Origin of the sequence: Halodesulfovibrio spirochaetisodalis, from assembly GCF_001672295.1 — a bacterium.
Taxonomy (GTDB): Bacteria; Desulfobacterota; Desulfovibrionia; order Desulfovibrionales; family Desulfovibrionaceae; genus Halodesulfovibrio; species Halodesulfovibrio spirochaetisodalis.
In genome coordinates this window covers 1-57,671 of record NZ_JXMS01000019.1, presented here as the reverse complement: position 1 = coordinate 57,671, position 57,671 = coordinate 1, and the positions used below count along the sequence as shown (strand labels likewise).

The following is a 57,671-nucleotide window of genomic DNA, read 5'->3' as shown; positions in this document are numbered from 1 at the left end:
ACTGACTCAGGCTCCTGCCAACGGCGCTTCTATTGAAGGATTAAAAGTCGTTACTAAATCAGGCTGGTTTGCAGCACGCCCTTCAGGAACTGAAGATATTTACAAAATTTATACTGAAAGTTTTAAGGACAAGGATCATCTCGCACTCTTACAAAAAGAAGCGCAGGCCATGGTTTCTGCTGCATTCAAAGCTGCCGGAGTCTAGTTACTGTCAAAAAAAACCTCCCTATTGATGCCTTGCGTTCTCTCCTTCGAGCCCGTAAGTATCTTGTCTGCTACAGGTTATAATCCGCTGACGCTTTGCAAAAAGTCGGTGTAATGGTATAGCGATAGTCCATATGGAGGTTTCCCAAATGAAGTTTCTAATTGTTGATGACGATTTCGACAGCCGCCGACTCGTGCAAAAAATCCTTCATCCATACGGGTATTCCGATCTCGCAGCAGACGGAGAAGAAGGCGTTGAGGCTTTTCGCCAGGCGCTTGAGGCTGGAGAGCCTTACGACGTGATTACGCTGGACATTATGATGCCGAATATTGACGGACAGGATGCCCTGCGTGAAATCCGCGACCTTGAAAAAGAATACGGCATTTTGCCACCGGAAGGTGCAAAAGTGATCATGATATCCGGCCTTGATGACAGTCAGGAAGTCCATGACGCATTTTTCCTTGGAGATGCAACAAGTTACATTGTAAAACCTATCCGCAAACGAGTGCTCATAGAAGAAATCCAAAATCTTGGAGTTCGTCTCGAACCTTGAGAGAGCGCTCAATCCATCAATTTTTGATAAAAAAAATGGCCAGATCCAACATTTTATGTGATCTGGCCATTGTTTTTCCTTCAAATTAGACTTATGACGCAAGTATCTGTTAGACACTTTTATTCTGTCATAACAAGACAAACAAACCATATCCACACAACAACACAACCTTTTCAGGAGGACTCCAATGGCCTACCCAGAAAACATTTTTTACAGCAAAAGCCACGAATGGACTAAAGTTGAAGGTGACGAAGCTGTCATCGGCATTACCAGCTTTGCTCAGGAACAGCTTGGCGACATCACTTTTGTAGAACTTCCAGAAGTTGGCGACACACTGGACGTTGGTGATGAAATGGGTTCCATCGAATCTGTTAAGGCTGCAAGTGAACTCTACATTCCAGTAGGTGGCGAAATCATCGCTGTTAACGAAGAGCTCGAAGATGCTCCGGAAAAAGTAAACGAATCTCCTTTTGAAGGTGGCTGGCTCATTAAGGTTAAACTCTCCGGCGAACCGGAAGGTCTCCTTTCTGCTTCTGAATATGAAGAGCTGGTAGCTAGCGAAGCACACTAGAAAAAAGGAGGCACTATGCCGTTTACTCCGCATACTTCTGATGAAGTTCAGGCAATGCTCGACGTTATCGGCGTCAGAACCATTGAAGACCTGTTTGTTGACATCCCGGCAGATATGCGTCCAAAAAGCTTTGACCTCCCTCAGGGGTTGAGCGAAATGGAAGCTTGCACCTATCTTGAACAGCTTGCAGGCAAGAACAAAACTGACCTCGTAAGCTTTCTCGGTGCCGGATTTTACAACCACTACATCCCGAAAGCGATTGACAACCTTATAGGTCGTGGTGAGTTCTACACTGCGTACACTCCGTATCAGCCAGAATCCTCACAGGGTACTCTTCAGGCTATTTTTGAATTCCAGACAGCTGTTTGCCGTCTGCTTGAAATGGATGCTGCCAACGCCTCTGTGTATGACGGTGGTACCGCTATTTTCGAAGCAGTCATGATGGCTGTGCGTGCAGGTCGCAAGCGCAACAAAATCGTTGTTGATGAATGTGTCAGCCCGATTTACCGTGAAATGCTGGACACCTACTCCGACAATATCGATATCAATATTGTTGTAGTACCGCACAAAGACGGCTTATCCGACATGGAAGGCCTCAAAGCAGCAATCGACGGCGAATGCGCCGGTGTAGTTGTGCAGAACCCGAACTTCTTCGGTAATGTTCAAGACTTTACCGAACTGTTTGAACATGCACACGCAAACAAAGCACTCGGCATTATCTCCGTTTATCCGGTCATGCAGTCTGTCATGAAAACTCCTGGAGAAATGGGTGCTGATATTGCAGTTGCAGAAGCACAAAGCCTTGGACAGCCTCTTGCTTTCGGTGGCCCGTACCTCGGCGTCATGTCCTGCACCAAGAAACTTCTTCGCCAGATTCCTGGCCGTGTTGTCGGCCGTACAGAAGATGTTGACGGAAAAACAGGCTACGTACTCACCCTGCAAGCTCGTGAGCAGCATATCCGTCGTGCAAAAGCGACTTCCAACATCTGCTCCAACCAGGCTCTGTGCGCACTCCGCGCCCTTATTCACATGTCCCTGCTAGGCCCTGAAGGGCTTATCCGTACTGCGGAATTAAGCATGGAGCGCGCGCATTACCTTGCAGATCGTCTGACCATGATCGAAGGGGTTGAACTGCTGAACGCTGCGCCATTTGGTAACGAATTTGCCATCCGCCTGCCGATCAAAGCTGAAGAAGCTATTGAGGCACTTATGGAAAAAGGGTTTGTTACCGGTTTCCCTGTCGGACGTTACTACGAGGGCATGGATGATGTTCTCCTCGTTGCCTGTACTGAGCTGCACTCATTTGAACAGATTGGTGTATTCACCGAACTGTTGGGAGGTATTCTCTAATGAAAACCATCTTTTCCCAATCCGTTCAGGGTCGTACCGCATGTCTGCCGCCAATGCCGGAAGAACGTGCTGAGCGTTTTCTTCCGAAAGAGCTCATGCGCGCCAAACGCCCTGCCTTACCTGAAGTCAGTGAACTTGATGTTGTTCGTCATTTCACCAAGCTGAGCACACTCAACTACGGTGTTGATACCAACTTCTACCCGCTCGGCTCCTGTACTATGAAGTACAACCCGAAATTCACAGAGTATGTGGCAGCACTGCCAGGATTCACATCCCCACACCCAGCACTGCCACAGCTTCCTAAAGGCACCCAGTACACTCAAGGTTGTCTGGAAGCCATGTATGAAGCAGAAAAAATGCTCTGCGAACTTACCGGCATGGATGCTTTCACATCCCAGCCAATGGCAGGCGCCAACGGCGAGCTTACAGGTGCACTCATTATTGCTGCGTACCACAAAGACAAGGGCAACAAGAAAACCAAAATTATTTGCCCTGACGCTGCACACGGTACCAACCCTGCATCAGCGGTGCTTGCCGGCTACGAAGTTGTTAACATCGAATCCAAAGACGGCATCGTAGACCCTGAAGCACTTGAAGCTGCTCTTGATGAAGATGTAGCTGGCGTTATGATGACATGTCCGAACACACTCGGCCTGTTTGAAAGCCATCTTCCACAGATTGTAAAAAAATTACGTAAAGTTGACGCACTCCTTTACTATGACGGTGCAAACTTTAACGCGATTATGGGTAAAATGCGTATCGGTGATGTCGGATTCGACGTAGTACACCTCAACGTACACAAAACCCTTGCTACCCCGCACGGCGGCGGTGGCCCGGGCGCCGGTCCTGTCGGTGTTTGTGCCCGCCTTGAGCCATACTTGCCGAACCATCGTCCAGCCAAAGCAGCAGACGGCTCATTCTACCTTGATACGGACAATCCAAAGTCCATCGGACATATATCTCCGTTCTACGGCAGCTTCTCTGTAATGCTCAAAGCATTTGCATACATGCTCCGCCTTGGCGGTGAAGGACTCACCCAAGCTACAGAACGTGCGGTTCTGAACGCTAACTACATGCGTAAGCGTTTAGAAAACCATATGCACATTCCGTACAACCGCATCTGCATGCACGAATTCGTAGCTTCAGCTTGCAATCAGCAGTCTGAATGCGGCGTACGTGCTCTCGATATTGCAAAAGCGTTGCTGGAAAAAGGACACCACGCTCCTACCATCTACTTCCCGCTTATTGTAAAAGAATGCATGATGTTTGAGCCTACTGAAACTGAAAGCAAGGAAACTCTCGATATCTTCCTTGATGACCTTATTGAAATTCTTGAATCTGCAAAAACAGATCCGCAGTCTCTTCTGGAAGCACCTCGCAATACCCCTGTTCGCCGCCTTGACGAAACAAAGGCTGCGCGTGAAATGGTGTTGACCGATGATGTATGATCTGATTGTAGTGGGTTCCGGTCCGGGCGGGCTTAAAGCTGCCACTCGAGCAGCAACAGCCGGACTGAAAACCGCACTTGTAGAAAAATCCGATATTGGTGGAACATGCCTTAACTGGGGTTGTATCCCTACTAAGATGTTCCTTGGTGCAACAGCGGCAAGCCCGCTGCTGCATACACAGGTAAAAGCGAAAACTGTCACAGGAAGCCTCGACTTTTCTCTGCCGTCTCTGGTGCAGAAAAAAGACCGCTTCATTAAAGGCACTCGCTCTGCTGCAGAAAAACAACTTATCAGCTTGGGCGTAGATATCCTTAAAGGCACTGCTGCGTTCAGTTCTCCTACTGCCATCACCGTAACCAACGATGAAGGCTCTACTGAGGTTACATTTAAAAAGCTGATTATTGCCACCGGCTCCATGCCTTCCGCTTTTCCGGGACTGGAACCGGATGGAGATTGCGTTCTCAACTCATCCCACGTCCTTACGCTGACAGAGGCTCCTGAGTCTCTTATCATCGTAGGTGCAGGCGCAATCGGTCTCGAAATGGGTGATTTTTTCAGCCGCCTCGGCACTAAAATCACCATTGTAGAAGCATTGCCTAACCTTGCGCCAAGCGAAGATCCGGATGTTGGTGATACATTCCGTAAAATCCTTAAGCGTGAGAAATGGGGCATCCGTACTGGTGAAAAAGTACAGAGCCTCAAAACAGTTGACGGTAATGCTGTCCTGACATTCGAATCCGGCGAGACATTAACTGCTGACAAAGCACTTATGGCTGCAGGAAGAACTCCTGCCTCTCAGGAGCTTAATGCAGCGGCTGCCGGTATTGAATGTGTAGGCGCAGGATGGATCACCACAGATGATCATCTGCTTGCAGCAGAGAACATCTACGCAATCGGTGACGTTAACGGTAGAACCCTGCTGGCACATGCAGCAGACCATCAGGCTTGCTACGCTGTAGACCATGCGAGCGGTAAAACTACCGCAGCATACGAGTCCGGCCCTATGCCGGCATGTATCTACGGTCATACAGAAGTAATGCGTGTAGGTCCGAATACTGCAGAACTACAGAAAGCAGGCCATACCGTAGAAACATCTACAGCCATGCTTGTAGCAAACTCCATCGCACAGTCCTATGGCTCTACCCAAGGATTTGTAAAAGTACTGTGGGTTGAAAACAAGGTGCACGGCATCGTTGCTATCGGTCACGGGGTATCCCACCTTGTAACCGGCGCAACCATCATGGTTAAGCAACAATGGTCACTGAAAGATGTACACTCCATCATCTGGGCGCACCCAACGCTTGACGAAGCCTTGGAAATGGCTCTGATTGCACCGCGCAAGCCTGCATAAAAAAACACAACACACGAAAGACCGTCTCTTTGAGGCGGTCTTTTTTTTGATATTTTAACCGTGGCTCTTACCATTGGCATGCACTTCGGGCGGCTCTGAGGAAACATTTCAACAGGGTTTACCGCCAGCCGTTTCCATTTTTTTTGGGTAATGACTCAGACAGAGAGGGGTACGATATCAACTCATTCAAAACTATGAGAAATTACAAATAAAGAATACAATCAATATCCTTAGCTCCTAACTATAAAAAAACGTAATGCTGTTGACCTGTCTATAACTTCATACTTTAGACCTTACCCATCGTTAGGAAAGTAGCGGGACGCTTCTCACCTTCAAACTAGATAAGGATTAAATGATGAATATCAGTATTAGAAAAACGGAGCACAGTGATCTTTCAGAAATCATGCGTGTTGAGGAAGAGGCTTTTGGATATAACAAAGAGGCAGAGTTGGTTAAGGATTTACTAAATGACCCAACCGCTGAACCAAGGCTTTCCCTGTTAGCTTTTGATGGGGACGAAGCAGTTGGGCATATTTTGTTCACATCCGTCATGATAGGCGACACTAAAATAAAAGCTTCTATCCTGGCACCTCTTGCAGTTGTGCCCAAGGCCCAGAGCCAAGGCATCGGTGGCAAACTGATACAAGAAGGCCTGAAAAGGTTACAAAAAGAGGGCGTCAGTATTGTCTTTGTCCTCGGTCACCCCGGGTATTACCCTAAATACGGTTTTGCTCCTGTTTATCCACGCGCTATAGATGCTCCATATCCCATCCCTGAAAAGCATCGGGATGCATGGATGATGCAGGTATTAGACAACACAAACCCAGCAACAATATCAGGGACAGTCGTTGTTTCTGACATATTGAACCAGCCGGAGCACTGGCGCGAATAATTAACCAAGGCGATTACTATGTATACAGTCGGCAGACTTGCCAAAAAATTTGGCTTATCCAGAAGTACACTCCTCTATTATGATTCCATTGGCCTTCTCTCCCCTTCCCACCATACTAAAGGTGCTTATCGCTACTACACAGACAACGACGCAGAAACACTACGTCGAATCTGCATGTATCGAAAAACAGGTTTAAGCTTAAAGAGCATTGCTCGAATTCTGAGTTCCAAAACAACATCAGAAACAGCCACAGTGCTTGAACACCGGCTTGAAAGCCTGAATGAAGAGATAGCTTCCCTGCAAAATCAATACAGGATTGTGGCAGAATTACTTCAAAAATCTGCCCTGCCGACAACTACCCCTCAAAATACAGAAGCATGGACAACCATGTTTGCAGATGCCGGATTAAGCACAGAAGAAATGCGCCAATGGCACACTGATTTCGAACGGACAGATCCTCATGAACACGCCTCGTTTCTCAAAGATTTGCATCTGCCTGAAAAAGAAATTGCCATGATCCGCTCATGGGCTGCGGCTCCGCAATCCATCTTAAAACTCCAGCAGGCATCTGAAGAGTTCATGAACACTTTTTTCCGCTTCTATGAAAACATTGAGAGAAAAGGTCCCGGCAGCTTCGAGGAAACCCTCCGCGCTTTTACTTTGTGCTCAGAATTACCAGCCGTTCCTAAATTACTGGATATCGGATGCGGCAGCGGTGCAAACACTGTCGATCTCGCCCATATGAGCAACGCCAACATCACCTGCATCGATATTTACCCTCCTTTTGTTGAAGAAACACGCCAACGTGCCCTTGCTGAAGGCCTCACAAACCGCATCACTGCAGAGAAACAAGACATGGCAAAACTGCCATATGAAGCGGAACAATTTGATATTATCTGGTCTGAAGGTGCAGCCTATATTATGGGGTTTGATGCAGCTCTTACGTACTGGAAGCAGTTTCTTACCTCCAAAGGCTACCTTGTAATAAGTGAAGCTGTATGGCTGAAAAAAACCAGCAGCGAAGATCTGATCAACTTTTGGAAAGAGGCATACCCCGCTATGCGGGATACAAAATCAAACATTAATGCCATAAAAAAAGCTGGTTACCACCTAAAAGGCACCTTTACCCTCCGCCAACAAGATTGGGACACCTTCTACAACAGATTAGAAAAACACCTGAATGCCCTTCCACCCAAATTGCTGAAACAGCCATATGCAGCGGATATTCTGGAGCTCACCCGCCGTGAAATAGCTCTCTACAGAACCCATAGAGGATATTACGGATATGATTTTTATATAATGCAAAACCAGTAATTTGCCTTTGTATTACAGTACGCTTCATACTAGATCAAAACACTACTTTAACTATACGTAATAATTCTTAAAAAGAACGTAAAAAACACTTAGTGAAATATAACAGACTCTAACTATCGAATATTTGAACAAAAAGTTAATGCACTATTGGAAAAATCTGCATGCAAAATTTCTTTCTAAAATCATTTTACTTTCTTTACTCGAATTATTCTTATGAAAATAAGCACATAGTTTCATAAACATCCTTGTCCCACTCCTCTGGTTGCCATATATTACATCTTGACCACGCATAATTTTGACCTAAACCAGAAAACTATACTAGCCGGAGGGGACCAGTATGACGATTAAGAGAACATTGCTTATTGCGCTTTCTCTTGTGTTGTTTGCGACATCCGTAGTCCAGGCGCAAGAGTTCATCCTTCAACCTAAAGTTGCCAGTTTCAACTTCCTTATTGACGACTCTGGCTCCATGATGATGCACGAAGCGCAAACAGGATTGAAAAAGATCGTTCTTGCCAAAAACGTGGCACAGATGATCAACAAAGCTATGCCTGCATTCCCATGCATGATGGCAGCAGCTCAAACCTTCACTCCTTTCCAACCTATTGTTGCATACGGACAGTATGATCCAGGCGTAATGTCAGGAGCTATTAACTCCATTACTACTGACAAAGAAATCCGCGCACGTTGGACCAAGATCGGTGAAGCATTCCAGCTTCTCACACCTATGGCAACCCAAATGGAATGCAAAGGTGCTGTGATCCTTATTTCTGACGGCGTGAACAACATGGGTCCGGATCCTGTTGAATCCCTTATGGGCTTCTACAATGCCAACCCTGACATCTGCGTACACTTCGTATCTTTTGCAGACACTGCAAAAGGCAGCGAGACCATGATGGAACTCTTCAACCTTAACTCTTGCTCCGTATTAGCAGACGGTAAAACTCTGCTTAACGACCCTGTAGCATTCAACGAGTTCATGGTTGACGTATTCTACACTCCTGTTGAAGTTGTTGAAGATGTGATCCAGATTGACAACGTGCTCTTCCACTTCGATTCCTCTAAAATCCTCCCAGAAGCACGTGCAATTCTTGATCAAGCAGCAAAACTGATCATGTGCAACGAAAGCTGCACCACCGTTATCGGTCACACCGATTCCATCGGTACAGCTAAGTACAATGTTGGTCTGTCACTGCGCCGTGCAACAGCCGTCCGCAATTACCTTGTTATGAAAGGCGTACCAGCTGATCGTATCAAAGTGATTGGTAAAGGCGAATCTGATCCAGAATACACTAACGAAACAGCAGAAGGACGCAGATGCAACCGTCGCGTTAACATCCTGCTCAATTAGTACATACAAAAAATGCCCGACAGCTCAGGCTGTCGGGCTTTTGTGCGCAACTAACTGAAAATGACAATACCCACGGCGGGTAGCCCCTGTTTGTTACCGCAGCAAAAACATTTGGTTTGTCATCAATCTTTCAGGAGATCTACATGAAAAAGGTTCTGGTTTTGTTTGTTATTGCGTGTGTCACAACCCTGCTCAATACACCATCAAAAGCAGTTACGCAGCAGGAGCTTGAGAACACACTACGCAGTCACGCAGCAAAAAACATCGACACTATGTGCAGCCAAATGCCTGATTGCGGCGGTAAAGTAGAAACAGGTAAACTCCCGAACGGGAAATGGATCCGTTCGTACTGCGATTTAAAAAAAGACACCATCAACGTCGCAGTGCATAAGGATAAAGAAACAGGAACATATGTTGGCGTATTCAAATACATCAAAGTAACGTATGAGGCTGTCGGTGATTCAAAAGAGTCTGTTATGCAGCAGCCATTCCGGGTTGTTCAAAGAAATCGCGTTACAAAAATTCGGCAATACCGAAACGGACACTGGGAATAGAACATAGCCACACATCAGGCGAACTGACACTAGTCTGGCCCTCTTCTGAGTGATACTTCGCACCACCGCTTGATGTTTCTTTTCCCATTCACTTTACAAAAAAAAAGACCTGACATGAGACACGTCAGGTCTTTTTACTTTTCCAATTTCAACTATCAAGTAATCAGAGAAATAAAGAAGTTGTTAATTAGCTTCTTTTAGTCAATCCGTACTTGCGCAACTTGTATTGCAAGGTACGCCTGCTGATTCCCAAGGCATCTGCTGTGCGCTCCCTGTGCCCGCCATTGGCATTCAGCGCTTCTATAAGCGCCTGACGTTCAGCATCATCAAGTGTTTTCGGACGGGAAATAGTCCGGTTACCATTTCCGTTCTGAGGCGGCATACCGGAAGCCTGTCCATTGTAGCCTTGCTGTCCGGTATATCCTGTTTGATTATTGTATGGATTCTGCTGACTGAAGTCAGTGCGTGTGAAATCTGTCGGGGTAAAAGAGTTCTGCCCAGCACCGTAATCAGTACCGGAAGGCGCTGCATAGTTCGGCTGAGAATAGGACTGCCCTGCTGCCATACCTTCCTGCTGTGCAAATTGTGACTGCGGCAACTGAACAGGCTTCGGAGGCTCCATCAGTAACGGTGGTAACGATTCAACATTTAAAATTTCAGAGCGTGAAAGAATAAGTGCACGTTCGAGCACGTTTTCCAACTCTCGAACGTTCCCCGGCCAGGAGTACATGGTGAGTTTCTGCATAAAATCAGGACTCACCCCTCGAACGCTTTTACGGTTCTTGCGTCCTAACTTATCAAGTAATCTGCTGACCAAAAGCGGTAAATCTTCTAAACGATCACGCAATGGCGGGGAAACAAGTTCCAGCACGTTAAGACGGAAATACAAATCTTCGCGAAACTCACCTTTTGCAACAGATTCACGTAAATTACGGTTTGTTGCCGCAATGATGCGTACATCCACTTCTACAGGCTTCACAGCACCAAGCGGTTCAACAACACGCTCCTGCAAGGCGCGCAGCAACTTTGCCTGAAGTTCAATAGGCATTTCGCCTACTTCATCAAGGAATAGTGTCCCGCCCTTCGCAAGCTGGAAACGTCCGGGCTTATCTTTTACTGCGCCTGTAAACGCCCCGCGGACATACCCGAAAAGTTCACTTTCAAGCAAATTACCCGGCAACGCCGCGCAGTTTACCTTTACCATCGGGAAGGCAGCACGGTTACTGCGTTCATGCAGAGCCTCAGCGATCAGTTCCTTACCGGTTCCTGATTCACCCATGACCAGCACGGTTGCTTCTGTAGGCCCCACCTGACGGATAAGCTCAAGCAAATCGTCCATGGCATCGCAGGCGCCAATAATTTTTTCCGAAGGGTCATTGCCGATAAATTTTTTACGCAGATTTTCATTCTCTGCCAGCAGTCTGCCATGCGTGTAGGCTTTTTCAAGGACAGCAATCAGCTCATCGTTATCCGCAGGCTTGCTGAGATAGTCAAATGCACCGCGCTTCATGGCTTCAACAGCAGAACCTACTGTGCCAAACGCGGTCAGCATAATGACGGGCAGGTTAGGATACTTTTCCTGAATGATAGCAAGCGTCTCACTGCCGTCTATCCCTGTCATACGCATGTCCAGAAGAACAACATTAACGTTGTGCGCTGCAAGATATTCAAGACCGGCCTCACCGGAGCTTGCCTCCGCAACGTTCCAGCCCGCGTCTTCCACAACAGCACGCACCATCATGCGCAGTGCAGGTTCATCATCAATCACCAACAGTTGTTTATTATATGACATATTGTTCCTCATCTTCCTCATCGGGGAAAAAGAGTGCAATGGTGCATCCGCGTCCGGCATTAGATTCAATCAATGCCTTACCTTCGTGCTCCATCATAGTTTTGTGAACCAGTGCAAGCCCGAGTCCTGTACCTTTTGATTTAGTGGTAAAGAATGGCTCAAAGGCCTGATCGATCTGCTGCTTCTCCATACCCGGACCATTGTCGCGCACGAAAATCCATACCCCGTCTTCGCCGTAGGCAGAGGCAATATGAATCTGCTTCTGCTCGCCATCTGTAGCATCCAGTGCGTCAAGACTGTTCAGCATCAAGTTAATAAGGGTCTGTTTAAGCAAATCAGCATCAGCCTGCACATAGGAGGACTCGAGACTCACCTCAAGCTGTACTCCTTTAGCTTCCAGATCGAACCGCAGCAGGTTGCTGATACCTTCAGCAAGCTCAATAAGATCTACCTCTTCTTTCTGCACCGCTCGCGGTCGGGAAAGATAGAGTAAGTCTGTAATAACGCGATTCAATCTGTCTGCTTCAGTAATCATCGTTTGAGCATATGTTTCATCCGGCTCACTGCCCTTAAATTTCTTGGCAAAATACTGGGCAAAACCGCGAAGCGCACTCAAAGGATTTCGAATTTCGTGCGCCATACCAGCGGCAACAGTACCAAGCGCTGCCATTTTCTCCGCATCCTGCAAGCTCTTTTCCAACTCGCGAAAACGGGTTCTGTCACGCACAAGCACTAATCTTGAGCCAGCTTCTTTATGCTCTTTAAGTGGAACGGATAGAATTTCCATGTGCGTACCCTGAACAGTAACCTGTTCCCAGTTCGCATTGGATTCATCCGGTAAATTTTTCAGGCAGTTTGCCAAGTCTTCCGGCAAGGAAGAAACGGACAGCCCGGCCAGCCCGCTGCCTTTGGCGTTAAAAATAGTATGCGCAGCAGGGTTGGCTGCACGGATCACATTATCAGGACTTACAATGAGCAGACCATCGGGCAGGTTATCCAAAAGACGAGCCTGAAAACGCTCAAGCTGCAAGGCTTTGCCTGCCAGTTCACGACGTTTAAGCAACGCCATAGCCAATGCCCATGTAAAAATAGCAGCTATAAGAATGTATGCAGCCTGAAACAATGCGTTTTGCTTGAAGCCTTTATAAATTGCAAAATGCTTGGTCATATCAAGACCAACAACGAGAAACGTATTGCGCGGTGGAGCATCAGGTTCAAGAGAAGGCTCTTCCAACCCTTTGCTGTGCTTTGCATACACATACACACGGTGTTTACCGAACTTTGCGATACCACTCCATGTACCGGACTGTACCATAGTTGGAATGGCCTGTTGCGGGAAAAGAATTGTATTTGCCTCACCCCCCTCAAGAGAGGAAAGGATTTGACCGCCCTTCTCATCAAGCAAGCCAACAAACATTACTTCACCACTCTTCTGCAACTCACGAAAGAACTTGGCAGTACTAGGCAACCCCGCCACCTGTCCGTTCTGTGTAAGAATACCGGTACGTAGTGAAATATCCACCGACTGAAGAACTGAGCGCGCTGTCAACTGAAGATGCTGCAACCGTGCTTCTTCCTGCTGCCGTAATGTCTGCCCTGTAGAGACGATAAGCGAAAGTCCGATAGTAATAAGGGTAACTATCGCAATAATAATCGTACTTCGCTCTTTACTTAAATCTGCAATTTCCATGTATATCCTGATCCGCAACCCACCACTATCCGGTAATGCTGCTTCTGACTATGAGTAAATATATTCTTGATATGAAAAAGACGTGCCAAAGTGATCTTTTTTGCACACCCGTTGCTATTCCTGCAAATTATTACACATTTTGTCATAAAAAAAGGTCTTCAGCTGTAACAGCTGAAGACCAATGTGCATCTTATTTCACTTTTGCACAAGTCGTTTTGTGCAACCTACTGCACAAGAAGACTCATTTCAATTAGCGAAGTGATGGAAGCAGATCTATCGCACGGAATGGAATCAAAAGTGTATCCTTCAAGATGGAGAAAATACCACCACCGATTTTACCGACTGTTTGCGGAAGTACACTCAGTCCATCCACAGTAACTTTTGGATTGTCCCAGCTACCAGTGATGGTCACAGGAACAGTTGGAATACGTGCGTAAGTTACATTAACCTTGTAATCTACTGTCCTGCTCGGCAGATTGATATTACCGCCGCCACGCATATCCACAAAGGAGGACGTAACAGCGAGATTATTACTGCTCATAATGCCCTGACGAATACTTCCGTCACTTACCGCAGAGGTAAACGTTGTTTTTTCAATCTCACCTTTTTTATTCTTACTGAAGCCGAAGAAACCGTCTTTGATGGCAACACCCCAAATACCGTTAAGGCTTGCCAGAATGTCATAGTTTGAGCTCAGGCTACCTGTCGCTTCTACATAACCGGTGGCAATTCCGCCAAGGTAATCTTCTCCTGCTGCACCTCTGGAAGCAAGAGCAAGGTTTACTCCATTGGCATTTGCCACAAGGCGGCTTTCAAGCTTGTTCTGTAGCACACCCACAAACTCACCGGAGAATGTGCCGCGATATAGCCCGGCTTCCAGCGGCCCTATCTGTATTCTACCGTTGCCAATATCTACCGGCGTAACGATGTTCTGCAATTCAATTGGTTCGAAACGCAAGTTTCCGACACGCAGACTGCCTTTCACATCAATTTCACGTAGCCAGCCAAGCTGCCACTGATTTTTGTTAAAAATCTTGGAACGGTAATCAACGTTATCCGGCGGGAAATAGCGCTTTAGCATAACATCACCCAGCGCAAAATCTGCTCGCACCGTAGGAACAGCGCCATTAAGGTTTACAAGGCCGGAACCTTGCACTTCCGTTTCATCAATGGTGCCGACTACATTATATAAGGCATACCGCCCCTTACGCAGATCAACATCACCGCGAAGACTCGCGTTCGTAAACGCCGTAGGGTCACGCGGCTGCCAGCGCAGCAGGTTCATTGTCTGCAACAGAGGACGCAAGTTCACGTTACCGCCGACAAACGAACCTTTAAACTCAGGGGATCCGATAAACTTTTTCACGTTGCCGTTGATATTTACCCGCTGGTTATCAAAAGCGACCATACCGTTACGTATGGAGAGTTCTTCTGTCTCCAGATTGTATGTGCTTTTACTTACCAGTCGTGCTGAGAGCGGAACAATCTGTCCGGCACGTTCCATTTTCCCATACCATGTCACATCAAGATCAATATCAGTGCCGCGCACAGGCAGCACCCGTTTTGCGCTCATGGTTATAGGACCTTTAATATGCGTAAGGTATGAGTCGTCAGTCTTCTTGGCTTCAAACAATACTGACAGATCCCAGTTGTACGGCAGGTCGTATCCCGCCTCATCCGGTTTCTTACTGAGACTCTTACCGCTCAAATCTATTTTCAGACGTTTAAAGAAGCTCTGTCTGGAAAAATTTTCACCTTTTGCATTCTTACTCTGAAGTGACTTCACATAACCGTCAGTAAATACAACATTAATCTTACCACCAAGACCTGCGGCAAGACCGTATACAGTTCGAGCTTTCGCGCGCACATCAATTTTACCGTTAGCAACACCTGCAATGACGGAATCACCAGTAAGAATACGGCTGATCTCCTGTGTCTGGACATTCTTTACAGTAGCCTCCAGACGCAAGTCGTCCGCAATGGTCAAAACAGAGTCCACGCTACCGCCATACGCTTTACCAATAGTGTACGAAGTCAGCGTATCTTCATTCGGTGCAGGCCAGCAGCGAAACGCAAGGTCACCGACCTTAAATCCATAGGCAGTAGCATTTTTGGCACCAATACGGATATCATACCCGACAGAAAGCTCTGCCAGAGATTCTTCCTTAGGTTTTGCAGGATCGTCCGGCTCGTAACGAAAGATAGGAGGTGCATCGCTGCTCGGTTTTGGCAACACCTTTGGTGGGTTCAGACCGATTTCTGGAAAAATCTTATTCACATCCACATTGTCGCCTTTGGCATCAATATAGATGACAGGTTTTGAAAAATCTTTCACTCCACCAACACCGGCGAGCTTCATACCCAAAACTGTTGCCCGCAAATTCTCTGACCATACACGATCTTTGGTCATCTCAATAGAAAGCGTACCGTCAATGCTGTCCAAAGCATGGTTCAGGCTTGTAGGTAAATTTTCTGTGAAGCCAAACCAATACGGCAAGCTCAAATCCTGAACTTCCGCATCACCGGTTAGCTTCCAATCAGCATTGCTGATGTCTGTTATTTTACCAGCAAACGTAAGACGCCCTTTTGCCACCGCAGCCTGCACTTCTTCCAGACGCAGCAGGCGGTTAGGCCAGTCGAGTGAACACTGTGCATTCAGTGCCGTTGAAACAGTGCGTCCTTCAAGTTCAATATCGCCCTGCCACTCTACCAAACCAAGGACATTCTCCGCTGTAAGCGTTGCTGTGTTAAGATCACTTTCACCCACCAGCTTCAAACGGCCTTTAGTAGGGATAACATTACTCTCAACCGCAGCTGAGAGATTAAACATTGTCTTCTCAGTAAACTCCATTTGCAGATTCAGGTCTGATAGCGCAAGATATTCTCTGCTGGCATCTTCACCGCGTTCAAAGACAATTTTGCCCCGCTGGATTTCTATGCCCTGAAGGTCAAATTCTCCGGCAAGGTCACCCATGGAAAACTGGATATCCACATTGGCCACATCCTCTTTACTCTCGCGTTCAAGCAGTTTATCTGAAAGAATAAGCTCAAGATCCTGCAAGTTAATGTGGTCAATAAGCAACTTTCCGCCAAAAAGCTCCGGTATATCTACACTGGATTGGATACCGCCAACTGTAACAAATTTTTTCTGTGTTTCCGGATCAATAATTTGCACATCAGAAGCTTCAAATGCTAAAGGAACAATGGACAGATCCAAGTCACCACCGATCTTCCATTCATATCCGGTAGCATCGCTCAATGTACGTTCAATAAGCTCCGGAAAGTTGGAGGACTGTATATACCATCCCGCATACGCAAAGATACCGCCGATACACACGGCAATAGAAAGGAGTAAATAAAGTACGATACGTGTTACTGGACGCACTGCAAACCTCTATACATAAATTTTGATTTAATGCTGTTCGAAAAGCCACTTTACTATACACAGACAATAAAGCAAATACGAGTTAGCAAGACGGCAAAAGATATACCCCTTACCATACAGGTTGGTTTGCATACAGTTAATAACCTATTTACATTCATTTTTTCACTGTAAAGCAGCTACAACTAAATTACGTAACAACTGCAACAAACCTGGTTTGGTATTGTTCTCTCAGTATGTTACGCAAGACGAACATGATGGAGTATTACGATGAAGACAGTTATTCTTGATGGCCAGACGCTTAATCCCGGCGATAATCCCTGGACCCCCATTGACAATATTCATCCAGTCACGCTTTACGAGAAAACGCTCGATGAAGACATTATAGAACGCAGTAAAGACGCTGAGATTCTCCTCACCAATAAAACGCCACTCACAAGAGAAACACTCGCACAACTGCCGAAGCTTAAATATATCGGCGTCCTCGCCACCGGATATGATGTAGTAGATATTGCAGCTGCTGCTGAACGCGGAATTCCTGTAACCAATACTCCCGGCTACGCAAACAATGCTGTGCCGGAACACGTCTTTGCACTTATCTTTGAGTGCTACCGACAGATTGCCTTGCATTCTCAACAAGTACGACAGGGAGAATGGGGTAAGAACGGGCAATTCTGCTTCTGGAATACCCCGCAACGTGAGCTGGGCGGTAAAACTCTCGGCATCATTGGATTCGGAAATACCGGCAACAATGTCGCCCGCATCGCAAACGGGTTCGGCATGAATATGCTTGCCTATGCACCGCGTCCTAAGCCAATGCCTGCATATGACAACTTTGCTTTTGCTGACCTAGATGAACTTCTTGCCAAGTCAGACATTATTACCCTGCACTGCCCGCTCACAGCAGAAACCAAACACATCATCAATGAAAAAACACTGGCACAAATGAAGCCGGATGCCATTATCATCAACACAGCCCGTGGCCCGTTACTGGACGAAGAAGCAGTTGCATCTGCCCTCACTTCCGGCAAACTCGGAGGACTGGCAGTAGATGTTGTGAGCGAGGAGCCGATAGCAAAAGACCACCCGTTTCTCTCCACTCCAAATACATTCATTACACCACATCTCGCATGGGCAACAATAGAAGCCCGCTCTGCACTCATGCAAATTGCTGCCGACAACATCACAGCGTTCCTGAACGGCACTCCGCAGAATGTCGTCAATAACTTGAAATAATGGGGACGGTTATCAGGTTTTCTTTCTTTGCCTTCGGCGACTCTCCGAGGGGCAAAGGGCGCTGCCCTTGCATCCCGCAAGGGGATTCCCCTTGACCCAAACAAACGCGAAGACATCTGACAAACATGAGGCTGGGAGCCGCGAACACACTACCTTTCCACAATGAAAGAAAAACTGTTCATTCTTCATCTACGCATCAGCGTAAACAATGGCATCCAGAGAAGCACGCAAAGAAACCGTAATTAACACATACCGTAAGCACTTGTCGTACTGTACAGCTGTCCTTCAGAAGAAGGACAGCTGTTTGTTCTAGAAAGATAGTTTTTACGCGGCTTCCAACGGCATAGCCAAAGACTGGTGCCGCGTATAATGGGGTTAAGGGGACGCGTCCCCTTACGGGGGTGCAGGGGGCAGAGCCCACCTGCCCGTCGGAGACAATACCTTGCCCCACCGGAAAGCCGTATAAAAAAGTAAGGCCTGATACACGATATGTATCAGGCCTTTTAGTGCGTGCTTAGCTAGAACACTGAGGATCTTCTTCGATCATCTTGTATGCGCAGAATTTGCCACACATGGCGCATTCACGCTTATCTTTATGTTCTTCTCTACGCTTTTCAACCATTTCAGGATCAAGAGCAAGTGTCTTCATACCTTCCCAGTCAAGAGCCTTACGTGCACGGGAAATACCCAGTTCACGCTCAACTGCTGCCGGTCTGCCCATGCTTGCTTCTGCAGCCTGTGCAGCAATGCGGGATGCCATTACGCCTGCATGAACATCTTCGATGCTCGGCAAGGTAAGGTGTTCCGCCGGAGTGAGGTAACAAAGGAAGTCAACACCAGCTTTAACAGCAATTGCACCGCCGATTGCACCGGCAATGTGGTCGTAGCCCGGGCTGCTGTCAATAACGAGCGGTCCGAGTACATACAATGGCGCACCGTTGGTAAGCTTTTTAATGCCGATGATCTGTGCTTCAACCTCATTCAAAGGCACATGTCCCGGTCCTTCGATCATGCACTGAACACCAGCTTCGAGGCCGCGTTTAGCCAGCTGGCCGAGTACCATAACCTCTTCCCACTGTGCAGCATCACCAGCATCGGTTCCTGCACCCGGACGAAGACCGTCACCAAGGGAAAGAGTTACGTTGTACTTGCGTGCAATCTCAAGAATACGATCGTATCCTGTGAGAAGCGGGTTTTCCTTGCCGTTTTTAAGCATCCAACGAGCAAGGATGGAGCCGCCGCGGGAAACAATGCCCATCACACGACTGCCATTTGTAGCAAACTCAGCACCGCGCATAGTCAAACCGCAATGAACGGTCATGTAGTCTACGCCCTGCTTTGCCTGCTTTTCAATTTCTTCAAACAATTCTTCCGGCTTAATGTCCGCAGGGTCGCGGTCATTGTCGAGGTACTGTTGTGCCACTGCGTACATTGGCACGGTACCCAAAGGAAGCTTTGTGGAAGAAATCATCTCAGTTCTGATTTTATCAAGATCACCACCGATGGATAAATCCATCACGGTATCTGCACCGGCGTTAATGGCAGTTTGCAGCTTAACCATTTCGCAGCGCACATCGTTTTTCAACGGAGATGTACCGATGTTGGCGTTAACTTTTACAGACGCAGGTTGACCGACCAGCGTCGGAAGTACATCAGGGTGTTCAGGGTTGCCGAGCAGTACCATTGTACCATTCTCGAGCCCCTGTTTGATAACTTCAGCGTCCAGTCGCTCTTTTTTAACTAACTCATCAATATGCGCTTCAAACAACCCGGCAAGAGCCGTGTTCTTGGTCAAAATAGACATTTGTCACTTCCTAATGGGTAGGTAGAAAGAGCTATGGAGCAAACAACAACGGGCAGTATTACAAACGAATGTCACATAATACGCAAGCGGCACAGGCATTTTTTTTAATAAAAAACACCTGTGCCGCTGAAAAACATTATATTACGAACTATTATTGTCCGGTCGCGATTCTAAAATCTTCGCGGTATTGTTTCATATTTTCAGATGATACGCGGTTAAAAAGGACAAGAACCTCAGCAACCCCCATGGAGCTGATATTTTCTTTTTTGTACTGCTCTGCCTTGGCAACATCATCTTGAGTGATGTGTCCCTTGTCCATAAGGTACTCTACAAAAGACATATACTTGTAGCGTTCCTTTTCCATGGACTGCTCATGCTCGGCCTGCCTGCTTTCGGCTAATGAACGTTCCAGCACCATGTAGTCTTTGGTGTACTCGGCAATCTGTTCATTCAATGCCCCGATCTCGGCCTCGTATGAATTCTTTTTCATTTCCATGGTATTATTGGCTGTCTCAAGAGTTGCAATTGTATCTCGCAACTCATTATATTTTTTGAGCAAGGTTAACATAACCAAAATAGCCGTTACACCGCACGCAAGACCAATAAAATACATAGACTCCATACTCATGGCTCCGTAAAAAAACTAATTCATCTATAAACCACATAACTCAACCGAGCCATGACTTGATACCGTTATTTCTGCATGATGACATGCGTAGATTATCTGCAATGTTATGATTGCTGCGTATATATGCCATACGTAACGCAGAGTAACGTTAAGATATATTCAGCACACATAAACAACAGATATAGACGGCATCCAGCCCTGAAGACACGGGGCACAGCTCGTTTTTCGGCCTATACATATATCGACCAGTTTCCTCCTATCTTAAGAGCACCATTTGCATTAGTTAACAAAAGTCTTCGTAAAAAGGCTCCTGCCCAACCCTGGTATGATAATTCCGAACTGGCATGCCGAACAACAAAGCGTAATCTCTAAAAGTAGTTACCTTAATCAACGGATACGCTCATCAACTGATATAAACGCAAAAGTACTTTTTGCCAGCCCGAACACTTTTATGTAAGAAACACCCACCAAAACAACTTTACACACAGACATACGTGGCTGTGTTTCTATAGAGAGATAGTATGGCTTCTTCAAAAATTCGCCCAAAACTTCTTGTTGCAGACAAAGACGGTAATATTTACGACCATCCAGACCTTCTTATGCTGTGCCGCCGTGGTAATGACCTTGCCCAGCCACGTCCTGATGAGCTTATGCCGCTGCCTGATGACAGTGACATTTTCATGCTGCCCGGTCGCCGTGCACTCGGTCTTGACCCTGAAGACGGTGAAGTTGAGCAAATGGAAGAATACGCAGTAGCAGCGTTTGTTGCTCCGGCACACACGCTTACCGCACATGCTGCTTACACAAGTGATGAAGATGCACCTACCCTGCCGCTGTTTGCTTACGGTGCTGTAGGATTTGCCAACGGCAAATTTTATGTTGCTGCAAAAAAAGTAGATCAGGACGTACGTCAGGTTTTCCGTGGATTCTCCGGTAAAAAAATTAAGCGTTTTGCCAACACTATTCTGGAAGACTACAAAGAAAACCGTCTTATGCAGCACATCATGAATAAATGTGTGCTGAAATACTCTTGCCCAGCGGCTAAAAACCTTGCCATAGGTCGATACGAGGCTCCACTTCCAACGTCCCGCACATGCAATGCACGCTGCATAGGATGTATCTCTTTTCAGGAAAACACCTCACAGATCTGTGCCTCTCCGCAGGACAGACTGGACTTTACTCCGACTGCTGAAGAAGTGTGCGGTGTAATGCGTCACCACGCTGCCAACGAGAAAGAAAAGCCGATTTTTTCATTCGGTCAGGGCTGTGAAGGTGAGCCCCTCACACAGGCTGACATGATTACGGAAGCAATTACCATGTTCCGCGCAGAAGGCGGTCGCGGTACCATTAATATGAATACAAACGCCTCCTTGCCGGACAAAGTGGCTAAACTTGCTGACGTAGGGTTGTCATCCATACGTGTAAGTCTTAACTCTGCACGTGAAGAAGTGTACAACCGCTACTATCGTCCAAACGGATACTGTTTTGCCGATGTAAAGCAATCCATTATGGAAGCGAAAGCACGCAACAAATGGGTTTCCCTTAACTTGCTCTACTTCCCGGGAATAACTGACTCCGAACCGGAATTTGAAGCACTGGTAAACCTTATTACCGAAACAAAGCTGGACTTCATCCAGCTGCGCAACCTGAACATTGACCCTGAAATGTATCTGGAGTTGCTCAGCGATATTGATTTCGGTGCAAGTATGGGCTTTACCTTCTTCAGAAAAAGGCTCAAAAAGGCGTGTCCTTGGATTGATTTCGGGTATTTTAACCCGTTTGTTGACGAAGAATAATATTCCTACAGCTCGTCAAGTCTGCATCCTAATAAGGGGGGCAGACTTTTTTTGTTTTGCCGGAGCAATACCATGACCACCTCCACTGAATCTTTGAACGAACATGCCTATAAGAACGCCCCTGCAAAGACCTTTGCAAGCATGTCTCTTCCTGTACTCTTATCCCTCATTGCAGAACCGCTTACCGGTCTTGTGGACACAGCGTTTGTCGCATCCTTAGGCACAGAACCTCTGGCGGCACTTGGCATCGGGACAATGGTACTCACATCTGCCTTCTGGATTTTCAATTTTCTCGGAATCGGCACTCAGACAGAAATAGCTCACTGCGTAGGCGCGCAAAACAAACAGGACACAGTAACCACCGCCAGCACAGCCTTGCTGCTTGCGTTAACAATCGGTGCACTGTCCACATTACTCCCACTTCTTTTTCTGCCGCAGATCGCAACTTTTATGGGTGCCTCCGGCTCAATGAAAAACCTCGCTGTGGATTACATGACATGCAGAATTGCCGGCGGCCCTGCTGTACTCTTCACTATGGCAGCATTCGGTATTTTCCGCGGCCTACAGGATATGCGTACCCCGCTTATTGTCACTACAGTTATCAACGCCCTTAACGTGCTGCTCGACTGGCTGCTTATTTTCGGCATAGGGCCGTTTCCAGCTCTCGGAGTAACAGGAGCTGCCCTTGCAACAACCATCAGTCAATACGTGGGCATGGCACTCACTTTCTATGCTATCCATAGAAAACTCGGGCTGAAACCCACCTTTGATCTTTCCCGCTGCAAGCGACTTCTTTCCATCGGGTGGGATATGACTGTCCGCACAGGGCTCGTCATCGCTTTTTTGCTTTACTGCACACGCACCGCCACTCAGGCAGGTGCCATTGAAGGTGCAGCACATCAGGGTATTCGTCAGTTCGTCATGTTTAACACCCTGCTGCTGGATACTTTTGCTATTACAGGCCAGAGCCTTACCGGCTACTTCAAAGGCAAAGATGATACCCCGATGATTAAGCAAGTTATCCGGCAGACATTCGGGTACAGTTTCGTTACAGGAGTTATTACCGGTGCGTTAATGATTGCCGGAGCAGATATTTTTGCCCATTACCTTATCCCGCCGGAAGCCTACACGGTCTTTTATGGTGCATGGACAGTTGTCGCCATATTCCAGCCGACAAACTCACTCTCATATGCCACAGACGGCATTCTCTGGGGGATTGGTGATTTTGCATTCACCAGAAATGCCATGTGCATCTCCTGCCTTATCGGTATCGGATTTATTGCACTCATAACAACATTCAAGCCGTCTCAACCCCTTATGTGGATATGGCTTGCAACCGGCGGCATGATGCTCGTTCGTTCCGCAATGGGTTGCTATCGCTGCTGGCAGCTAACCAAAGCATAAGATAGCGGGCAATGGAACCAGACTATACTTATTGTACGATATAATATGGTTATGGACATTCATTTCACAACACTGGAACAGTCCCCAACCCTACTTGTAAAAAGCACTACATATAACAAAGCCAAGCGTAAGCATACCGGACTGTATGCTTACGCTTGGCTTTTCTTACGTATAGCCGTGATCCTGCAAAAAATTCGGGCTGCCCTAAACAGGACAGCCCTTTATGAATAGCATCACTCAGAGTAGTTCTTCATGACGGTTACGCTTCAGAAACGCTCACAATTTTCTCCAATGCAGCCAACAGCTGAGGTCGTACCTCGCTGTAGCTACCGCTAATTTTATCCATAATCGCCGGATCACCCCACTGCGTAAAGGCAACACCGCCTACAGTTTCCTTCATCATAGAAGAAATTGAAGAAAGAAGTTCACCATTATGCGCTTTAAACTCAGGATCCATTGCACTCAGTTGTACGAGTGCCTGCATACTCGTTGCAGTGGTTCGTAACGGCCCGTTCCCCACAGACCAGCTGGAGTCAAACTCGGCGTTTGCTTTTACACCTTCAAGGGCACTCTTAGCGTTTGAAGTTAATTTGGTGAGTGAGGAATTCAAACAATCACGGATTGCTGACGTTTGATCCAGCTTCGCGGTATCTGCTGGTGCCACTGTTTTAGACGCTGCCTTTGCAGCGTGTTTCGAAGAGTTCAAAGAAATCTTTGGAAACGAAATTGTTGCAACACCTTTTGAGAGCATCTTTGAAAAAGTTTTAAAAGCTTTCTTTGCATCATGAACCAACACATTTTTAGTTGCATGCTTAGGGGCACCTTTTACAGGATGACCTCCTGCACCCTTCCCTGCCACAACATTCGCTGCTTCAGCAGCAAGCTGACCGGAAATACCTGTTGAAGAACCATCAAGTTTTGCAAAAACATCTTTAACATCGCTTGCCTGCAATGTTCTTCCTTTTCCGTCGTTTAATTCCTTACGCAAGTTGTCAAACACGTTATTTACTTTCTGCTCATCGTACCGACCGGAATCTTTTAATGCATTCTCAAAGGTAAAAGAAGTTATGAGCGACTTTTCATGAGTTCTTGTATTACCAACTGCATTTTTAAGTAATGAAAGTGCCTTGCTTGCTTTATTATTAGAAACAACAACTTTCTTTTCACCATCAGCGTTGTTTTTAATTTTCACATCACCTGTTAAATTTTCAATAGCTCTAAATGCACTAATTCCGACCATGATGAGTTCCCCTCTATATATTCAGTGTGTCTTTTTTTTAAGTTGCTACCTTGATAGAGCAATAACTACTCCAAACTACACGATTCGACGTTAAGATACCGGTAACATCCTCAATATCCGGATCATATTTTAAAAAAAGACACAGAGCACCTCGCAAAAAAGGAATATCCATACTGTAAAATTATCTGTCACCAGATCTTATCTGTGCAAACTTTTTTCTCATCAACCATGCTTGCAACAAGGCATACTTCACTCAGCTGCCGCCAAAATAAAAAGCTGTTCCCGTTAGGGAACAGCTTTCATAGTTAAAATGAAGCCAGCAACACTGCGCTTACAAGTCAACAGTTTCAGCTACTCGCTGCTCCTGAGTTATCTCTGCAAGACGCTTCACATGCCCGATATCAAGTCCTAACCCGTGGGCAACACGCTCGCCATATTCAGCATCTGCAAGGTAAAAGATAGCACACTGACGCATTTTAATCCGCAGAGGGACATCTGCCATGTGCCCAACAATATTTGCTATCAGACTGTCTCGATCTGAGTCTGTCATCACCTGTCTATACAGGTTTCCGGCCTGTACAAAATCATTATTAGGGTGTGCAAACTCATAACGGGATCCTGCACCATGTAGTGGAATATCAGGTTCTTCGTTTTTGCCTTCCGGCTGAATATTGCTAAAACTGTTCGGCCAGTAATTCGGGCGTCCACCACCATTATCATCCACACGCATTGCCCCGTCGCGCTGATGGTTCATCTGCATGGAATGCTTTGGCTGGTTTACGGGGATTAAATTATAGTTAGGGCCAAGGCGATGCAGGTGCGTATCATGATAGGAGAAAAGCCTGCCTTGAAGCATTTTATCCGGTGATACACCAATGCCCGGCACAAGGTTACTCGGATTAAATGCTGCCTGTTCCACCTCGGCAAAATAGTTCTCAGGGTTTCTATCCAGCACCAGCTTGCCGACTGTAATCGGCGGAACCTGACTGTGCGGCCATACTTTCGTAATATCAAAGATATCCCATTCAAACTCTTCTGCCTGCTCCGGTGTAAGAATCTGCATCTCCAGCGTCCAAGACGGATAATCACCGCGTTCAATAGCCCGGAATAGATCCCGAGTCGCATGGTCAGGGTCTTTTCCGCACATTTCTTTTGCCTGAGGGCCGGTAAAATTCTCAACACCCTGATCTGTCTTGAAATGATATTGAACCCAGAAATATTCATCCTTATCATTATACCATTTAAAGGTATGACTGGAGTAGCCGTTCATATGCCTGTAGGTGGCAGGTGTTCCTCTGTCTGAAAATAATATGGTAACTTGATGAATTGATTCCGGCGTAAGCGACCAGAAGTCCCATGCCATTGTAGGACTTTTCAGGTTCGTAGCAGGATCACGCTTCTGGGTATGAATAAAATCAGGAAACTTAAGTGGGTCACGGATAAAAAATACCGGCGTGTTGTTTCCTGCCAAATCGTAATTGCCTTCCTCAGTATAAAACTTGATGGCAAACCCGCGAGGGTCACGCTCTGCATCTGCACTGCCCTTTTCACCACCAACAGTAGAAAAACGTACAAAGACATCCGTCTTCTTACCCACCTGAGATAAAAAAGCTGCCTTCGTATATTTTGTTACATCCGCAGTCACTTCAAAATAGCCGTGCGCACCTGCGCCCTTTGCATGAACCACACGCTCAGGGATACGTTCTCGGTCAAAATGACTCAACTTTTCAAGCAAATGAACATCTTGCATCAAAACAGGGCCACGCTCTCCTGCGGTCAACGAGTTCTGATCATTCCCTACAGGACGCCCGAAGGTTGATTTCATGGTTTCTTTCTTGGACATGCAGTTTCTCCTCTCTATGGACTTATACGACATTCTCGCAGCCGTGTTCTATCAAGTGGATAGAGACAAAATACTACATCTGCATGCCCGCAACTTTGATAAATAACATCGCAGAGCCTGAAACAACTTTCTTACGCTAAGCTTTTTGGGGCATAAAAAAAGCCCCCGCGTTTGCGGGGGCTTTTACGTGCATGTTGTTATAACAACTTATCACTCGGAGACGGTGGAAGTGACTTCGGCTCAATAACGGTACCACCTTCAATGGCGTTTTCCGGATTGATGTCGATAGGCCCTTTGCCTTCCATTTTAGGGTCGGCAATGAGCATTCTACCGTCAGAGGTAATTGCTGTTTTCTGGTCAATAATTGCGATGCCCGTACGTTCAAGCACTTCACGTCTGAACGCGTATTCTTCTGCTACGCGTCGTGTACGGTACATGAAGTACATTTTACAGACATAACTGATAATCCATGCGGCCACGAGACCGACACTGATCCAGATGGCGAGTTCCGCCGCAACCTGACCAAGCTTAAGGATAAATCCAATAATAATATCCATATTATACAGGAGCATTCCAACAAACAAAAATCCGGCAAGAAGAATGGTTGTCGGCATTCCATTAATAAGATGGATCCAGCTACGCATTTTTTCAGGAATATGCTCGTTATCGATTTCCGCCATTACCGGATCACCGTTGATAAAACGGTTGAATCCCATTCCGATAATCTGGATGATGAACATAACTGCGATTGGAGCGAGCAATACAGCCACGAGGTACGCTTTCCAAGGGAAAAGGTACTCCATGTTCCCTTCAGGGGTTGGTTGCAGGTTAGTAACACCATGAAGGATCGCGACGACCGTCACCACACATTCAACAATGATGATACCGAGTGCAATGTATGTAAGAAGAGACTTTTTTTCTTTCTCGTTGAGAACGGCTCCCAAACTGCCAGCCGCGAAAGAATTAGTACTCTTTTTCTGGGTATCCTTTTCGGTTTCGCTCATTATCCTATCTTCCTCCTGCAGCAACAAGTGCTGATTTCTATACAGTCAAGGACTTGCTACAGGACTGAACTGTTTTTTTCAAGCATGTTGGAAAGAAAAAAATGCTGTATCTAGTTCAAAGCCCTGATTTTTATTAGTGAAGTGGGCGTTTAACCGTATCATAGAAAAGACCGTACAGGGTGCTCAGCAAGATACTCCTGCACATCGTTCGGCAACTGGTGCTCTTCTACCGGCTCAAACCGCCTTACACGCATTCCGTCTGCCAACTCTTTTTCCCCAAAAAATTCCGCTGCGGGCCTGGTAAACCATGCGTAATCACTTGCGTAGAGCGTTCGATAAATAACAACCACTTCATCCGAAGTGGTATCAAGCGCTTCTGCAACAGTCTGATAGAACTTTCCTTTAAAATGCTTGTAGAACATGTAACCTCTCTCAACTGGGCAAGTTCAAAATCATAAGGATCTTTTTTTGCTGTGTTTTCAGAACGGACTGTCACAATTTTGACAAGAAAAAAAGAAACACGGTCGATGCTACGGGCTTACCAACATCCCCCCTGTCACACCGAACCGTGCTAATAGAATACCCTTCCACTCTACTTCTTGTAAAGTCCGCAAATGAAACTAACCCGACCCGCATCTGGCGCGAACCACAACGGACACACGAAGCAATCTGCCTTCAACCCTCTCGCACATAAGCCAAAAAAGCCAACGAAAGCCGGACTTATTCCAGCAGTACAGCTAAAACAAGTCCGGCTTTTATCATCTCTACCATCCAGCAACTGCCGGTTACAGACTTTCTCCTGCTCCCAGCACTGCTAAACAGGTTATTCTGTAATAAACACGATCAAGTCTGTCGGGCCATGCACACCGAACTGCAAAATCAGCTCAATGTCCGCAGTCTTAGATGGCCCTGAAATAAGCAGTGCATTCGTCGGCATCTCCTTATTCCACTTCAACTTCTTGATTGCATCCTGAAATGAAGTGTAGATGCTGTCTGCTTCCACCACAACAACATGAAGCGGAGGTACAATGGACATGAGGCGGGGTTCTTCCTCTGTCGGCCACAGGATAACTGCGGCAGACTCTGCGATACCTCCGAGACATCCGGTAACAGCACCATCACAGTCAAAGAGTTCATCTTTAAACTCTTCAATGGACTCTTTCCATGTCACCAGCTTACAGGAGCTGTCTTTACCCCAATTGGCAGCAAGCGCTTTGCCGGTAGGAGTTGCCGGTGCGTGAAGCAAGTTTTTCTGACCACGCTCTTCCACAAGCTTCTGCAGTTCTCCGACCCACTCAGTACCTTTGGTACGGAATACTTCTGTACGCACTGCTGTCATGCGCTCGGTGAACTCTTCAATATTTTTTTCTTTCGACTGATTCTTAATATTCCACACTTTCTTCTGCGGAATGTACGCGTCTCGTCCATACTGCTGTGCGTTATACAACCGCTCCAAGATGCGTTCTCTGTTCTCGGCACTGTTACTCATGGCGCACCCCTTCTTTCTTTACCAAGTCTTTGAGGCTGTTTTTACCGAACTGCGGCTTACTGCGTACACTCATCCATGCTTTCAATGGACCCACTTTCGGAATCCATTTACCGAACAGGGCAAGACCTTTCAGCATCATCTTGTTCATAACCGGAGATGTCTGAGACCACTGCCAGCCGCGCCACACCATGCTTTCCACACAGCTGCGTTTGTAGCCGGAAAGAGCAACTTTGCTCGGGTCGGCATTACCATAACTTTCATCACGCATACGACGAATCAATTCTGGAATCGGAATGCGTACCGGGCACGCTTCGGCACAGGCATCACAGAGTGTTGATGCAGATGCGATGGCACCTTTAGGGTCAAGCCCTTCAATCTGTGGTACCAGAATTTCGCCAATCGGCCCCGGATAAGTAGAACCATATGCATGCCCACCAATTCTGGTAAACACAGGACAATGGTTCAAACAGGTTCCGCAACGGATGCATTTGAGAACATCACCCAACTGCGGGTCATTCATAATTTTAGAACGACCGTTATCCAGCAGAACAAGGTGCACTTGTTTCGGACCGTCACGCTCGCCCTTCTTACGCGGGCCGGAAATCATATTGAAATAAGTTGTAATGCGCTGTCCTGTGGCAGAACCGCACAGCAGTCTGTAGATCGCAGGAATATCTTCGACATTCTCAACCAGCTTTTCAATGCCCATGAGCGCAATGTGAAGCGGCGGTACAGTGGTACACATGCGGCCGTTACCTTCGTTCTCAACAAGACAGAGGGTACCTGTCTCCGCAATACCAAAGTTCACGCCGGAGATACCAGCATCGGCTGTTTTAAAATGCTCACGCAGTGTACTGCGGACATTAGCCAGCATAATATCTACATCTTCCGTGTACTCCATGCCTTCAATATGCTCGGCAAGCACTTCTGCAATCTGCTTTCTGTTTTTATGCACAGCAGGGACAATAATATGAGACGGAGGTTCACCGCAAAGCTGAATAATAAACTCACCAAAGTCAGTTTCCACAACTTCTTTGTCGTGCTCTTCAAGGTACGAGTTCAAATGAATTTCTTCTGATGCCATTGACTTACCCTTAACTACTTTCTCAGCAGAGTTCTCGTTAAGGATTTCAAGAATTATTTCATTGGCATCTTTAGCTGTCTCCGCCCAATGCACCACGATACCGTTCTTTGTGCACTGTGCTTCAAACTTTTCCAGCAGGTCAGGAAGGTTTGCCAGCACATCTTTTTTCATGCTGCTGCCTACATCACGCAGAAAATTGGTTTCCTCAGGTGATGCGAAAACAGTACTGCGCCGCTGGATGAGCGTATCCGTAGCGAAACGGAAGTTCGCCCGAAGCTGGCTGTCCGCCAGAGCCTCTGCCACGTTTTGCGCAAAATTGAACTTCTCGTTGCTAGCCATTGATTCGCTCCCAGATAAATTCTGCTATATGCTGACCCTTTACCGAAATGTTTTCTTTATCCATGTGCCCTGTAATATTCATCAAACAGCCAGCATCGCCACTTAATACTACTGACGCACCGGTTGCCACCACGTCGGCAACTTTGTCAGAAACCATCGCACCGGAAATTTCCGGCTGTTTAATGGAGAACGTACCGCCGAAGCCGCAGCATTCACGCTCACGTTCAAGTTCAATCAGTTCAACATTACTGAGTTGCGAAAGAAGTGCTTTGGAATCTTCAATACAGTTTGCTTCGCGCATAGCATGACATGAGGAATGCCATGTTGCTTTAATAGGTGCACCCTTATCTACGTATTGTGCATTGGCATACTGGTGCAAGAATGTGGTCAACTCGACCACTCTTTCGCTAAAACGCTTCACTATGAAAAGGTCAGGGGAGTCTTTAAAAAGCTTAGGGTAATGCACTTTCATCATACCCGCACAGGAACCGGAGGGTACAACAATAGGGTAATCGTGCTTTGAAAAAATCTCCACCTGCTTCCATGCAACTTCTCTGGCTTCGTCTGGAAATCCGGAGTTATATGCCGGCTGTCCGCAGCAACTTTGCTCCATCGGGAATATGACTTCATATCCTTCCCGTTCGATTAACCGAATTGCTGCCATTGCGGACTCTGCATACATCATATCCGCAAGACATGTTCCAAAGAAATAGACCGGTGTTTTATTCGCGCTGTCTTTCTTCATATTCCACCCTTTGTCCAGGAGCTTAATTGACTGTAAACGCTATCTTTTTACAACTTAAAAAAACGCTTGATTAGTTACACGAACAAGCATACAAGCGTCCTCACGTTTTCGCTGAAATTCACGTTTCAGAGTACCATCCAGCAACGTCATTGTCTTTTATAGCAGGTAACCCATGCCAACATCCATGATGCTCACAGTATTCACTGAGACCTTTGTAAAATTTTTCTTCGTACTAACCCCGTTCTTCGTGGTTAGTATGTTTTTGGCACTCACAGTAGACATGCCAAAAGACAAACAGCGCAAAACAGCACTCCGTACTACATTTGCTGTTATTGTAGCCTCTTTTACGCTTTTCTTTTTCGGAAACACCCTGTTTGCAATCTTTGGCATTACACTTGATGCCTTCAGAATTGGCGCAGGAGCACTTCTGTTTCTTTCTGCTGTTCACCTTATTCAGGGAACCAAAACCCCGATTAAAAATCCGGATGACATTGAAGACGGTGACATCAGCGTAGTTCCGCTGGCAATCCCTGTCGTCATCGGCCCTGCAACCATCGGTACCCTTCTTATTATGGGTGCTCAGATCACAGACACCACAACCCGCATCGTAAGCAGCTTCGGACTGCTGGCAGCAATCCTTACCGTAGGGTGCCTGCTCCTTATGGCGCCGCACATTCAGCGCCTCATCGGTACAATCGGACTTTCCATCCTAAGTAAGATCAGCGGACTTATTCTTTCCGCACTTTCTGCACAGATTGTTTTCACAGGTATCAAAAATTTTCTGTTCTAATCTAATCCATAGCACAACAAAAACAAAAAGCCAGAACCTTTGTTCTGGCTTTTTGCATTTACGGGATACCTGTAAATCTAATACCCGCTCCATCCGGTCTTTTGCGCTGATAAAAAAAAGTAAAAACGTTTTTCAAGCTAGTAGACGCTAACGTATTGCAGCAAATCACTAATTGAAGAACACCACTTGTACTTTTTATAGTAACAGCTACTATTACCAAGTACTTGACACCCCAAACTGACATCATCTCTTAGCCGGATCAACTACCCTCGTACCCCAACTTCACCCCACCTAGCAGGATTCGCATTCTACTCTTACCTTATGACTACAGTATTCAGCTGAATAGCAATAAAAATTCATGCGTCACCCTGCTATTACTCAAAAAATACTCTACGATTACTGGAAGATACAACCCACAAAGCAGTATCCACACTATTTTTTGCAGTATGGACTAGCATAGATTGTTGCTACTTCGTATTCGTCATCACACCAGTCTAGGATCTAATGCCTTTCGATTAACTTCTTAGAATCTGCAGCAAATCTATTAGACTGTATTATCTAGAAATTATGCGAAAAACATTTGAACTAACTATGACATATACAATTCCTCGAACATCAAACAAGCATTACATAAGGTAATAGTTAGTTAAGCAATATGGTTGCTCGACTAGATTTTTACACAGTAAAAATTATATTACTGATATTTCCTTCTTTATAAAAATGGATATAGAATAAATATTACATGCATAAATAATATTCTTAGCAATAAAACAGTCTCAAAACATGCATTACACATCATTTTTACTGCAACATTCTCGCTAAGACTACCATATAAAAATATGATTCCATCTCTATGCCTTTTAATCATTGCGCTTTTTTATTTTTATGCGTAAGCAATTAACACTTATTTACACCCAAGCCTATTTCTTCATTCTCCATAACATAAAAGAAAAGTGAACGACTTTTTACTGTAATAACAAATACAGCAACTAATGTTTATACATAGCGCTGTACTATTGCTCTGCATTCTTGCATTTTAATGATTTTACATTATTTAACAAAGCATGTGAGGAAGTGTGATGAATTTGAACTTCAATAGAAAGTTAATTGCTTCAGTACTTATTGTAACTGTTGCGCTCTTAGCTGGTCTGGGGTGCAGCGGCTATATAGTTTCTAAAAATTCACTAACACACCTCGGCGAACAGTTCATACACAGCATGGTAGTAGAGCTTGAAGACTCCATTGAAATGGAACATGCGAAAACACTTGAAATGCTGAAAACCGATGTAGGAATTCTTGAAAAAGAAATCCTCCTGCAAGGCGGTATTGCTCTTGGTGAAAACGCCAACCTCTTTGCAACCATCACAAATCAAGTCACCAAGAAGAAAGAAAATGTCAGCATCCGTTCGCTCAATGTCGGCACAACGTCACTTAACAACTCACATGCCATTGTAGATAGCGTGCAAAAAATATCCGGCAGCACTGCGACCATATTTCAAGTTCTTCCCGGCAAACTTTTGCGTGTCACAACAAATGTCATCACCTCTAACGGACAACGGGCAACAGGAACATATATTCCTTCTGACAGCCCTGTTTATAAAGCTGTTATGAAGGGAGAAACGTATCTTGGCAGAGCATTCGTTGTCAGCCAGTTCTTTTTGAGTATCTACAAACCACTCAAAGACAAACACGGCAACGTTATTGCCGTCATCTTCTGCGGACGCCCTATGGTCAGCAAGGCTCTCAGAGCCATGATCAGTAAAATCAGCTACAGCGGACATGGTTACCCTGTCATTGCCCGCGCAGATGGTTCTTTTGCCTATCATCCTGACGCTGCTTTCGAAAAATCTGGCAACCTTGCAGACACAGCCACAGGAAAACTACTGATGGAAACACAGGAAGGTTTTACTTCCTACACGGAGAACGGTGAAGAATTCATCTCGTATGTTCAACCTATTGAATCCCGCGGCTGGCGAATAATCTTTACCGTTGCCCGAAAACACCTCAGCCTCGGTGCAGACCTTGCCTTACAGAAAATAGGCATCATCAGTATCCTTGCAGGCATAATAATATCTACTCTACTTCTGGTATTCCTTCTTCGCAGTCTCCTTAAACCGCTTGAAGAGCTTGGCGAAACCACCAAGCGTATTGCAGCAGGAGACCTCAATGCTCGCTGCGAATACCACCTGAACGACGCCATCGGCAGTACAGTTGAGTCAGTAAACATCATGGTGGCAGAGCTTAAGAACAAACTCGGCTTTTCAGAAGGCGTGCTCAAAGGAATTCCTGCTCCGTGTACAATCATTGGTGCCGATTTTCGCGTACTTTGGACAAACGAGGCTCACTGCAACATCATAGGCAAGTCTGGCTCTCCCGACAGCTATATTGGCGTAGCTTCTGGTGAGTTTTTCTTTAACGATCCAGAACATAATACACTGGCGAATAAAGCAATCCGCCAAGAAAAAACTATTCAGGAAGAAATCGAGTTCCCGCATGTTTCTGGGAAGACGCTCCATATTATGGTTACCACCACGCCGTTCTACAACATGGATGGGGTACTTCTAGGTTCAGTTTCCTTCTGGCACGACCTCACAGATATTCGAAAAAATGAACAACGAATCCAGACACAAGGGGAAAAAATTACTGCGGTCGCTACAGAAGCGCATGCTATTGCAAGACAAGTAGCTTCCGCCTCTGCCGAACTTTCTGCGCAAATTGAGCAATGCCGTGCAGGTGCATCGGCACAGGCCAGCAGAGCCGGAGAGTCAGCTGTAGCCGTTGAAGAGATGAATCTGACAACACTCGAAGTTGCAAAAAATGCAGCTGATGCGGCTGAAAGCGCAGAACAGGCTCATAAAACAGCCGAAGATGGTGCAGCCGTTGTCACCCACGTGGTCGCCTCTACTAAAGACGTGCATGACAACACCGTTGAAATGCAAAAATTTATTGCAGAACTCAGAAGTCAGGCCGATGGTATCGGGAATATTATCAATGTAATTAATGACATTGCTGACCAGACAAACCTGCTGGCACTGAACGCTGCCATTGAAGCTGCCCGCGCAGGGGACGCAGGACGCGGTTTTGCAGTAGTCGCAGACGAAGTCCGTAAACTTGCAGAAAAAACAATGAGTGCAACAAAAGAAGTGGAAAACGTTGTAACAGGCATTCAGAACAGTACTTCAAATACGCTCACGTACATGCATGACGTTGCAGATTTAATCGGTGAAAACACCCAGCAGACACATGCGGCTGGTAACTCACTGCAACAAATTGTGACCTCCGTAATGGAAACATCTGAACGGGTGCGCTCCATTGCGACCGCTGCTGAACAGCAGTCCGCAACAACAGAGCAAATTGCCGGAGCTTCCAGCGAAGTGAACAGACTGGCAGATGAATCCGCCCAAGCGTTAATTCAATCTGCTGATGCGATCATGGAGCTTTCATCTCTTGCAAGTAATTTGAATACGCTTATGGATGAATTACAGGAATAACAGTGAACATCCATACAAAATTTCCATATTGATCATGTATTATTACGGATAAAGAGACTATCTTTACACGTACCAACTATACCTACTACTGAACCTGTGTTGGAATAAAAACGGTACACCGCTTACCTGACTATCATAACAATACCCCCTGAGCCTGTACTCTAAAAAAGGCGAAGGGATTCAATAAAAAGTATAGCTCAAAGGCAGCCTTATGTTTCTCGTTGCGATCCTATTTACACTGTTTGCACTTTCATGCCTCTTTGTAGCAGTAGCAACCTATATGCTGTACCGGTACGAGCATCAGTCGCAGCTGGAAGAATTCTTTGATTCACCGGAAGCCGCAACAAAAGCCATACACAAGGCAGTTTTTTCTGCTTTCAAAGCTCAATTTTTCTGCTTCAGCATATATCTCTATGGAACTCTCCTTCAATACAGGCAAAAACATACCCCTCAACTTCCGAAGAGACCTGATACACCTATCATCATGGTTCATGGATTATTCCATAACTCTTCTGCATGGCTGCTCTATAAACGATGGCTGGCTCGATACGGCCTGACCAATACTGCTTCCTTCTATTATTCCAGTTTCAAATCGTTTGAAGAAATCAGTCAGGAACTGGATGCCTACATGAAGCAATTCTTTTCCCGCTATCCTGCCGCAAAACCAGTGCTCGTCGGTCACAGTATGGGCGGGCTATTACTGCGCAACTGGTTAAGCACTGCCTCTCAAGCAAAGCAAACTGCCGGAGTCGTAACCCTCGGTGCCCCCATGCACGGAAGCAAGCTGGCAATATTTTCCGCCCTGTCTCTAGGAAGGCAACTCGAATTTAATGGGGCTCTTATCAAGCAGATAGAACAGCAGGAACAAACTGCCCACCCGCTGGACATACCCTGCCATGCTTTTTTTTCCCCGCTGGACAATATGGTACTGCCTCAGAAAAGCGTATCTACCCCACCTGAACACTGGCATACGCATAAAACAAAACCGGTAAGCCATCTTGCTATGCTCATAGACAAATCAATCGCAAATAATGTTGCCCATACGATAACAACGTTCACAAAAAAATAATTTTTCTCACACATTGACCAAGCCTCTTTTCCACACATCAGCATTTCTTTGCTCGCCTTACCGTGCTCTTCTTGCATTCAAAGTTCAGCAGCACTCAAAAAAGCCCCGCTTGACGGGACTTTTTTTCTTTTGAGCACACTATCTTCTTATATTGATTATAAACACAATATCTTGAGTCAGTTTTTTGACCAACCATTTCCCATTTTCTTCTTTCACCAAAATTCATCCTGAAAAAACAAAGATACAAAAATTACGGCATGCTCTTTGCTTAATAGAGGCATACGCCACAATTTTTATCATGACCGGCAATAATTGCCGTAATATTTTGGAGGATACCGTGAACGGCCAAACTAAGAAGCTCATGTGGGGACTGGGCATCAGCAATGAGGATGCAGAGGTTATCCGGCAGGCAGCCGGAGATCGTTTTGCACTTATCAGCTTTCCCGTTGGTGTCACTCCATCCATCAATCAACTGGAAGCGGACGAGCCGTGTCTTCTTTGGATTTCCAAACAAGGTTGGGACAGCCTTAAAAAGCTCCCGTCTGAATCCACCGCACATATCGATGTTTCCTCCCGTATTCTGATTATGGGTGGCGACTACGACCTTGCCGAGCTTGAATCTTTACTTGAGTGCGGCTTCACGGAAATTATCAAGCCTCCAATCACAAAACAGCGCGCCCGCAATGTCCTCCTTTCTGCCGTTGAAACGCAGAATCTCTATCAGGACATCATGCACATGACGCGTGAAATATGCCTTGAAAGAGAGATACTGGAACGCAAAAACAACATGCTAGGCTTCCTTGTATCCTTTCTTGAAAAAGTTACGCAGCACCTTGACCCTGCAGAAATTTTACGCGCCGCTCAAAACGAGCTTGCTACCTTATTACCGGTCTCTGCAATTAATGCTGTCTGCTGGTCACCGCAGGACACTGAAAACATACATGCTACGGTATATGTTTCCGGCAGCAAAAAAGATCAGACATCTCGCGCGTGGACGCATGAGCTTACGCAACGAGCTGAGCACATTCTTGGAGACAGCATTGTCAGTCTGGATATGGAATACATGGGTACCGTCAGTGATGATGTTATGCCTCGAGCCGAATCACTCCTTGCTGTAGATCTTGAGCACCGTGACTCCCCGTTCGGCGTGGTCATGGTTCAGTGCAACGACACACCGCAACTTGGCAAAGACCAGATTCAGGTTCTTCAGTCTGCAATCTCACACCTTACATTAGCACTTAACAATGCTATGCTGTTCACAGCAGCTCAGCATAATGCAGACATTGACGGGCTGACTCAGCTCTACAACAGACGCCATTTCGACAAACGACTTCAGGAAGAAGACACACGGCACAGACGCTATGGCCACTCACTGTGCCTGATGATTGCAGATATCGATAATTTTAAAAATATCAACGATACATACGGACACCTCGCAGGCGACTTAGTACTGAAAGACCTCAGCCAGATCCTTGCCGATTCTCTGCGTACCTCAGACTATATTGCCCGCTTCGGAGGTGAGGAGTTTGCCGTACTGCTACCTTGCACGTCCGCAAGCCATGCCACCATACTGGCGGAGCGCATCCGGATTCAAATTGAAAATCACGGATTCTGTACCGACAACGGTGTAATAAAAACAACAGCCAGCATCGGTGTGGCATGCATCAACCTCACCACGGTTGAACCGCCGGTTGAAATTATTCGCAGAGCGGACGCCGCACTGTACCAAGCAAAACATGAGGGCAAAAACAAGGTTACAGTCCTGTACCCTGACAATAGCCTGCTGCTTGCCGGAGGCTATGCAACTTGACCTCATGACGATTTGAGCCTATTTACGAAGCCGACAAATCGGGCTGTTTTCCCGGTTTCAATCGCTTCAAGGAGTATTCGTCGTGAACGAAGTATTATGGATTAGCTTCGCAATTACAGATCTCTGTATTGCACTGATGCTCTACAGGTTCTTTGGCAGGATCGGCCTGTTTGCCGTTATTGTCTTCAACCTTCTTTTATGTAACCTTCAGGTTCTCAAAACAGTCGAGCTGTTTGGTCTCACTACAACCCTTGGTAACATCCTGTATGCCGGTGTTTTTCTGGCTACGGACATGCTGAGCGAATTCTATGGAAAACGCGAAGCACAAAAAGGTGTTTTACTCGGCTTCATCACCCTCGTCCTTATGACAGTATATATGCAGGTTGCTCTGCATTTCTCACCTGCTGCGGACGACTTTGCACAGCCACATCTGGAAGCAATTTTTGGTTTCCTGCCACGTGTTGCTGTCGCCTCTATGCTTGCCTACCTTGCATCACAAACACATGATGTATGGGCATTCCATTTCTGGAAAGCAAAAACTAACGGCAAGATGCTGTGGTTACGCAACAACGCCTCCACACTGGCATCCCACGTTATTGATTCTGGAATATTCTGCCTGATCGCTTTCTATGGTGTTTTCCCGACAGCGGTTCTGGTTGAAATCATGATTACCACAGTTCTTTTTAAAGCGTTTGTTTCTGTACTGGACACCCCGTTTATCTACCTTGCTAAACGCGTACACTCCATGCTTCCAGAACACGCTCATTAAGAATTTCCATTCATGAACACAAAAACTCCCCTGCCAAGCAAACAGGGGAGTTTTTTTATAGGCACAACCGCAGCCATCTGTCATAATATTGGTATGCTGTATACCAAGTATATTCGTTAGAGAGGAACAATGAGCAATTACTTTACTGATGATGAATACGAAGATCAGGATTTTTCGCAGATTGATTTTTCCGATGAAGCAATCCGCGACATCTCATTCTACAATTGCACCTTCGAGCGTTGCTCGTTCCAGTACACTGACCTCAGCCACAGCTCTTTTGACAACTGCGAATTTAAAAATTGCAACATGTCTCTAGTTAAGCTTGAGGGAACCCACATTTTTGATTCCAAATTCAGTGACTGCAAGCTCATAGGAAGTAACTGGGGAAGCCTCAAAGGTCTCTTCAAAGCTGAATTTGACGAATGCATTCTTGATAACGCTGTTTTCCCGGACATGAACCTCCAGCTCTTCAGCTTCGCAGGCTGCACATTCAACAGTGCCTCTTTTGATAACTGCAACCTGTCTCAGGCTACATTTGACGACTGCGACCTCAAAAATTGCCTGTTCACCCGCAGCAATCTCACCCGTGCTGATTTTTCAACAGCATACAATTACACAATCAACACTGCTATCAACACGATTACACAAGCCAAGTTCTCACTCCCCGAAGCAACATCCTTGCTACAGAATTTTGATATTACTCTAATCTAACTCACAGCGCCTTAACAACATTTCACAATACATTCTAACGGCACACCCACAGCACAGCATCTAGTAATCTTCACTCAAGCTTACCTAAACACTGCACTACTGTGTACATACAAAGCAAAATCACATTTTATTCCTTTCTAAACGCCATTGTGAAGTAAAAATAAGCATAGACTCTCATCCAAATTGTATTCACTTTTTTTACAATTTACATAAAGAAAACCCAATGCCATGCCGATACATAGGACGTGCATGCACTTGCTTTTTCTTAGAAAGCATACTGCTGATTTTTTTCGTCACCTACATTGGTCGGAAAGTAAGGGGAATCACTAACGCACGCACATGCTTCGGGCTAAAGAAAGGAACGGTGTTCACTAAACTTTGTATTCTAATGCCATGTGTAACATCACCTAAGGGTAGTATCATCTTATAACTTCATGAGAGAGAGCATGCAGTTTTTTAGAAACTTACGTGTTACAGTCAAAATTTGGGGCGGATTTTCTCTTATTTTACTTGCAATGGCTGTATTATCAGCACAAGTAATATTCAATGTACAAAGCAATAAAGATGGTTTTGTATCATACCGAGAGTTAGCACGTGATACAAATCTTGCAGGAAGACTTCAGGCAAATATTTTGCTTATGAACCTCGCTGCAAAAGAATATATTCAATACGGAAAACAGGACGCACTTGCTGAATATCAAGATCGTGAAGGTAAAATCCTTCAATTTCTTAAGACCGCGCAAAAAGAAATTAACAACCCTAAACGGGCTGAACTTGTCGACCTTGTTGAGCAAGAAGCATTAGGGATTGTTTCAAAATTTGCTGAATATCGTGACTTGAACAATAAGGCTCTTCAAGAACGGTCTGACGCAGTAAACATTACGGTAAAGCTCGATAACGCGCTCAACGATGCTATTTCGTATACTAGCAGAACAAACCCGCAATTTGCGCAAGCCCTTTCCAACAGCAGCATAGCTTTCACTCAGGCGCGTATGAGTATTCTCACCGCCCTGTATGCGCCAACAGTAAATCTGAACAAGGCGCATCTTGAAAAGCTGATGAAGAAGGCACAGAATCAACTCAAAGGTGCAGAGCGCTACCTGTACAGCTCCACAGAACGCAGCACGTACAACACTTGCCTGTCTCTCCTGGGGCAGTACAAGCACTTTGTAGAGCTGCTTTATGCAACCACAATGGAACTACGTAAGCACAGCACTGAGATTAATGAGCTAGGAAAACTTGCAGCCTCACATATCGAAAAAGTAAAATTGTCCGTAATGGCCGATCAGGACATTCTCGGGCCAAAAATGCAAGCGAACAACGAGGCTTCCTTAAGCAGCCTGTTGACAATCTCCGCCGCAACCCTACTCATCACTCTACTGCTCTCCTTCCTTACATCACAGTCCATAACTGCGCCGCTTCGTAAAATTCACTCTTTTGCAACCTCACTCAGCAAAGGTGATCTTTCTGCAAGAATTACTGTAAATGAAGACAACGAACTTGGTGCCATCGCCACTGCGCTGTCAAAAATGGGAAATGCTGTTTACAGCATGGAGCAAGAGCTGGATACACTTGTATCTTCCGTTGGAAACGGCAACATTACTGCCCGCAGTGACTCAAGCCATCTTGTAGGCGGCTACCGTACCGTGCTGGACAACGCAAACAATATGGCAGAAGTCTTTACACACTTTATTGACTCATTGCCGCTTCCGGTTTTTACACTAGACACGTCACTTAACATTCTGTTTGCAAACAACTTAGCCCTCTCTCTGACCGGCAGTTCACTGGCAGAATGTACCGGCAAACCGGCAGCGAACCTTGTTGATCGTGAAGATTTCCAGACCAACAAGTGTGCTTGCGCTAAAGCCATCCAAACCGGAACAACACAGCGTGCCTCTACCACCGCAAAAACAACCGATGCCGTTCTCGACATTGACTACATTGGTGTTCCGGTCATTCAAGACGGACAAACTGTCGGTGTTATGCAAATCATTATTGATCAGACAGAAATTCGCAGTGCGCAACGCCGAATTGAAACAGCAGCACACAACATTGAAATTATCTCAGAACGCCTTAAAGCAAACAGTAGTAACCTGGCTGAAAACTTCAAAGATGTTCGCTCTGGCGTAGAGGTTCAAAACCAACGTACAGCAGAAACATCTACCGCAATGGAACAGATGAACGTCTCTGTTTCCGAAGTTGCCATGAATGCTTCAAAAGCGCACACCAACGCGCAAAAAGCAAAACAGGAATCAGCGAGCTGCTCTGACGTCGTATTCAATTCTGTTCAGTCCATCACAGAAGTAAGTAATACAACCAAAGAGTTACAGCAGAACACAACCGAATTGAGCAAGCATGTTGATTCCATCGGCTCTATCATGAATGTTATTTCAGATATTGCTGACCAGACAAACCTGCTGGCATTAAACGCTGCTATTGAAGCCGCCCGCGCAGGTGATGCAGGACGCGGCTTTGCAGTCGTTGCAGACGAAGTCCGCAAACTCGCTGAAAAAACAATGCAAGCGACCGAAGAGGTAAGCAAAAGCGTTAACACTATTCAATCAGCTGCGCATCAAAACTTCGAAACAGTAAGTTACTCTGCACAGACAGTTGAAAAGGCAAACGCACTTGCAGAAGAATCAGAAAAATCTCTGCGAATCATAATGCAGCTTATTGAGGAAAACTCCACTCAGGTGGGTGAAATTGCTACTGCTTCCGAAGAACAGTCCGCAGTATCTGAACAGATCTCCCGCTCAGTTGAGGAAGTTGCCAGCACAGTGCAGAAGTCGTCTGACGGTATCAACGAGTCTGCTGTTTCTATTCAGGAAATTGCAGCCATGTCCAACGAGCTGCACGAACTGGTTGAAGAAATGACGACTGCTTAGTTATTCTGCAAATATCAGTCGGAATGCCAGCTTGTTTCCCAAGCAAGCTTATGGCTTACGCACCACTACCTGTCCAATACATAAGGCTGCCCTTCAGATGAAGGGCAGCCTTTTTTGCTACAGAAAAACAGCTCAACGGGGCGTTAGTCCTCATAGTTGTCCGTACTCAATCCGCGTATAATCGGGGTCAAGGGGACGCGTCCCCTTGCGGGGGTGCAGGGGGCAGAGCCCGCCTGCTGGTCTGGAACAATGCGTTAACAACCGAAGCACCCAAAAATATTACCAATAAAAAAACTCCCCGATACACATCGAGGAGTTTTTTATGTCGTGTTATAAGAGGAACAACGTTGCAAGCCCAAGGAAGATAAGGAAACCAAATCCATCCGTAAGCGTTGTTAAGAATATGCTCGATGCCTGAGCAGGGTCTCGACCCAGTTCTTTAAGAATCAACGGGATCGATGCACCGGCAAGCGCCCCCAGCAACATGTCCAGCGCCAAAGCCGACGCCATGACCTGTGCAAGGAGCAAATTCTGCGTAAACAAAAAGACTCCCAGCATAACAAGCATGCTGACTATCAATCCGGTTAACGCTCCAACTTTAGCCTCACGCAGTACTGCCTTCCAGCTTTTCAGTCTATCAAACCGCTCTACAGCAAGCTGACGAATCATAACAGCAAGTGCCTGTTGTCCTGTGTTTCCCGCCTGGTTAGCTACAATCGGCATAAGTACAGCCAGAATAGCCATCTGGGCAATCGACCCTTCAAACAGGAACACCACATAGGCCGATATGCTTGAGTTAAGCATATTGATGAACAGCCACGGCAGACGAACCTTTACGGATTCCAACCACGGAGTATCCACGGTTTCATCCTGACCCGCACCTACCATGCCGAGCATATCTTCCGTTGCTTCTTCATGGATAATATCGATGACGTCGTCATAGGTTACAACACCCAACAAACGTCCTTCATAATCCACAACAGGCAACGCCATAAAATTGTAGCGGGAAAGAATATGCGCTACGTTTTCTTTATCTTCATCAAAGACTACTGAAATAAGACTTTGATCGGAAAGCTTTTCATGAAGCACTGTACCCGGTCGGCACAAGAGAAGGTTACGCAATGAAAGCACACCCACAAGTCGCTCAGCAGCATCAACGATATATGCGTAGTATGGGATTTCTTTGTCTTCCATCTCGCGGCGGATATGCATGATGGCCTGATCTGCTGTAAGATCCTGATTGAGAATGATGATCTCAGTATTCATGATACCACCAGCGGTATCAGGATCAAATGCTAACAGACTGCGGATTTCTTCCGCATCATCAGCTTCCAGCCGTTCAAGCAGAACGTCCCTGTGCTCTTCATCAAGTTCATCAAGAACGTCTGTTGCGTCATCCGGCGACATTTCGGAAAGAATGCGGACAGCAACATCAACATCAAGGTTCTCGATAATATCCGTCTGGGCACGATCTTCCATTTCAGCAAGTGTTTCAGCAGCATCTTCCGTAGACAGATGCTCCATCATGCATACCTGCTTTTCAATGGAGAGATTTTCTATATGGTCTGCAGCATCCGCAGGGTGAGCAAACTCACCTGTACGGATAGACTGAACTTCGTCACGGCAGCGATTATCGGATGTAACCGCCTTATTTTGTTCTGAAGCTTTTTTTGCGTCTTCTTCTTTGTTATGCTGCTTTTTTCTAACAGTCATGCTCAACCACCTGAGCCCAATGAGCGTGTGAAAATTATCATTTGTCAAGACCGCTTGACGAAACTGTCGCAGCCACCTAAACACCGCCTAAGAGGGTTGGAACGACCCCCAACCTCCCGGCTTTGTGCCTCTACCATTAAGAGGGTCAATAACACAATCCATGCATACAGAAAAATTTGACTCATTTTTTCAGGGTAACGCCCGTACCCACTTGCTCAGTGCCATTAATCTTGCACTTGATGAAGATGGGCCGGACCTTACTTCGGAAGGCATCTTCCCTCCGGGACACGAGTTATCTGCAAAGATTATCAGCAAAGAAGATACACTAGTTATCGGTCTTCCACTAATTCCGCTCATTATGGACGCCTGTGCTGATACACCTTGGTCATGGACTCCCCTTACGGAAGAAGGCGCGCTTGTTCCAGACCGAACCGTAGTCGCGACTATTAAGGCTGATGCGAGTCATCTGCTAAAAGCGGAACGTATCATACTTAACTTTATAACACATCTTTCCGGTATTGCGAACCTGACAAAGCAGTATGTCGATCAGCTGGAAGGTTCCGGCACGGCACTTTTGGATACACGCAAAACGCTGCCTTGTCTCCGATATCCTGAAAAATATGCTGTTCTTATGGGTGGCGGGCAGAACCATCGTAAAAACCTGACAGAAATTCTTATGCTCAAGGACAACCACATTGACCTTGCAGGCAACATGACAGCTGCAGTAACCAAGCTCCGCGCCACCTATTCTCCATGTCCGCCGGTCGAAGTAGAATGTCGCACCATGGACGAGGTTCACGAGGCTGTTGCGTGCAAAGCTGACAGAATTATGTTAGACAACATGGACATTCCAGCCATTCAGGAAGCACTTGAAATTATTCCTGAATCAATTGAAACAGAAGTAAGTGGCGGAGTAACACTCGAAACTATTCGCAGTCTTGCTCTTGCGTCTGACCTTGGACCGGATTACATTTCAGTAGGCAGACTGACTCACTCTGCACCGATTGCAGATTTCAGTATGCTCGTCAGCGAATAAGTCTTTTTCAGACAGGTTGAGGCAACGCTGATTATTGCGCCTTTTACCCGTAAGCCAGCCTTACGTACATAACCGTGTAGCGGCACTTAAAAACCAGAGTCTTCGCGTACAGCCTGTATGCGGGAGTTTGGATTTTTTTTAAAATACGCGCCGTATTCATCCGGCGGGAGACTTATCCTGACACACGTACCGGATGTCCGTGCACTGCACAGCAATATCTTAGATTGTCGGCAATCTGAATTTGGAGAATATAATGAACCAGTATCAAGATAAAATTACAGCGTTACGTAAAAAACTTGGCGATGACCTGATTATTATGGGTCATCACTACCAGAATGATGCAGTAATACGCCATGTTGATTTAACAGGCGATTCTCTCGAACTTGCTCGTAAAGTGACAACTGTTGATGCCAAACACATTGTTTTTTGCGGTGTGTACTTCATGGGCGAATCAGCAGCACTGCTTGCCCGCGAGGGTCAGCACGTATATTTGCCGGAAGATGATGCAAATTGTGTTATGTCGCAGATGGCGCCATACGTACTTGTAGATAAGGTACTCACCCGCATCAAAGAATCCGGCCGCAACATTGTTCCGCTTACATACGTTAACTCTTCCGTAGCTGTTAAGGCAGTCTGCGGCAAACATGGCGGTTCTGTGTGCACTTCTGCCAACGCAGAAAAAATGGTGCGCTGGGCTATGGAGCGCGGCGACAGCGTTCTCTTCCTGCCGGATAAAAACCTTGCACGTAACACTGCAAAAACTATCGGTATCCCTGAAGAGAAATGGCACATTTTAAATATCAGAGGTGACGGTTCCCAGATTGATATGGAAGCCGTTAAACAGGCTGAGCTTATCATGTGGCCTGGCTGCTGTGCCATCCACGCTCGTTTTAATGAGCGTCAAATTGCTTCAGCACGCGCCAAATACCCTGATGTGAAGATTGTTATCCATCCCGAAGCTGCTCCTGATGTTATCGATCAAGCAGACGCTGCAGGCTCAACATCCTTTATTATTAAGTATGTTGAAGCAGCACCGGAAGGCTCTAACATTGCCATCGGCACCGAACTCAACCTTGTTGAGCGCCTTGCTGAAAAATATGAAGGGTCAAAAAACATCTTCCCGTTATTGGAATCTACCTGTTCTCATATGGCACTTGTAACCGAACCCAAACTGCTTAACACATTAGAAGCTATTGCGGACGGAACAGCCAAGCCTGTCACGATTCCTGAGGGTCTTGTAGAGGACGCAAAAATCGCATTGGAACGTATGCTGATCGCCTGCGCTTAGTTATTTTTTTCTTAAGCTAAACAGGATGTTGTAATGAGTGATAACCGTCATTACACAACAGTGCTCGTCATCGGTTCCGGCATTGCCGGTTGCACCGCTGCCCTGCGCCTTGCTGACGAAGGTGTACAATGTACACTGATTACAAGCAGTTCTTCTCTGGATCACGGCAACTCTGCTCTTGCTCAAGGTGGTATCGTTTTTAAAGCTGATGATAACGACCACAAGCAGCTGGAAAAAGATATTTTAATTGCCGGACACAACTTTAACTCTGTAAAAGCTGTTCACGGCATTGCCACCAAAGGCCCGCACGCTGTGGAGGATATTCTGGTTAAACGTCTCGGTATTCCATTTGCCAGACAAAAAGCCCCTTCCGAATGTGAATGGGATCTGACCAGAGAAGGCGGTCACGAAGCACCGCGCATTCTCCACTGTGCAGACTATACCGGTCGTGCAATTATGGATGGTTTGATTCGTGAGATCACACTGCATCCAAACATAACTGTATTGAAGAACAGAACAGCAATCGACCTGCTCACAAGCCATCACCACGCAGAAAATCCACAGTTTCAGTATGAACTGGAAAATGAATGCCTCGGTGCCTATGTCTTCAATGAAGAAGAAGAGCGCGTTGAGACCATGTTTGCAGACTACACCATTGTTGCCACAGGCGGCATCGGTCAGATTTACCTGCACACCACCAACCCCCACGGCTCCATCGGTTCCGGTGTAGCTATGGGGTTCCGTGCTGGTGCCACAGTGCACAACATGGAATTTGTCCAGTTCCACCCTACAGCGTTCCACCACCACTCCGGTCAGAAGTTCCTGATTACGGAAGCCATGCGCGGAGAAGGTGCAAAGCTGATGAACTCCAAGGGTGAGTACTTCATGCCGGGATATGACAAACGCGCAGACTTAGCCCCGCGTGACATTGTTGCCCGATCTATCGTGGATGAGATGCTCAAGAATGACGATGATTGCGTCTACCTTGATACTTCAGAAATGAAGCATGATCTTGCAAACCGCTTCCCGACTATTTTCAAACGCTGCCTTGAGCTCGGTATCGATATCCGTAAAGAACCGGTACCGGTTGTTCCTGCAGCTCACTACAGCTGTGGTGGTATCCTTGTTAACGAACACGGAAGAACAACTGTTGCACGTCTTTATGCGGTTGGTGAATGCAGCTGCACTGGTGTACACGGTGCAAACCGTCTTGCATCCACTTCTTTGCTTGAAGCGCTTGTATGGGCAGATACCGCTGCAAAGCACATCAAGCAACGTGCGCACCTTCCTATTACAGAAGAACTGCGAAGCGTTGTACCAGACTGGATGCCGCTGGGTGATGACCACAATGACGATCCGGCTCTCATTGCGCAGGATTGGAGCAGAATCCGCAACACCATGTGGAACTACGTCGGAATAACCCGAACATCACAGCGTCTCGCCCGTGCTCATGAAGACATGCGCGACCTGTCCAAGCACCTGCACACGTTTTACAAAAGCACCCCGCTCTCAAAACGGCTTATTGATCTTTTCCACGGCTGCCTCACTGCGTACATCATCACGATGGCAGCGAAACGAAATACAACAAGCATAGGCTGTCATTACAGAGCAGATTAGATCTGCCTCTATTTTCATTGCCTGCAAAGGCAATCTTTCAGTGATTGAAATAGAAAAAGTCAGATGTAGACCTTGAATTTTTCATGTCTACATCTGACTTTTTTATTCTCAAACTAGTCAGAACCTGTCTTACCAGACAAACAACATAAAAACCTGCACACCTGTGATAACCTGAATAACCGTCAGAGCACACAGAACAAGCCCTAGCACTCCATGAAACACGCATAAATAGGTACGCTTCTTTTTATATAATTCCAGCCAGTAGCCGGTTCCGAGCGTTGCAAAAAGAAATGGTATAGCAGCCATACCTACGTAAAAATGCTCACCGGTAAGATGATAAAAACTCCACTCCGCCACGGTGAAGTGCACACCCACAATGATGCCCACCAGCCAAAGCACAATTGCCACCTTTCCATACAAGACATGCTTTTTCCACGGAAAGGAATGGCTCATGCTGTTATGTGCCATCAAAAAACGCTTTATCCCCCAGTAGAGCGCACTGTAGCCAAACACCATTCCCACTACCTGAATCAGCGGGTGAATGTATAAATGCAGTTTGGCTTCCTGAATCATTTAGGGTGCTCCTGAAGGGGTTAGAGCTGTATCAACACTGCTCCAACTAAGATGCAGACTGATATCGCATCGAAAAGATACGCTGAAGCAAGTTTGGCTATTGGAAGAATGCTACCGAACAGCAGCACACACCCCAATAACGTGCCCACCAGTGAAGACACACCAAGCTGCCAGGTACATACGAGAGCAAACATCATGATGCTGCATACATATGCAAAATACCAGAAGCGCATAAATGCAGTATGGTGTGCAAGCATAAAGTAACTCACAGGCACCGGACTGAAACGTGAAATATACTCTTCTTTGTGCTTGTAAACACGAATCCATAAATGGGGAATCTGCACCAGATACCACATGACGCAGTTACTTAGAATGAGAGGGTCGTACATGCTGCCGCCTGCTGCAATCCAACCAATAAGCGGAGGCATGGCGCCGGCAACACCACCCACAAACAGGGCGTACGGGGTACGGCGCTTAAGTCCGGTGTACAGGCCGTTAAAAACAGCCACCACCACTAACGCCATAATGAGTGCCTGACTTGAGCCGGTCATAGAATATAAACTGACTGCAAGCCCTATCCACAGAACAGCCGTCAGAGCAGCCATTTTAGAGCTGATGCGACCTTGTGGAAGCGGGCGCATTACCGTGCGGGAAAAGTACCCGTCTGTACGTTTTTCCTGCACCTGATTAAGGGCACAGCATCCGGCACAAAGAAAAAAACTGCCTAACCCGGTTGCAAAAACAGCGCCCGTAATTTCCGGCCGGTATAAAAAAAACCCGAGCATTGAAAGTACTGCGACCGTAGCAGAAACACGCACACGAGCCAGAGCAGACAAGCTTAGTGCTGCTCTACGCAAATCGGTCTTTGCTTCTAATCTGTAGACATTCATGCGCCAATCCCCCCATAATCGGTTGCCGCTATGTTAACGCCTCAACTCTGGACACACTGCTTTCCCAACCAGATAAGCGAGAATCACCAACTGTTGCAACAAATCCCCCGTGCAACGCGGTAGCAACTCGCAAATCACGAAAACAGTCCCCCAAAGCTGTAGCAAACCTTATAGGCCTATCGACAGTTCTACTTAATAGCATTATTTTTTTCGGGGTATTTCTTACACGCTATACAAAAAAAGAATCAAAATCACGAAAGAATAATCCACTTTTTAGCTACCAGCCTGTCATGACAGTGAGAACACCCCACCTATCGCACTTCATCTATTTGGCAACAGGCTCCGGAGTGGTACGTAACGATTCTGAATGATCAACAGCACCGTCCTGCAGTATTGTTTCCTCGTGCTGTGTTGTAGACATATCACCATGCGTAGTGCTCATATCGTGTCCGGATTCTTTTTTCTGCATGGTGGACGATGTACCTTGTTGCAGGTGGTCAGGTGACGCCTGTTTTGAGTGCTGAAAATCTTTATGTGTCGAGCGATTGGAACTACGCTCTGAAGATTGCATAAAGTTCTCACCACCAGAGAAGCTAATCAAAAGCAATCCCAGCACAAGCAATGCTCCTGCAAAGCGTAGTAACGACAATAAAGCGCGTTGAGTTACTATAGGCACGGTACCTCTCCATAGTAGGTCATTAGAATGTGCTGATATATTCTGACACTTTTACTCTGGCTTCTTCACTCATCCGTTTTATGATGCTCGTCATGATATTCTTTTTTGAACCGCCATAGGTACCATCTGCATACCCATTTAATTTCTTGAGGATCTGATCCGCTGTCTGCCCTTTAAGCTTCGCGCTGCTTCCCAGTGCCATTGTTTCACCTGTTTCGCCGTGGCAACCTGCACATGGCTGGTACAATATCTTCCCATCAATTTCCTGTGCTGTCCCGATCGAGCCACAGACCACTAGTACCAAAAGCATTACAAAAAAGACTGCCGCTTTCTTCATCAAATCCTCCGTATATTCAAAAAAGAGAGAGATAGCCCCTAACATACCACCATCTAACAAAAAAGATCAATACAACGCTTGTTGATAGTTCTTTAGCCTCGCAAATATTCTCCCATCCCCTTCTGCACAAAAAAAAACGCCCACCAAAAAGGCGGGCGTTTTATATACGGGCGTATCAGATACGTACTTACACAGTACCGTCTGCATGGTTGTGGGACTCCACTTCCGGCTCTGGGATTTCGTTCGGGCTGAATGCGTAAAGCACAGGGCTCGCAACGAAGATGGAGGAATATGTACCCACGGAAACACCGACAAGGAGAGTCAGTGCGAAGTCATGGATGATTCCGCCACCGAAGAAGAAGAGAGAAACCAGTACCAGCAATGTAGTACAGGATGTAAGCAATGTACGGCTCAAGGTCTGGTTTACAGCCTTGTTAATTACTTCGCCGTACGTCGGCGCTGTGCGCTGGTAGATATTTTCACGGATACGGTCAAATACAATGATGGTATCGTTCAAGGAGTAACCTACGATGGTGAGCAATGCTGCTACAATAGTAAGGTCAAACTCTTTGCCGAGGATGGAAAGGATACCAATTGTAATGAACACGTCGTGAATAAGAGCAACAACAGCACCAAGCGCATAGTTCAGCTTAAGTTTCCAGCAGATGCCGAGAGTAAGCAGCATAGCAATAAGAACCTGCATCTGCTTTGGCGCACCCATAAGATCAAGCAGGTACATACCGGATGCAAGACCGGCAGCCATGATCCCCGCTGTGAACCAGCGTTGCTCGAATCGACCGGAAATGTAAATCGCAATCAGCAGTACTGCAAAGTACAACGCTTCAAGCGCAGCGGAACGAAGGTCAGCACCGATTTTAGGGCCAACCATATCGAGACGTTCAATAGTGAACGGATTGTTCGGCAGGTTCTGACCGAACTGCGCTTTGAGAATCTCAGGAAGACGCTGACCGCTTTCACCGGCAGAAGAGATACGCAAGAGGTATTCAGCATCGCCTTCGCCGAAACGCTGTACGGAAAGACCTTCAAGCTTGGCGCTTGCAAGGCTGTCTTTAATCTCCTGCGGAGCTACAGCCTGTTCAAAGCGAACCTGTGCAAGCATACCACCGGAGAAGTCAATACCGTATTTAGGCCCACCCTTGAGTACAAGGGAAGCCAAGCCAAGAAGGATAACGGCAAGAGACAGCACAAGAGTAATCTTGCGCAGGCCGATAAAATCAATCTTGCTATCTGGTTTAATAATGCTCAGACCCATGATCTATCTCCTTATATGCTGAGCTTTCTGCCCGGTTTACCATTGATCCAGAGACCAAAGATAATGCGTGCGCAGAAGATAGCTGTGAACATGGAAGCCAGAATACCGAGGCTAAGCGTTACCGCAAAACCACGAATTGGGCCTGTGCCGAACTGGTACAAAATGATTGCCGCAAGCAATGTAGTTACGTTTGCGTCAAAAATTGTCAGTGTAGCGCTGGAGAAACCTTCTTCAACAGCCTTGAGCGGAGTAAGGCCGCGACGAACTTCTTCGCGGATACGCTCAAAGATAATTACGTTAGCATCAACAGCCATACCAAGAGTAAGGATGATACCCGCAATACCCGGCAAAGTAAGGGTTGCACCAAAAGCTGCAAGACCAGCAATAATAAAAATGATGTTCATGAACAGAACGAGGTTAGCGATAACACCGCTGAACCCGTAGTAAATCATCATAAAGATCATGACCAGTGCGCCGCCCACGAGGGTAGCTGTGATGCCCTGATCAATAGATTCCTGACCAAGAGAAGGTCCTACGGAACGTTCTTCAAGAATTTTTACCGGTGCTGGCAATGAACCGGCACGAAGTACGATAGCAAGGTCGTGTGCTTCTTCTGTTGTGAAGCTACCGGAGATGGAAGCACGACCGCCACGAATTTTTTCCTGAATAACCGGTGCAGAGTACACTTTACCGTCAAGCACGATAGCCATACGTTTTTTTACGTTCTGGCCGGTAAGCTCTTCAAAACGACGAGCACCGCTGCTGTTGAACGTAATTGCAACGTACGGGTTGTTGAACTTGTCATATGCAACGCGGGCATCAGAAATAGTGTCACCTGTGAGGGCTGCGTTCTTGTTAAGAACTATCACAGATTCAGTGTAGGTTCCGTCAGGGTTACGATGCAACTCCTGCACAGCTTCTGTACCCGGAGGCACAATGCCTTTTGCAGCTTTTGCAGGGTCCACACCCTCACGTACCATTTTAAATTCAAGGTGCGCGGTTTTACCAATAATCTTGATTGCACGCTCGGTATCGCTAAGACCAGGGAGCTGAACCTGAATGCGGTAGCCCTGCTGCTTACGGATATCCGGCTCGGCAACACCGAACTGGTCAACACGGTTACGGATAGTTTTTACAGCCTGATCCAAGGTAAGATCAGCCACGTATTTTCTGTATTCCGGTGTGTATGTCAGTGTGTAACGAACTTTCTTGTTTTCAAGTACGGTAGATTCCGCATTCAAACGGTTAAAGCTTTTCTTCAACAAAGCATCAAGAGCTTCTTTTTGTGAAGACTTGAGAAGTACGAACTCAAGCTTTTCGCCCTGGGCAACACGCGGCTGTAAGATAAAAATCTTCTCGTCACGTGCTACAGAACGAATATCCTGCCCCATCAGGGAAAGGTTATTGGACAGTGCCTTATCAACATCTACACCGAGGACAAGATGGATACCACCCTGCAGATCAAGGCCGAGGCTGACCTTTTCTTCAGGTAAGAATTTTTTGATTGGGGATGTTCCGATCGCCGGAATGCTCGGCAGGGCATATACAACACCTACCGCGAGCACAAAAATCGCGACCAGTAATCTCCATCGCAACCCCTCTCTCATTATAACTCCTTGATACTATTCAAACAGCAAAACCCGATACGATACTCGCTCGGGACAACAACACAATTGTGCTGAACAGGCAGGGGCTGAGTGCAGTGCCCCTGCCGGACAAATTATTTCTTTTTACCGTCTTTTGCTTTTTTCTCTGCAGCAGGAGAAGTCTTAAGACCGGAGATGTACTGACGACCAACGCGAACAGTGGTATCACCAAGGTCTACAGAAATGATGTCGTCTTTGATCTCGACGATGGTACCGATAAGACCACCGGCGGTTACAACAGACTGGCCTTCCTGCAAGTTATCCAGCAGAGCTTTGTGCTCTTTAGCTCTTTTTTGCTGAGGACGAATAAGAAGGAAGTAGAAAATAACAAACATCAAAGCAAGAGGTACGAACGCCGCAATCGGGTTACCTTCCTGGCCTGCCTGACCGCCTGCTGCGCCCATAGCCCAAGCTACTTCTGGAAAGAACATAGAAACTCCTTAACGGTTATCAAAAAATCGTAACGCCGCAAAAAAATACTCTCCGAGTTTTCCATTAAATCAAATGATTATCGAAAACTCATAAAAAATAATGCGACCCGTAAACATTAAAAGCCGAACCGGCTGTTGTTTTTACTCGTAATGAGAAAAAGCTTTAAACCTGACTCAAGTACCTTTTCGTGAAAAAACATGCAAGATTTTTAACTGGCGGCATTTCTAATAAAAATAACAAAATGCTCACATATCCGCACTGCATTCCTGCCCCATAGTCCGAAACTGGCCCTACAGAAAAGATGTTACAGGAATGTTTCAAAAGAGCTTTCTGCATTCATTAATCTGCCTGAATTACTTCACATAAGAACATAACTGCAGTGCTGTAGCACACCAACCGCTATTGCCATGCCCATACTAAATTGAAATGTAAGCCAGCAGTCTAATTTTGCTTAGAAAACACAATAGCATCGTCTTTTCAGTACATACCTTTTTTCTGATACCAGCACGCCAAATCATACTCAGCGAAGCATCTCTACCGTTCTGAGATGCTACCTTTTCTTATTGCTGCCCATCTTCATCTCGTCCTTCAAAGCATCCCTCCCCGTCCTGTCCCCCTCTGTGATTTCATAATGATAATAATCCCAACTTGCTGATTTTTATATTTATTAAATATTATCTTTACCAAATCTTAACCTTGACCATCAAAGGAGGTTGGCCAGAAAAAGTCAGCACAATCGCTGACACTGCTCACAACAAACTCTGATTTCACTACTAAGCTTACTTATCCAGTTCTTACGCTTCCCGAACGCAAGCAGCTTTCAAGGATATGCAATGCTATTTAACTCGCTTGAATTTCTTTTTATTTTCTTTCCAACGGTACTGGCCGGGTATTTTATTCTGGGAAGATATTTTCCAAATACCTATGCCAAGCTCTGGCTCATTGGTGCTTCACTTTTCTTTTATGGTTACTGGAACATAACCTATCTTCCTGTAATTATCATTTCGGTGCTGGCTAATTACCTCATAGCCACAGCCCAATCTCAAAAAAAATTATCCCCGAAAGTCGGTCTTCCCTGTGCAATCCTGTTTAACCTCGGGCTACTGGGATACTATAAGTATGCAAATTTCATCGTTGATACATACACAAGCCTGTTTTCTGTTTCATGGCAGCTCGAGACAATAGAACTCCCTCTTGCCATAAGCTTTTTTACCTTTCAGCAGATTGCGTATCAGGTCGACATGAAACAAGGAAAAATTACTGACAATAACTTTATTGATTACTGCCTGTTTGTGCTTTTCTTCCCGCAACTTATCGCGGGGCCTATTGTGCACCATGCAGGAATTCTTCCTCAGTTCAAGAAATCCCTTTCCCGCGTCATCAAGCTGGAAAACATAGCGGCAGGCACTACCCTGTTTATTATCGGATTATTCAAAAAGGTTGTCCTTGCAGACACATTTAAACTTTGGGCTACAGGCGACTATGCACTTCATGCTACCCGAAGCTTTCTGGACGCATGGCTCGCTATTCTGGCGTACACCATGCAAGTGTATTTTGATTTCAGCGGATATTCAGACATGGCAATCGGTGCGGCACTCTGCTTCAACATCGTCATCCCCATTAACTTTTTCAGCCCGTACAAGGCGGCCTCAATTCAGGATTTCTGGAGACGCTGGCATATTACGCTTTCTGTATGGCTAAGAGACTACCTGTTCATCCCGCTTGGCGGAAGCCGCTGCTCCCCACCAAGAGCGTATGGCAACATCCTTATCACCTTCCTGCTCGGTGGACTTTGGCATGGTGCCGGATGGATGTTTATCTTCTGGGGAGGACTCCACGGTGCAGCTCTTTGCATCAACCGCTTCTGGGCAAGACTGAACTCCGCAAGACTGCCGGTATGGCTCGGGTGGATCATCACCTTCACCTTTCTCTGCCTTTCCGGCGTGGCATTCATTGCCAGCGATATGCAGGGGGTCTTCAATATCTACAGTGCAGCACTTGGGAGTAATGGAATAGGAAGGTGGGTGCATGTCCGCCACGAACTCCTCATCTGTCTTGCCACAGTTGTTCTGGTCTGCACTATGCCTAACTCAACACAAATTGTTTTTGCAAAAAAAGACGACACACCGGTGTTCACATATGGCCGGGCAATCGCCGGAAGCGTTGCTGTTTTCTTCACCTGCATGCTCATTATCTGGATGGAAAATCGTGTATCTGAATTCTTTTATTTCCAGTTTTAAACGACTGTTCACATCTCCTGTATCAGCAGGAAACTATATAAAAATACTCTTTACCTGCTTTCTCATGCAGAGCATTCTTGTTGTCTCTGCACTCGTTATCCATGACCCAATCTGTCTTTTCTTCCGCACTGTTCCTGACGGACAACTTCCCAGCACGGCACAACAGCGGTTTCAAAATGCCGCCATCGCCAAAAACTTCGGCAGACGATACAACGCAGTCATCATCGGCACATCGCTTTCTGAGAACTTCTCAACAGATGAGATGAGAAGAAAACTCGGCGTCGACACCATGAACCTCTCCATCAGTGGAGCTGAGTTCAATGAAATGCTGACTGTCCTCAACTACACGCTTTCAAGAAACCCTCAGGTTAAAACTGTCTTCTGGGGACTCCTGCCCCGCCACGTTTTTGCGTCAGAACACCATGCGGAACTGCCTGACACGTTCCCTGCATTTTTATACAACGACAGTGATCTGGACGACCTTAAAGCGTACTTCAGCAAACGATTTCTGCTTACCCCGCAAACAAAAGACGAAAACGACATCTGGAGCTGGTATAGCTATTACAAATCAAACGGTTTTTTTAGCCGCAAATGCTACTTCGATTCCGCCTGTCTGCTGATGGATGAAAAGATACCGCCTGTAGACTACACAGTGGACAACATTCCAAAACTCGAAGAAGTTCTTACAGCCCATCCAGATAGAACGTTTTATGTCTTCACACCGCCACGCTCAGGATTGTTCCTGAACCGACATGCAGATGAGTACCACAGGGCGCTGCTGGCATTATCAACACTGCTGGCGTACCCAAACCTGCGTTTATTCGACTTCACCCAGATGCGTTCTGTAACCATGGATATCTCACGCTACAAAGATGTGGGGCATTATGACGCAGCCGCGAACTCTGCCATGGTCACTGCCTTTGCAGAAAACCGATACAGAATAGTACCCGAAAACATTGATGACGCACTGGCACAAGTCCTCACCTACCAGCGGACAACACTGGCTGATCTTGGAATCACAGATCAGGACATTGCCATATTTTGCGCTGCATCCGCACAGGCGGAAAACAAAGGACACAGTAAGCAATCCAAACAGTAAGCAACGCCAATTCAAACTGCAGACAACAGAAAAGCCCCCATGCCAATCATGGGGGCTTCCCGAATTACGGTCGTTTATCAGTCAAGCTTAGGAGAAGTTCCCTCAGATTGAGAGAAACAAGCCGAGCCGTTTCTGACAAATATAGAATGGATATTCTAGTTTGTTCCCACGTACATGTTGCCGTATGGACGATGGGAGAACGGCGTAATTTTTTTAAACTCGCCCTTCATCACTTCTTCCGCATCCTTACCGAATGCTTCA

45 protein-coding genes and 1 pseudogene (1 of these 46 running past the window's edge) are annotated in these 57,671 nt (G+C 46.3%); 26 read left to right on the top strand and 20 right to left on the bottom strand.

Annotation, left to right across the window (positions count from 1 at the left end; all coding sequences use genetic code 11):
- The 10 genes from pgm to SP90_RS11075 form a co-directional block, all read left to right on the top strand.
- Positions 1 to 205, top strand: partial view of a phosphoglucomutase (alpha-D-glucose-1,6-bisphosphate-dependent) gene (pgm, locus tag SP90_RS11120; RefSeq protein WP_066856003.1) — the final stretch only. It extends 1,442 nt beyond the left edge of the window; 205 of the gene's 1,647 nt are visible here — the last part of the coding sequence; the start codon falls outside the window, past its left edge; the stop codon is at positions 203 to 205.
- Positions 206 to 353: 148 nt separating this feature from the next.
- Positions 354 to 758: a response regulator gene (locus SP90_RS11115; protein WP_066856000.1), complete on the top strand. Its 405-nt coding sequence runs from the start codon at positions 354 to 356 to the stop codon at positions 756 to 758.
- A gap of 187 nt (positions 759 to 945) precedes the next feature.
- Positions 946 to 1,329, top strand: a complete 384-nt coding sequence (gene gcvH, locus SP90_RS11110) for a glycine cleavage system protein GcvH (RefSeq protein ID WP_066855997.1) — start codon at positions 946 to 948, stop codon at positions 1,327 to 1,329.
- 15 nt (positions 1,330 to 1,344) lie between these two features.
- Positions 1,345 to 2,679, top strand: coding sequence for an aminomethyl-transferring glycine dehydrogenase subunit GcvPA (gcvPA, locus tag SP90_RS11105; RefSeq protein WP_066855994.1), 1,335 nt, complete (start codon positions 1,345 to 1,347; stop codon positions 2,677 to 2,679).
- The gene (gene gcvPB / locus SP90_RS11100; RefSeq protein ID WP_066855991.1) at positions 2,679 to 4,127 is read left to right on the top strand and encodes an aminomethyl-transferring glycine dehydrogenase subunit GcvPB; all 1,449 of its coding nucleotides are present in this window, start codon (positions 2,679 to 2,681) and stop codon (positions 4,125 to 4,127) included. Before gcvPA ends, gcvPB begins: the two co-directional genes overlap by 1 nt.
- The gene (locus SP90_RS11095) at positions 4,117 to 5,478 is read left to right on the top strand and encodes a dihydrolipoyl dehydrogenase family protein (protein ID WP_066855988.1); all 1,362 of its coding nucleotides are present in this window, start codon (positions 4,117 to 4,119) and stop codon (positions 5,476 to 5,478) included. Before gcvPB ends, SP90_RS11095 begins: the two co-directional genes overlap by 11 nt.
- Before the next feature lie 355 nt (positions 5,479 to 5,833).
- Positions 5,834 to 6,370, top strand: coding sequence for a GNAT family N-acetyltransferase (locus SP90_RS11090; RefSeq protein ID WP_197498793.1), 537 nt, complete (start codon positions 5,834 to 5,836; stop codon positions 6,368 to 6,370).
- Between the two features lie 18 nt (positions 6,371 to 6,388).
- Positions 6,389 to 7,684, top strand: a complete 1,296-nt coding sequence (locus SP90_RS11085; protein ID WP_066855981.1) for a MerR family transcriptional regulator — start codon at positions 6,389 to 6,391, stop codon at positions 7,682 to 7,684.
- Between the two features lie 337 nt (positions 7,685 to 8,021).
- A complete protein-coding gene (locus tag SP90_RS11080; protein ID WP_066855978.1) occupies positions 8,022 to 9,035 on the top strand; it encodes an OmpA family protein in 1,014 nt (337 codons plus the stop codon).
- Between the two features lie 143 nt (positions 9,036 to 9,178).
- Positions 9,179 to 9,589 carry a hypothetical protein gene (locus tag SP90_RS11075; protein WP_066855975.1) on the top strand — a complete coding sequence of 137 codons (411 nt, stop codon included), beginning with the start codon at positions 9,179 to 9,181 and terminating at the stop codon, positions 9,587 to 9,589.
- A gap of 187 nt (positions 9,590 to 9,776) precedes the next feature.
- Here the strand turns inward: SP90_RS11075 and SP90_RS11070 are convergent, their stop codons facing one another.
- The 3 genes from SP90_RS11070 to SP90_RS11060 form a co-directional block, all read right to left on the bottom strand.
- Positions 9,777 to 11,381 (bottom strand): sigma-54-dependent transcriptional regulator, encoded by a 1,605-nt coding sequence (locus SP90_RS11070; RefSeq protein WP_066855972.1) that lies wholly within the window; start codon positions 11,379 to 11,381, stop codon positions 9,777 to 9,779.
- On the bottom strand, positions 11,371 to 13,071 hold the full coding sequence (locus SP90_RS11065; protein ID WP_066855969.1) for a two-component system sensor histidine kinase NtrB: 1,701 nt from the start codon (positions 13,069 to 13,071) through the stop codon (positions 11,371 to 11,373). Before SP90_RS11065 ends, SP90_RS11070 begins: the two co-directional genes overlap by 11 nt.
- 250 nt (positions 13,072 to 13,321) lie before the next feature.
- Positions 13,322 to 16,456 (bottom strand): AsmA family protein, encoded by a 3,135-nt coding sequence (locus tag SP90_RS11060; protein WP_066855966.1) that lies wholly within the window; start codon positions 16,454 to 16,456, stop codon positions 13,322 to 13,324.
- A gap of 267 nt (positions 16,457 to 16,723) precedes the next feature.
- Between SP90_RS11060 and SP90_RS11055 the strand changes: the two genes are divergently transcribed.
- On the top strand, positions 16,724 to 17,689 hold the full coding sequence (locus tag SP90_RS11055; protein ID WP_066855962.1) for a D-2-hydroxyacid dehydrogenase: 966 nt from the start codon (positions 16,724 to 16,726) through the stop codon (positions 17,687 to 17,689).
- A 514-nt stretch (positions 17,690 to 18,203) separates the two neighbouring features.
- Here SP90_RS11055 and thiC read toward each other — a convergent pair.
- Both thiC and SP90_RS11045 read right to left on the bottom strand, forming a co-directional pair.
- Positions 18,204 to 19,493, bottom strand: coding sequence for a phosphomethylpyrimidine synthase ThiC (thiC, locus tag SP90_RS11050; protein ID WP_066855959.1), 1,290 nt, complete (start codon positions 19,491 to 19,493; stop codon positions 18,204 to 18,206).
- Positions 19,494 to 19,644: 151 nt separating this feature from the next.
- Positions 19,645 to 20,115: a hypothetical protein gene (locus tag SP90_RS11045; protein ID WP_066855956.1), complete on the bottom strand. Its 471-nt coding sequence runs from the start codon at positions 20,113 to 20,115 to the stop codon at positions 19,645 to 19,647.
- A 527-nt stretch (positions 20,116 to 20,642) separates the two neighbouring features.
- Between SP90_RS11045 and SP90_RS11040 the strand changes: the two genes are divergently transcribed.
- Positions 20,643 to 21,917 carry a radical SAM protein gene (locus SP90_RS11040; RefSeq protein ID WP_066855953.1) on the top strand — a complete coding sequence of 425 codons (1,275 nt, stop codon included), beginning with the start codon at positions 20,643 to 20,645 and terminating at the stop codon, positions 21,915 to 21,917.
- 72 nt (positions 21,918 to 21,989) lie between these two features.
- Positions 21,990 to 23,321, top strand: coding sequence for an MATE family efflux transporter (locus tag SP90_RS11035; protein WP_066855950.1), 1,332 nt, complete (start codon positions 21,990 to 21,992; stop codon positions 23,319 to 23,321).
- 259 nt (positions 23,322 to 23,580) lie between these two features.
- Here the strand turns inward: SP90_RS11035 and SP90_RS11025 are convergent, their stop codons facing one another.
- From SP90_RS11025 to SP90_RS10995, 7 genes are all read right to left on the bottom strand, one after another.
- Positions 23,581 to 24,561 carry a hypothetical protein gene (locus SP90_RS11025; RefSeq protein WP_066855944.1) on the bottom strand — a complete coding sequence of 327 codons (981 nt, stop codon included), beginning with the start codon at positions 24,559 to 24,561 and terminating at the stop codon, positions 23,581 to 23,583.
- A 331-nt stretch (positions 24,562 to 24,892) separates the two neighbouring features.
- On the bottom strand, positions 24,893 to 26,404 hold the full coding sequence (locus SP90_RS11020; RefSeq protein ID WP_066855940.1) for a catalase: 1,512 nt from the start codon (positions 26,402 to 26,404) through the stop codon (positions 24,893 to 24,895).
- Positions 26,405 to 26,601: 197 nt separating this feature from the next.
- Positions 26,602 to 27,408, bottom strand: coding sequence for a hypothetical protein (locus tag SP90_RS11015; RefSeq protein ID WP_066855938.1), 807 nt, complete (start codon positions 27,406 to 27,408; stop codon positions 26,602 to 26,604).
- A gap of 158 nt (positions 27,409 to 27,566) precedes the next feature.
- On the bottom strand, positions 27,567 to 27,830 hold the full coding sequence (locus SP90_RS11010) for a DUF1653 domain-containing protein (protein WP_066855935.1): 264 nt from the start codon (positions 27,828 to 27,830) through the stop codon (positions 27,567 to 27,569).
- Between the two features lie 401 nt (positions 27,831 to 28,231).
- A complete protein-coding gene (locus tag SP90_RS11005; RefSeq protein ID WP_066855932.1) occupies positions 28,232 to 28,897 on the bottom strand; it encodes a LutC/YkgG family protein in 666 nt (221 codons plus the stop codon).
- Entirely contained in the window at positions 28,890 to 30,320 is a 1,431-nt protein-coding gene (locus SP90_RS11000) for a LutB/LldF family L-lactate oxidation iron-sulfur protein (protein WP_066855929.1), read from the bottom strand. Before SP90_RS11000 ends, SP90_RS11005 begins: the two co-directional genes overlap by 8 nt.
- A complete protein-coding gene (locus SP90_RS10995) occupies positions 30,313 to 31,065 on the bottom strand; it encodes a (Fe-S)-binding protein (RefSeq protein WP_066855926.1) in 753 nt (250 codons plus the stop codon). Before SP90_RS10995 ends, SP90_RS11000 begins: the two co-directional genes overlap by 8 nt.
- A 172-nt stretch (positions 31,066 to 31,237) precedes the next feature.
- Here SP90_RS10995 and SP90_RS10990 point away from each other — a divergent pair, with 172 nt between their 5' ends.
- From SP90_RS10990 to SP90_RS10960, 8 genes and pseudogenes are all read left to right on the top strand, one after another.
- The gene (locus SP90_RS10990; protein WP_082936408.1) at positions 31,238 to 31,855 is read left to right on the top strand and encodes a MarC family protein; all 618 of its coding nucleotides are present in this window, start codon (positions 31,238 to 31,240) and stop codon (positions 31,853 to 31,855) included.
- Positions 31,856 to 32,934: 1,079 nt separating this feature from the next.
- Positions 32,935 to 34,440 (top strand): annotated as a pseudogene (locus tag SP90_RS16830) (Cache 3/Cache 2 fusion domain-containing protein); the annotation flags it as partial.
- Between the two features lie 201 nt (positions 34,441 to 34,641).
- A complete protein-coding gene (locus SP90_RS16825) occupies positions 34,642 to 35,346 on the top strand; it encodes a methyl-accepting chemotaxis protein (protein WP_231895558.1) in 705 nt (234 codons plus the stop codon).
- Between the two features lie 211 nt (positions 35,347 to 35,557).
- Positions 35,558 to 36,415 carry an esterase/lipase family protein gene (locus SP90_RS10980; protein WP_066855920.1) on the top strand — a complete coding sequence of 286 codons (858 nt, stop codon included), beginning with the start codon at positions 35,558 to 35,560 and terminating at the stop codon, positions 36,413 to 36,415.
- A 337-nt stretch (positions 36,416 to 36,752) separates the two neighbouring features.
- On the top strand, positions 36,753 to 38,225 hold the full coding sequence (locus SP90_RS10975) for a sensor domain-containing diguanylate cyclase (RefSeq protein ID WP_197498792.1): 1,473 nt from the start codon (positions 36,753 to 36,755) through the stop codon (positions 38,223 to 38,225).
- An 82-nt stretch (positions 38,226 to 38,307) separates the two neighbouring features.
- Entirely contained in the window at positions 38,308 to 38,994 is a 687-nt protein-coding gene (locus SP90_RS10970) for a queuosine precursor transporter (RefSeq protein WP_066855917.1), read from the top strand.
- Positions 38,995 to 39,123: 129 nt separating this feature from the next.
- Complete coding sequence (locus SP90_RS10965; protein ID WP_066855914.1) at positions 39,124 to 39,705, top strand: pentapeptide repeat-containing protein; 582 nt, start codon at positions 39,124 to 39,126, stop codon at positions 39,703 to 39,705.
- 446 nt (positions 39,706 to 40,151) lie between these two features.
- Positions 40,152 to 42,590, top strand: a complete 2,439-nt coding sequence (locus tag SP90_RS10960) for a methyl-accepting chemotaxis protein (protein ID WP_066855911.1) — start codon at positions 40,152 to 40,154, stop codon at positions 42,588 to 42,590.
- 330 nt (positions 42,591 to 42,920) lie between these two features.
- Here SP90_RS10960 and mgtE read toward each other — a convergent pair whose 3' ends face one another.
- The gene (gene mgtE / locus SP90_RS10955) at positions 42,921 to 44,303 is read right to left on the bottom strand and encodes a magnesium transporter (RefSeq protein ID WP_066855908.1); all 1,383 of its coding nucleotides are present in this window, start codon (positions 44,301 to 44,303) and stop codon (positions 42,921 to 42,923) included.
- 160 nt (positions 44,304 to 44,463) lie between these two features.
- On the opposite strand from mgtE, the gene nadC reads away from it, so the two are divergent.
- The 3 genes from nadC (at position 44,464) to nadB (ending at position 48,244) form a co-directional block, all read left to right on the top strand.
- Complete coding sequence (gene nadC, locus SP90_RS10950; protein ID WP_066855904.1) at positions 44,464 to 45,339, top strand: carboxylating nicotinate-nucleotide diphosphorylase; 876 nt, start codon at positions 44,464 to 44,466, stop codon at positions 45,337 to 45,339.
- Between the two features lie 253 nt (positions 45,340 to 45,592).
- A complete protein-coding gene (nadA, locus tag SP90_RS10945; protein WP_066855901.1) occupies positions 45,593 to 46,627 on the top strand; it encodes a quinolinate synthase NadA in 1,035 nt (344 codons plus the stop codon).
- Positions 46,628 to 46,660: 33 nt separating this feature from the next.
- Entirely contained in the window at positions 46,661 to 48,244 is a 1,584-nt protein-coding gene (gene nadB / locus SP90_RS10940) for an L-aspartate oxidase (RefSeq protein WP_066855898.1), read from the top strand.
- A gap of 129 nt (positions 48,245 to 48,373) precedes the next feature.
- Here nadB and SP90_RS10935 read toward each other — a convergent pair whose 3' ends face one another.
- The 7 genes from SP90_RS10935 to yajC form a co-directional block, all read right to left on the bottom strand.
- A complete protein-coding gene (locus tag SP90_RS10935; RefSeq protein WP_066855895.1) occupies positions 48,374 to 48,817 on the bottom strand; it encodes a hypothetical protein in 444 nt (147 codons plus the stop codon).
- Positions 48,818 to 48,837: 20 nt separating this feature from the next.
- Complete coding sequence (locus SP90_RS10930) at positions 48,838 to 49,707, bottom strand: UbiA family prenyltransferase (RefSeq protein ID WP_066855892.1); 870 nt, start codon at positions 49,705 to 49,707, stop codon at positions 48,838 to 48,840.
- Between the two features lie 325 nt (positions 49,708 to 50,032).
- Positions 50,033 to 50,383 (bottom strand): hypothetical protein, encoded by a 351-nt coding sequence (locus SP90_RS10925; protein WP_157471251.1) that lies wholly within the window; start codon positions 50,381 to 50,383, stop codon positions 50,033 to 50,035.
- A gap of 22 nt (positions 50,384 to 50,405) precedes the next feature.
- Positions 50,406 to 50,720, bottom strand: coding sequence for a c-type cytochrome (locus SP90_RS10920; protein WP_066855887.1), 315 nt, complete (start codon positions 50,718 to 50,720; stop codon positions 50,406 to 50,408).
- Positions 50,721 to 50,907: 187 nt separating this feature from the next.
- Positions 50,908 to 51,993, bottom strand: coding sequence for a protein translocase subunit SecF (gene secF / locus SP90_RS10915; protein ID WP_066855884.1), 1,086 nt, complete (start codon positions 51,991 to 51,993; stop codon positions 50,908 to 50,910).
- Between the two features lie 11 nt (positions 51,994 to 52,004).
- A complete protein-coding gene (secD, locus tag SP90_RS10910; RefSeq protein WP_066855881.1) occupies positions 52,005 to 53,600 on the bottom strand; it encodes a protein translocase subunit SecD in 1,596 nt (531 codons plus the stop codon).
- 113 nt (positions 53,601 to 53,713) lie between these two features.
- On the bottom strand, positions 53,714 to 54,070 hold the full coding sequence (gene yajC / locus SP90_RS10905; RefSeq protein ID WP_066855878.1) for a preprotein translocase subunit YajC: 357 nt from the start codon (positions 54,068 to 54,070) through the stop codon (positions 53,714 to 53,716).
- Positions 54,071 to 54,904: 834 nt separating this feature from the next.
- Here yajC and SP90_RS10900 point away from each other — a divergent pair.
- Both SP90_RS10900 and SP90_RS10895 read left to right on the top strand, forming a co-directional pair.
- Positions 54,905 to 56,311, top strand: coding sequence for an MBOAT family O-acyltransferase (locus SP90_RS10900; protein WP_066855875.1), 1,407 nt, complete (start codon positions 54,905 to 54,907; stop codon positions 56,309 to 56,311).
- Positions 56,312 to 56,375: 64 nt separating this feature from the next.
- Positions 56,376 to 57,410, top strand: coding sequence for a hypothetical protein (locus SP90_RS10895; protein WP_197498791.1), 1,035 nt, complete (start codon positions 56,376 to 56,378; stop codon positions 57,408 to 57,410).
- Positions 57,411 to 57,671 lie beyond the last annotated feature (261 nt).

Coding starts and splice junctions, on each gene's coding strand:
- SP90_RS11115 (WP_066856000.1), top strand. CDS start 354: ATGAAGTTTCTAATTGTTGATGACGATTTCGACAGCCGCCGACTCGTG.
- gcvH (WP_066855997.1), top strand. CDS start 946: ATGGCCTACCCAGAAAACATTTTTTACAGCAAAAGCCACGAATGGACT.
- gcvPA (WP_066855994.1), top strand. CDS start 1,345: ATGCCGTTTACTCCGCATACTTCTGATGAAGTTCAGGCAATGCTCGAC.
- gcvPB (WP_066855991.1), top strand. CDS start 2,679: ATGAAAACCATCTTTTCCCAATCCGTTCAGGGTCGTACCGCATGTCTG.
- SP90_RS11095 (WP_066855988.1), top strand. CDS start 4,117: ATGATGTATGATCTGATTGTAGTGGGTTCCGGTCCGGGCGGGCTTAAA.
- SP90_RS11090 (WP_197498793.1), top strand. CDS start 5,834: ATGAATATCAGTATTAGAAAAACGGAGCACAGTGATCTTTCAGAAATC.
- SP90_RS11085 (WP_066855981.1), top strand. CDS start 6,389: ATGTATACAGTCGGCAGACTTGCCAAAAAATTTGGCTTATCCAGAAGT.
- SP90_RS11080 (WP_066855978.1), top strand. CDS start 8,022: ATGACGATTAAGAGAACATTGCTTATTGCGCTTTCTCTTGTGTTGTTT.
- SP90_RS11075 (WP_066855975.1), top strand. CDS start 9,179: ATGAAAAAGGTTCTGGTTTTGTTTGTTATTGCGTGTGTCACAACCCTG.
- SP90_RS11070 (WP_066855972.1), bottom strand. CDS start 11,381: ATGTCATATAATAAACAACTGTTGGTGATTGATGATGAACCTGCACTG.
- SP90_RS11065 (WP_066855969.1), bottom strand. CDS start 13,071: ATGGAAATTGCAGATTTAAGTAAAGAGCGAAGTACGATTATTATTGCG.
- SP90_RS11055 (WP_066855962.1), top strand. CDS start 16,724: ATGAAGACAGTTATTCTTGATGGCCAGACGCTTAATCCCGGCGATAAT.
- thiC (WP_066855959.1), bottom strand. CDS start 19,493: ATGTCTATTTTGACCAAGAACACGGCTCTTGCCGGGTTGTTTGAAGCG.
- SP90_RS11045 (WP_066855956.1), bottom strand. CDS start 20,115: ATGGAGTCTATGTATTTTATTGGTCTTGCGTGCGGTGTAACGGCTATT.
- SP90_RS11040 (WP_066855953.1), top strand. CDS start 20,643: ATGGCTTCTTCAAAAATTCGCCCAAAACTTCTTGTTGCAGACAAAGAC.
- SP90_RS11035 (WP_066855950.1), top strand. CDS start 21,990: ATGACCACCTCCACTGAATCTTTGAACGAACATGCCTATAAGAACGCC.
- SP90_RS11025 (WP_066855944.1), bottom strand. CDS start 24,561: ATGGTCGGAATTAGTGCATTTAGAGCTATTGAAAATTTAACAGGTGAT.
- SP90_RS11020 (WP_066855940.1), bottom strand. CDS start 26,404: ATGTCCAAGAAAGAAACCATGAAATCAACCTTCGGGCGTCCTGTAGGG.
- SP90_RS11015 (WP_066855938.1), bottom strand. CDS start 27,408: ATGAGCGAAACCGAAAAGGATACCCAGAAAAAGAGTACTAATTCTTTC.
- SP90_RS11010 (WP_066855935.1), bottom strand. CDS start 27,830: ATGTTCTACAAGCATTTTAAAGGAAAGTTCTATCAGACTGTTGCAGAA.
- SP90_RS11005 (WP_066855932.1), bottom strand. CDS start 28,897: ATGAGTAACAGTGCCGAGAACAGAGAACGCATCTTGGAGCGGTTGTAT.
- SP90_RS11000 (WP_066855929.1), bottom strand. CDS start 30,320: ATGGCTAGCAACGAGAAGTTCAATTTTGCGCAAAACGTGGCAGAGGCT.
- SP90_RS10995 (WP_066855926.1), bottom strand. CDS start 31,065: ATGAAGAAAGACAGCGCGAATAAAACACCGGTCTATTTCTTTGGAACA.
- SP90_RS10990 (WP_082936408.1), top strand. CDS start 31,238: ATGCCAACATCCATGATGCTCACAGTATTCACTGAGACCTTTGTAAAA.
- SP90_RS16825 (WP_231895558.1), top strand. CDS start 34,642: ATGAATCTGACAACACTCGAAGTTGCAAAAAATGCAGCTGATGCGGCT.
- SP90_RS10980 (WP_066855920.1), top strand. CDS start 35,558: ATGTTTCTCGTTGCGATCCTATTTACACTGTTTGCACTTTCATGCCTC.
- SP90_RS10965 (WP_066855914.1), top strand. CDS start 39,124: ATGAGCAATTACTTTACTGATGATGAATACGAAGATCAGGATTTTTCG.
- SP90_RS10960 (WP_066855911.1), top strand. CDS start 40,152: ATGCAGTTTTTTAGAAACTTACGTGTTACAGTCAAAATTTGGGGCGGA.
- mgtE (WP_066855908.1), bottom strand. CDS start 44,303: ATGACTGTTAGAAAAAAGCAGCATAACAAAGAAGAAGACGCAAAAAAA.
- nadC (WP_066855904.1), top strand. CDS start 44,464: ATGCATACAGAAAAATTTGACTCATTTTTTCAGGGTAACGCCCGTACC.
- nadA (WP_066855901.1), top strand. CDS start 45,593: ATGAACCAGTATCAAGATAAAATTACAGCGTTACGTAAAAAACTTGGC.
- nadB (WP_066855898.1), top strand. CDS start 46,661: ATGAGTGATAACCGTCATTACACAACAGTGCTCGTCATCGGTTCCGGC.
- SP90_RS10935 (WP_066855895.1), bottom strand. CDS start 48,817: ATGATTCAGGAAGCCAAACTGCATTTATACATTCACCCGCTGATTCAG.
- SP90_RS10930 (WP_066855892.1), bottom strand. CDS start 49,707: ATGAATGTCTACAGATTAGAAGCAAAGACCGATTTGCGTAGAGCAGCA.
- SP90_RS10920 (WP_066855887.1), bottom strand. CDS start 50,720: ATGAAGAAAGCGGCAGTCTTTTTTGTAATGCTTTTGGTACTAGTGGTC.
- secF (WP_066855884.1), bottom strand. CDS start 51,993: ATGGGTCTGAGCATTATTAAACCAGATAGCAAGATTGATTTTATCGGC.
- secD (WP_066855881.1), bottom strand. CDS start 53,600: ATGAGAGAGGGGTTGCGATGGAGATTACTGGTCGCGATTTTTGTGCTC.
- yajC (WP_066855878.1), bottom strand. CDS start 54,070: ATGTTCTTTCCAGAAGTAGCTTGGGCTATGGGCGCAGCAGGCGGTCAG.
- SP90_RS10900 (WP_066855875.1), top strand. CDS start 54,905: ATGCTATTTAACTCGCTTGAATTTCTTTTTATTTTCTTTCCAACGGTA.
- SP90_RS10895 (WP_197498791.1), top strand. CDS start 56,376: ATGCAGAGCATTCTTGTTGTCTCTGCACTCGTTATCCATGACCCAATC.